A 57,671-nucleotide genomic window follows, 5' to 3' on the forward strand; every position below is an offset into this window, starting at 1 on the left:
GTAAACAATTTCAAGCTATAAACTGTAAATTATCAATACCATTACAGACATCCTTAAAACTTTAAGGTTTAGCGATCGCCTAATTTATGAAAAATACAGCTCATACAGTTACTTTTATATTACATTGCAAATATCTATGTAACATGTAAAGATGCCAGCGCTCATTGCTATATTTCAAAAAGATGATGTAGAAACAACTATTTTGATGTCTCACCTCTTAATTGGAATTGCTCCTTATATGGAAATTAGAATGATGGAATTTACCGAGGAGATTAAAGTAGCAAAGGATATTGTTACTAATCATTGCGATTTTGACCATCCTTCTATTCGTTATGTAGCTAACCTATTGAAAGGTAAGGATGATTGGGAATCAGCTATCAATATTTGGGATTATGTGAGAACAATGCCTTACCGATTTGGCTTTTGGTTTGTCAAAGCTTCCCAAACGTTTGAATTTGGTTTTGGAATGTGTACGACTAAAGCTAATTTACAGGTAGCATTATTACGGGCACTAGGAATTGAAGCTAAGTACGGTGAAGCTAATGTGGCAGCGAAATACTTGATACCATTTCTACCACCTGCTTATCGGTTTAAGGTTACTAAAAATATTCGGCACTATTTTTGTTTGGTAAATTTAGATGGGAAGTGGTTTCGGAGTGATGCCTCTTTTACTAAAGAGAGTCTACAGTTATTTGCCTATGCTCACCCAGAATATTCCTTTCTTGTTAATAAGAAGTTCACTCGTGGCGAACATTTTGCGGTTGAACGTGAAGGAGAAACCTTAGAATACACCGTCCTTGATGATTTATCTCAGGTGATGTCCAAGCGACCTTTCTACAAAATGGGTAATGTAGAGGCAATGAATATTCTTCTAGATAAAGCCCAAGGAACGTTTAGACCTATACCTATTTGGGTTACATCAACTTCCGAGTTACTTCGTTATCGCCCTCAAGCAGCTTTGATTAAGGCGTTAGCTGGTTCGGTGACAGAGGCTGATACGGTTCGTCGATACTTATTAGAAAGCATAGCACTACAAGCAGGGAATAGGGAACAAAATTGGGTATATTCAGAAAAATCACCTGATGGTGGATTGTGAAATGGTCTTAAGATAGGCGATTGGTATAGACTGATTATGAACCGCAAGACAGGGAAATTTTTTTTCCCACTTTTCCCTGTTCCCTGCTAATCAAAGAAATAGTATCCCAGAAAACTAGGCAAAAATAGCTTTCATCTTAGGTAGTAATACTTGAAAAGCTTGACCGCGATGAGATAGCGATCGCTTCATTTCAGCAGACATTTCCGCAAAAGTCTTTTCTTGTGAAGGAACATAAAAAATGGGGTCGTAACCAAACCCATCATTTCCACGGAGACTATATAGAATTTCTCCACGGCAAATTCCCTCTGTTTCTAATGCAATTGTGCCGTCAGGTCTGGCAATGACAAGAGCGCAGACAAACTGTGCCTGACGATTAGAATTATCTCCCAATTCTGTTAATACTCGCTCTATTTGTTCCGCAACAGTAGGAGCATAACGAGCAGAATAAATACCTGGTCTGCCATCCAAAGCATCTACTGCCAATCCGGAATCATCAGCGATCGCCCATTTTCCAGTAGCTTTGGCCACAACACTAGCTTTGAGGCGAGCATTAGCTAGAAAAGTTTCCTCAGTTTCCTCAACTTCTAAATCTTTTGGTTTTAGTTGTAATTGTAAATTCAAATCTGCTAGATATTCCTGCATTTCTTGAAATTTCCCCGGATTACCAGTAGCGACAACTAGCAATTTAGGAGTAGTTTTTATGGGAGTAATATTTGTCATTATTTTATATAAATATTTATTTTGTCTTAAATAGAATACCACGTTTATCAACTTTAAACAGGCTGAAGTATCCACACTAAGAACAAAGGAAGTTACCATTAGTCAAGAGAAATATAAGCTGAGTTAAGCATCGCTGAAGATAGGTTTAGTAAAATAGGGGAGAGGAGATTAGATAGAATAGAGTAGTAATTTAATCATCTATGCAATATCTAGAACATACCAACAAATATGTAAGCACTCAGCACTCAGCACTCAGCACTCAGCTATCAGCTATTTATTTTAGTTTTAGATAAAGGCTTTATTAATTAAGTCAAAATTACATCTTACTACAAAAGCCGACTTTAAAGGCTATATTCATTGAGAGCAAGTCTTTAAGGTTGGTATATTATTGCTGAAAGCTGACGGCTAATAGCTGAATGCTTACGCAAATATACTTACTTACTGTGTTAATATTATCTTCCAAGGGTATACAAATACTTGAAATCTAGTTTTAAATCTTCAATTCATTAAACCAAGTATTATATGTTCCGAAAATTCTTCTCTCCTAAGAGAAAATACAAAGTTAGTCTAACAATTTTTTGGTTAATTGTTTGCCTAATTATTATGCTTAGTTTTCATTCATAAAAAATCCTTTCAGAAGACATAAATGTAAGTCCGACAGATAGATACAATATGATTTCTAATCTGACTATATCGGAAAAAGTTATGAACATGGAACAAAGGCTGAAAAAATAACTTGAGGATTATTTTGATCGAGAAATTTCAGAAGTTTCAAAAACGGGTAATGACATTGCTCAAAAATTGTTATAAATTAGCCAAAAAAGTAATATAAGACCTGCGGTATTTTGGGCAATTCCTGAATCAAAATATTTACATTTGGTTTTGAATTTATCCTGGAAAAAAAACTTTAGTTCAAGATATTGACTCCCTCAAACGTGAAAGCCTCATTCGTAAAGTCAAATTATTGAATAATGAAATTACTAATCCTCAGATACTTTTCACAAATTCTTACTTAAGTATGGCCTAACAACTTTATAAATCGATAATTAAACCCTTTGAAGCCAATCTTCAAGAAGAAAGAATAGACACAATATTGTTTTGTTTCGGAAAAGGTTTGCGTACTCTACCAATAGCAGCATTACATGATGGAAAACAATTTTTAGTAGAGAAATATAGCCTAGCAATTATTCCTGCATTTAATTTAATCGATTCCAATTATACTCCCATTCAAAAAGCCAGAATTTTGGCAATGGGTGCTTCATAATTTCCTGCTCAAAATCCCTTACCTGCTGTGCCAATTGAACTATCAACAATTGTTAATAGAAACCTCATAAAAAATATCTCAGCTAAAAATATTTCTAGAGGTTAGCCTGGAAAATTATTTCTTAATCAAGACTTCACGTTAAAAAACTTAAAAAATAAACTTTATTCTCAATATTTTAATATTATTCACTTAGCAAATCATGCAGAATTTAAACCCGGAAAACCCGAAAATTCTTATATTCAATTGTGGGATACTCAACTCCATTTAGACGAAATTCAAGAGATTAATTGGAACAATCCTCCTGCAGAATTATTAGTTTTAAGTGCTTGTAAAACAGCCGTTGGAGATCGAGATGTGGAGTTAGGTTTTGCTGGATTAGCTTTACAAGCAGGAGTTCAATCTGTACTAGCAAGTTTGTGGTATGTTAACGATATTGGTACGTTGGTTTTAATGAGTGAATTTTATGAAAAGTTAAAAACAGCAGCAACTAAAGCCGAAACAATCAGAAAAACTAAAATTAAAATGATTCAAGGAGATGTGTATTTAACAAATAAAAAATTGAAATTTTCTAGAGGATAAATTTCTTTACCTCAGAGTTTACAAATATTGGGAGAAACAGATTTTTCTCATCCTTTCTATTGGTCAGGTTTTACTCTTATTAGTAGTCCTTGGTAAATATTTTTATGGTCTTTGAAAATGTAAATTTATTTTTTTATATTTTATAGGAGTTGCTGTGACTACAACTTAAGATTCTGTAAAATTTGATCCTTAATTTGGCTTTTTTTTACAGCACTGAAACATCAGGAATACCGACAAGTAAATATTCTGCATAGTTAATTTCATACATTCTTATTTACTGGTAGTTAACCATTAGCAAATTTAGAACTATATCTCTGGTGGCTGGAAAAAGACTAACATCCAGAGTAGGTCTGAAGATAGTGGCCAAATTTTAGCAGAACAAATAGCAGCTACATCAAGACTCAACCAATAGTCAAAAATTTATGAACCTAGTTATACCAATTTAAAAATAGAATGCTACAAAAAAAAGGCTGAAAATTATGCCTAAAAAGAACCTCTCCAATCCTTTAAGCTACCTATTTAGATTTTTTATGATTTGTTTATTACTTCTTACTTCTTCTTTGCCGATACTATTTGTAAGAAACACTGATCAAATTGGTATTAGGTCTCTGACTGTGGCCTTTATGCTTCGACAGCTGTTTTGGGACTTGACAAAAAATTGTTATAGATTGAACCAAATTAACTTTTAACTTACTAGAGTAAAGACATTATAAAGTCTTAGCTCTAAATAGTTGGTAAATGTAAAACTATACTTATCAAGAAATAGTATTAATTCTAGTAGCTTTGGAATTTGTCATGGCGGGTTTGAAATATAAATAATTTGGTGTAAAAATTTTCACCCCAGTTATGAAACCTGCTTCAACTTTTTGAAGAATTCCAATGTTAACTGAAACAATATAAGTGGTAACCTGACATTAGTGATAAATTATGGATAGTTTAAAAGGACGAAATTTATTAAGTTTAGCAGACTTGAGTTCTGATGAATTAAAAGAAATTTTACAACTGGCAAGCAAACTTAAATCAGGTAAAATAAATCTCAAATGTAATAAAGTCTTGGGGTTATTATTTTCTAAAGCTTCGACACGAACTAGGGTTAGTTTTACCGTGGCAATGTATCAATTGGGAGGTCAAGTTATTGATTTGAATCCTAATGTTACTCAAGTTAGTCGTGGGGAACCTTTGGCTGATACTGCTAGAGTTTTAGACCGATATTTGGATATTTTAGCTATTCGTACTTTTGAGCAAAAAGATTTAGAAACTTTTGCAAGTTATACAAAAATTCCTGTAATTAACGCTCTCACAGATAGGGAACATCCTTGTCAGGTAATGGCTGATTTATTGACCATTCAAGAATGTTTTGGCAAACTAGATGGATTAACTTTAAGTTATTTTGGTGATGGTAATAATATGGCAAATTCTTTACTGTTAGGTTGTGCAATGGTAGGGATGAATGTCAGGATAGCAACTCCACCAAATTATTTACCAAATGTGGAAATTGTGGAGCAAGCAAAAGCTATTACTAATGGTAAGAGTGAAGTTATAGTTACTGAAGATCCCCAAGTGGCAGTTAAGGGTGCTCAGGTACTTTATACTGATGTTTGGGCAAGTATGGGACAAGAAGAGGAAGCTAATAGTCGAATACCTATTTTTCAGCCTTATCAGGTTAATGAAAAGTTGGTAGAAAGTGCAGCAGATGATGCGATCGTGTTGCATTGTTTACCAGCTCATCGGGATGAAGAAATTACTGATGGAGTGATAGAAGGAGAGCGATCGCGAGTTTGGGATCAAGCAGAAAACAGGATGCACGCTCAAAAAGCTTTATTAGTAAGTCTTTTAGGTAGTGATTAGAGTTTACCAACTGGCAAAGTAGTAGGGACTTTTCATGGAAAGTCCCCACCAGTTTTACAGATGTAAAGATATAGCAGAAGGAAGAAGGAAGAAGAAAGAAGAAAGAAGAAAGAAGAAAGAAGGAAGAAAGCAGCTATGCTGTTTGCCCAGCATGACCTAGGAAAGGCAGAAGGAAAAATCTGGCGTTGTCTGAGTTTTAAGCTGTAGATAAAAATAATATTATTCATCCTTATTTTTCTATTCTGTTTGTCACTTATAGAGTTTTTGAACATGCTAAAAAGAAGCATTATTTATTACTAATAATGTTAATTTTTAGAGGTTATTACTTAATTTTTATATGCCGACTATCATCATTATATTATTAAAAAAACCTTCAAATACATAACTTTTAAATTGATTATTTTTTTTGATAAATTCTAAAATATTTAACCTTATACTCATATTACTTTATACTTTTTATCCTTTTTTTTGCTGTGGTTAAAGTAAATATAGCACTAAACTAAATCCGCTTTCATCCACATAATATAAATCTATTATTCCCTTAATTGCGTTTTTTTTACTCATATAGCAGTAGAAGCAAAGGGCGCGGACATATAAAAAGCTTAAAACTCAGACAAAGCAAGATTTTTCCTTCTTTATTCTGCTATATAATTTAGGTTCAGCTTGGCTTTTTAGCATTTTTTTATATGATACTAACCCCTTCCTTTTTTTCTAATCTTTTTATTTAGGATTGCTATAAATAATATAAACAGTAAATTAATCTATAAAATCCATGATATTCTTAAGTTTGAAACTATGTGCTCAAAAAACAGTCACACACACACAGACTCCCAATTAAACACAAATTTATGCAACTAATTGATTGGCTGATTGTTTTAATATACCTCATCTTAACAATGTGGATGGGACTATATCTTTCTCGCAAAGGTTCAAAAAGTTTAGCAGACTTCTTTGTTTCTGGGCGATCGCTTCCTTGGTGGTTAGCTGGCACGAGTATGGCAGCTACAACTTTCTCTATAGATACTCCTCTATATATTACTGGAGTTGTAGCTAACCGAGGAATTGCTGGTAATTGGGAATGGTGGATTTTTGGTATTTCCCATGTAATAATGATTTATATTTTTGCCAGAATGTGGCGACGTTCTGAAGTTATTACTGATGCAGAATTAACTGAACTTCGTTACGGTGGAAATATGGCTGCTATTCTCCGGGGAGTTAAAGCTTTTATCTTTGCTATTCCTATGAATTGTATTGCCATTGGTTATGCTATGTTAGCCATGGTTAAAGTTGTCGAAGCATTAGAAATTTGGCAAAATTTAGGCATTGATGGTAGTGAAAATAATCTCAAATTACTAAGTGTTATAGGTGTCAGTATATTTGTATTAATTTATGCAGGTTTATCCGGTTTATGGGGAGTAGTTGCCACAGACTTTTTCCAATTTTTCTTAGCACTATTTGGAGCAATTATTGTCGCTTTTTTTGCTGTTAATAGTGTCGGTGGCATCCAAGAATTAATAACAAAAGTTCCTGAAGTAATGCCAGACAAAGATATTTTATCCCTTTCACCTTTAACTATTGGTAAAAATGGCGATACTTTGATTAATTTTAGTAAAACAGCAGGCATAACTGCCAGTACATTTTTTGCTTATATTGCCCTTCAATGGTGGTCTTGGCGACGAAGTGATGGAGGTGGAGAATTTGTACAAAGATTTGCAGCAGCGAAAAATGAAACAGAAGCAGAAAAAGCAGCCTGGTTATTTAATATCATGCACTATGTTATTAGAACTTGGCCTTGGATTTTAGTAGCTCTAGCATCCATTGTAATTTACCCTAATTTAGAAGACCGAGAATTGGGTTATCCCAAATTAATGATTGACTTTCTTTCCCCAGGAATTTTAGGTATAGTTGTTGCCTCTTTAGTCGCCGCATTTATGAGTACAGTTTCTACCTCTATTAACTGGGGAGCTTCCTTTATTACTAACGATCTATATAGAAGATTTATTAAACCTGATGCAACTCAACCACAATTAGTTTTAGTGGGGCGACTTTCCTCTCTATTAGTAACAGTTTTAGGAGCAATTGCCGCATTTTTAGCAACAGATGTAGCAACAGTATTTAGATTAGTAATAGCCATCGGAACAGGTTCAGGATTAGTATTAATATTACGTTGGTTTTGGTGTCGGGTGAATGCAGCAGCAGAATTAACCGCTATTGTCGCTAGTTTTTTCGTAGGGATGACAACAAGTTTAGTTCCTGCTTTCAAAATTGAAGACTTTGGTTTGCGAATTATGTTTATTACTGGCACCGTAACATTACTCTGGGTAACAGCAATGTTTTTAACCCCACGAGAGTCTGATACAACTTTAGACGAATTTTATCGACGAACACTTCCCGGTGGCCCTGGTTGGAAACAGCAAAGGATGAAAACAGGTTTATCTCCAGCACAGGATTTAGGTAAAGATTTACAAAAGGTACTCGCATCTATACTATTATTATTTGGGGCACTTTTGGCAACTGGTGGCTTTCTGTTGCTCAAGCCAAACATTGGCTGGATCTTCCTAATTATTGGAGTTCTCGGTTGGGTTTGGTTGCAACAGCTCAATAAGTCGAAAATTTTGCCAATGCCAAGACCAGGATTAGATGATGAGGATTTTTTTTAAGGAGTCAGGAGTCAGGAGTCAGGAGTCAGGAGTTAGGAGCCAGGAGTCGGGAGAGAAGAGGAGGAGAAAGTTTTTGTCGCGGAGCGACAGATCAAGCGCAGTTACCGAAAAATCGTGGTATAGGCGCCTCCCCTTTTAAGGGGATAAAAAGCGGTCGAGAGATGGTGAGGTTTCCTCGCCATATCTAATCGACCAAGAGAAAATAGAATTCCGTATTTCAAGCCTCTTGCTTTCCTACGGAATGCTGCGAAACAGCTAGAGATACTGATAACTGATAACTGATAACTGAAATGACTGCCTACTGCCTACTCCCTCTTACAAAAATTATCAATTCTTTTCCCCTACTGCCTACTGCCTACTCCCTATTTAATAAAAAAACCATGCAAATTTTTCGTCAATATATTGCTCCATTCATAGTCGTAGTTATATTTTTAATTGCTATGGTAGCAGTCAGCGCTCGTATCTTTTTACCAGGGGATCTAGCAGCACCAGCTCCCACAGAGGAATTAAGTTATCCTCAAGAAGAAGCAATGCTATCCACACCCAATGTTCATTTCTGGTAATGTTCAGTGGTTAGCAAGTTAATTCCAAATTACCAACTTCGTAAGGGTTCCGGTATAGACAGAGCAATGCTGGTTAAATTTATGCATTGGACTTATCAAGAACTTTTCCCAGAGCAAAATTTTAGCCATCTTGCTAAAACAGTCGATCGCTATTTATCAACTCAAACTCCTATTTGGTGGGTTGAGGTCATAGATAAACCAGCAACTTCACCAATAGGTTGTCTGTGGTTGGGGAATGCCATAGACCAGGTAGAGGGCGATCGGGTAACTCATATATTTCTGCTGTATGTCTCCCCATCCCATAGACGACTTGGTATCGGTACAGCTTTAGTTACCCATGCAGAAAATTGGGCAAAAGCTAGGGGCGATCGGCAAATTGGTTTGCAAGTGTTTGTCTCTAACCAACCCGCTCTTAATCTTTACCAGAAGTTAGGTTTTCGGTCTGAGTCTATCTTGATGGTAAAATCTTTAAACGAAGGAAGGGGTAAGAATATAGGAAGAGAAAATTGAAAGTTTCTAGGGACGTTGTATGCAACGTCTCTACTCCCACAAACCAGCAATATTATGTAGATAATGTTGTTGTGCCAAATAAACGATTTGTAAAAAGAAATTTTTCTCCAATAAGGAAAATTTTTTTCCGGGGTAACAGAAGCACCTTCTAATCAAATTCTGGAACAGATGATGTATGATTCTCTTCGCTCATAAGAAGTACTCTGTTGGTAAAACCAATTCCAATCTGGACAACATAGAGCTTCCCACCTGGCTCCACCTTGAGGACTTAAGTAGTAACCCATATTTAATTTTCCGTCCAACGCAGCCTTAATTTGGGACAGGGTTAAGACCACATCTGGAGTCCTGACTCCCTCTTTAGTAGTTAGTAGGACTAATATATCCCCATTCTGAAACAAGCGATCGCTTGCTGCTGCTACCTCTGTATGACAAAGTCGCCAATCTGATGCAACATTTTTGAGGAATTCACCATCTTTTAAAACTGAGAAAAGAAGCAAATATTCTACCTTGTGGATAGTCATAAATTTTAGAAAAAGTGATGATTCTAGTAGTGCAAAACAATTCTAAAAAAATCTACAAAAAGGAAATTGGAAACTTGTGCCTAGAAAGAGCTTCTCTACATGATAAACTTAAAATCAGAATAAAATTTATTTCAAATCATTTATAAAATAAGTCCACTTACCGAAAAAATTGGGTTTAAAGCCCCGTCCTAGAAGGACGGCTTTTCTTAGAACTAGACTTGATAGTTTTCGTCAGGCGTGTTAGCGTAAGATTATATCGAAGGAGGTCGAGATTCGATGATCATTATTGAGTTCAAAGCATACGGCAAAGTTAACCAATATGCAGCTATTGATGAAGCTATTCGGACGGTTAAATTTATCCGAAACAGCTGTATTCGCCTGTGGATGGATAAGAAGGGAACAGGAAAGTACGACCTTAGTAAATACTGCAAGATACTGGCCAAAGAATTCCCTTTTGCTAATGAATTGAACTCAACAGCTCGACAGGCTGCGGCTGAGAGAGCATGGTCATCAATTTCTCGTTTCTTTGAAAATTGCAAAAAGAAAGTACCTGGAAAGAAAGGGTTCCCCCGATTCCAGAAGCATTGTAGATCGGTCGAATATAAGCAGTCAGGATGGAAAATATCCCCTGACAAAAAGTCGATCACTTTCAGCGACAAGAAGGGAATTGGGAAGCTAAAACTCAAAGGTACGTGGGACTTGTGGCGCTTCGACAAGAAGCAGGTTAAGCGAGTTCGCATAGTCAAAAGGGCTGACGGCTACTATGTTCAGTTTTGCGTCTCTGTCGATGTCACGGAGCAATTAAATCCTGCTGACGCGACTGTGGGACTGGATGTAGGACTAAAAGAGTTCTATACTGATTCCAGAGGAAACACCGAACCTAATCCCCGTTTTTATAGAACCCATTTGAGATCTATATAATTATGGTAGTCAAGTCTTTTCGCGCATTAATTTTGAGGAAAATTCAGTTGAAGGAGTGTTGAATTTTTTGTATTATCTCTCCCCAAATCTTCCCTCTTAACCTTTTCTCTCTTACCTTCTGTCTCCTGTCTCCTGTCTCCAGTATAGCTGTCTCCTAGTCAAAAAAACTTGATATTTATATGAAGATACGGTTAGGGGTTCTATAGGACTGGGGAGAAACGTTTAAAGTTTGATCAGCGCAGAGTTTCTCGGAAAAAGAAAGGCTCATCCAATCGTAAGAAGGCAGTTAATAGACTAGGTAGACAACACCTTAAAATAAGTAGACAACGTGAAGAGCACGCCAAGAGACTGGCGCGCTGCGTAATCCAGTCTAATGACTTGGTCGCCTACGAAGATTTGAGAGTTAAGAATTTGGTTAAAAACCACTGTCTAGCTAAGTCTATTAATGACGCAGGTTGGTATCAATTTAGAAAATGGTTAGAGCATTTTGGCACTAAATTTGGCAGAGTCACAGTTGCTGTAAATCCTGCATATACTAGCCAAAACTGCTCTGAGTGCGGCGAGGTAGTGAAGAAGTCGCTATCAACTAGGACTCACGTCTGTAAATGTGGTTGCAAGTTAGACCGCGACCACAACGCCGCAATCAACATTCTAAACATAGCCTTGGGTACGGTGGGGCACGCCGGAACCTGGATCATTGATCCGAACGCTTTGGGAGATCTGTCCTCTACTTTTCCTGACTCCGGTCTGGTTGAGCAAGACGGGTCGTCGATCAAAGAATCCCCGTCCTTCTAGGACGGGGAGTGTCAACCTATAGATTTACCTACTATATTCAGAATGACTGAGGAACATGATATAAACCAAACAACAACTGATTCGGAACAGTTTCATCAACCGACTGAAGATCAAAAAAAAGACTCTTGGAAAAATCGTATCGCTGAAGTTTGGAATGATACCAGCAACCGTGTAATGAAACTGTTACCCGTAGACCGGGCAGCACAAACATTAGTGCAATGGTTTAGCATTGATGAAGCCAAAGTAGCCGAAATATTAACAAAAGTACGCGCAGAACTTCCCACCACTGAAGCACTATTAATTGGTAAACCCCAAGCAGGTAAAAGTTCCATTGTACGAGCTTTAACAGGAGTTTCTCCAGAAATAGTCGGTCAAGGATTTCGCCCTCATACCCAACATACCGAACGTTATGCTTATCCTTCCGACGATTTGCCCTTATTGATTTTCACTGATACTGTGGGGTTGGGAGATGTAAAACAGGAAACACCAGTTATTATTGACGAACTCCTCGGAGAGTTACAGCAAGAAAGTAACCGCGCTAGAATCTTGATTTTGACCGTAAAAATAAATGATTTTGCTACTGATACATTACGACAGATAGCAGAACAGTTGCGACAAGAATATCCAAATATTCCTTGTCTTTTAGCAGTAACTTGTCTCCATGAAGTTTATCCTAACCCTACTGATGACCATCCCAAATACCCTCCAGAATATGAAGAAATAAACCGTGCTTTTGTTTCTATTCAGGAAGATTTTGGGAAGTTGAGCGATCGCTCTGTACTTATCGATTTTACCCTAGAAGAGGATGACTATAATCCTGTATTTTATGGTTTAGAAGCCTTTCGAGATAGTTTAGCAGAATTACTTCCAGAAGCAGAAGCACAAACAATTTATCAATTATTAGACGAACAAGCAAGCAAACAACTGGGTAATATTTATCGAGATGTGGGGCGACGTTATATTTTATCATTTACTATTATGGCAGCCACCGTAGCAGCAGTACCTCTACCTTTTGCCACAATGCCAGTATTAACAGCGTTGCAAGTGTCCATGGTAGGTTTATTAGGAAATTTGTATGGGCAAACAATATCCCCATCTCAAGCAGGAGGAGTTGTTAGTGTGATTGGTGGAGGTTTTGTCGCTCAAGCAGTGGGGCGAGAGTTAGTGAAATTTATACCAGGATTTGGTAGCGCGATCGCTGCTTCTTGGGCAGCTGCATATACTTGGGCGTTAGGTGAAAGTGCTTGTGTTTATTTCGGAGATTTGATGGGTGGGAAAAAGCCAGATCCAAAGAAAATTCAAGGTGTTATGCAGGAGGCGTTTGAGTCAGCGAAAGATAGATTTAAAGGGATGAAAAGTTGAGTAGAAATTGCACTTAGGAGCCATGTAAAAATAAGTTGTACAAATTTTATCTGGGATAAATTGTGAAATATAGCTTCTATCAAAAAAACTGTTCAGGTTATTTTTGCACGAGTCCTTAGTATCACGCCCGCTCGGGTAGTGCGTTCATAAAGTTCTTAGGTGGTAGGTGTAATATCATGTCCGGTTGAATACTTACACTTTGGAGAAGGTAAGGCAGCTATGCTGGAGGCTGGAGGCAGAAGGAAAGAAAAGGTTAGAAGGGAAAAGGTTTTTGATCACGCTATTATCCGGACATGATATATAGCGCTGTGCGCAGGGAACAGGCAACAGGGAACAGGGAACAGGCAACAGGGAACAGGGAACAGGGGGAATAAATTGCCGATCATATAAGACTTCTAGCTCTTTTGCCCCTACTACAATTTGTAAATATACCAGCGCTCATTGCTATAAATTCAAGAGGGAACACTGGAAACGGAGCAAAAATTTGGGATATTCCTGTAGTGTATCAAGAAAGTGTGGGAATGGTAAAATTATCATTGTCCCTCAATACTTTCTATTCTAATAGACATCTCCAGAAAAGAGGCAGTAGGCAGCTTTGCTGTAGGCAGTAGGGAACCCACCCCTAACCCCTCCCCCTCCCAGGAGGGGAAATAATTGATATATCTAGTGTGATAATTGATTTGATTTTTTATTATAGGAGATGTCTAATATAGCGCTGTGCGCAGGCAACAGGCAACAGGCAACAGGCAACAGGGGGAATAAATTGCCGATAATATAAGAATCTATCCCATTAATAGTCAAATTATGATGAAGCTATCCCACTATTTTTAACAAGTTTATTTGTTTAAGTAAAATGTGTTTTAAAAGCTTGATTTTTCGTTTTTAACTATCAACATGCAAAAGTCTTATTAGTGGGATAGGTTCTTTGTAATTCTCTCTCCTCCTGACTCCTGACTCCCCTTCCTGGGAGGGGCGCGCGGGTGGGTTGACTCCTAAGTAATTAGGATTAATATCATACACGTGCTTCAGCAACGCCGAGAAAAGTAGCCTAGTTTGATGAAGATTTGATGAAGATGTAGCCTAGTTTGATGAAGATTTGATGAAGATTTGATTAAAATTATAACTTCCTATTGCTTTTGTTTTTTTTTAAGATTATCGTTGTGATTAAAGATAACCAAATAAAAGGAAACAACCATGAAAAGTCTTAACTATAGCCAACTCAACCCAGAGCAAAAACAACAAATCAGCAATTTAATTGCACAGATGGAAGGGCAACAACAAAATAGCAACTGTGCTGTTCGCTTCGTTGCTCGCGGCGCTACTGGTGGTGAGTTTGGTGGCGGCCCTATTCTTAACTAATAGAGTAGACTAAAATCAAGGATTTGATCTAGCCTTCTCCCAAATAGATCGACATTGAAATGCCTCAATAATAAAAGGAAACAACCATGAAAAGTCTTAACTATAGCCAACTCAACCCAGAACAAAAAGAACAAATCAGCAATTTAATTGCACAGATGGAAGGGCAACAACAAAATAGCAACTGTGCTGTTCGCTTCGTTGCTCGCGGCGCTACTGGTGGTGAGTTTGGCGGCGGCCCTATTTTTGACTAATAGAGTAGACCAAAATCAAGGATTTGATCTAGCCTTCTCCCAAATAGATCGACATTGAAATGCTGTTGGTTTAACCATGAATACCTATGGATAAGTAACCAACTAAAATAGTAGGGACGTTGTATAAAACGTCCCATATTAAAATTTGATCTCTCCATGAATATCAGTAAATTTTCGGATATAGTAAGCTAGTTTTATGAAGATTTGATGAAGATTCTCATTTCCTATTGCTTTTGTTTTTTTGTGAGATTATAGTCGTCATTAAAAATACCCAAATCAAAGGAAATAATGATCAACAGCATTAACTATAGCCAACTCAACCCAGAACAAAAACAACAAGTCAGCAATTTAATAGCTCAGATGGAAGGACAACAAGAAAATAGCAACCCTGCTGTTCGTTTTGTTACTTACTCCCCTCAGCATGGTGGTGAGTTTGGCAGCAAGTAGATGTAGACATATGAAGATTTGATGAAGATTCTCATTTCCTATTGCTTTTGTTTTTTTGTGAGATTATAGTCGTCATTAAAAATACCCAAATCAAAGGAAATAATGATCAACAGCATTAACTATAGCCAACTCAACCCAGAGCAAAAAGAACAAGTCAGCAATTTAATTGCACAGATGGAAGGGCAACAACAAAATAGCAACTCTGCTGTTAGCTTCGTTACTTACTCCCCTAGTTTTGGTGGTGAGTTTGGCAGCAAGTAGATGTAGGCAGGGGAAAATAGTTGATTTTACCTAGCCTTTTCCCAATTATAGATCGAGATTGAAATGTCTCAATTAATTTGAGAAGTGCGGTTAGTTCAATCATGAATACCTATGGATAAGTAACCAACTCAAATAGTAGGGACGTTGTATACAACGTCCCATATTAAAATTTTATCTCTAAATTCCTACCATGAATATCAGTAAATTTTCGGATATAGTAAGCTAGTTTTATGAAGATTTGGTGAAGATTCTCATTTCCTATTGCTTTTGTTTTTTTCTGAGATTATAGTTGTTATTTCAAAGATACCTCAATAAAAAATAAAAGGAAACAACCATGAAAACCATTAACTATAGCCAACTCAACCAAGAGCAAAAAGAACAAGTCAGCAATTTAATAGCTCAGATGGAAGGACAACAAGAAAATAGCAACCCTGCTGTTCGTTTTGTTACTTATTCCCCTAGTCGTGGTGGTGAGTTGGCCAGCTAGCACATATAGGCAGGGAAAAATTCTTGATTTTCCTTAGCCTTTTCCCAAATAGAGCAAGATTGAAATGCCTCAGTGAATTTGAGAAATTTGGTTACTTCAAAAATACCCATAGACTAAGTAACCCTGTCAAACAGTAGGGACGTTGTATACAACGTCCCTATACTATTAAAATCTAAAAGTAAAGTGATTTATCAGATGGAACTGTAATGTCAATAAACACAGAGCTAGAACTGAAAACAAGTAAAGAGCAAGAAGAATTTGGTCAATCAAGTTTTTTTTGGACTGACTCCAAACTTTTTGACGATCGCCAACAGCAAAATATTAATACCCTGATTGCCATACAACAAGTCCTGATGCGTCACCCTAAATTTGCGGATTCTCAGGAAGACACTTCAGAGATTAAAGAATTTTTAGAAGTTTATCATAAAATCGCTACAGAAGCATCAGAAAAATTTCCCTTAATCTGGTCTGATCCTTTTGCTTATCATTGGTGTCAATTAACGTTCGATCTAGTCACAGCAACCATAACCAAAAAACCTTTACCCCTCGTTACTCAGGAATATTGTCAGGGAATTCAACAAAAAACACCCCTGCAAGCACTAATAGTTCACCTAAATCAGTTTAAGTTATTTGCACTTGCTTACGGTTTTCTGTCTCAGCAAAGTTATCAATTTAAAACCCCTTTAATTTGTCATTTACCAGTAGCAATTCCAGGTACATCTCTTTACCTAGAAGGGAATGGAAAAATAGAAATTTACGGTATTAATTCAGAAAAATTAGAAGTTGTAGTCACAAACAACAAACAAACTCTAGAATTAATTCCCAATGCAACATTAGCTGACGAAAATTTGAAAGTAGGTAAATGCCCAACTGTTGAACTTCCCAGTCGGGAATTACGATTTCAACCTTATTGTTTTAATTCTCCAGCTTTTCCAGATGGTCAAGCAGTTGTTGAAGCAGGAATGAAGTATCAGGGGCAATATGTCACTCTAGTCAAAGATGGACTAGCACTGATTGAGCAATATCATCCTCAGAGTTTTGAGCAATTGCATTATTTTATGCAGGTATTAGCTCTCAAACCGATAGGTGTAGGAAATTTCACCAACCTCAGTAGCTCAGATTTTTCTGGCGCTCTAATTTGTAGCGTGATTGAAAATCCTTATAGATTAGCTGATAACTTTATTCACGAGTTTCACCATAATCGCTTATTCTTGATTGAACAAAATAATCCTCTTTTGTTGGATTCGGTTGAAGATGCTCAAGCTAACAATTTATATTATTCGCCTTGGCGTTTAGATTTGCGTCCCCTACGAGGGATTTTCCATGCCATATATGTTTATACACCCGTTGCTCAGTTCTGGTTAAATGTTTATCGAGCAAACCCTACTGGTGAACTTTTAGACTTTACCAAAAGTCAACTTATTAAGATTCCTTTACAACTGCAAATCGGACTTGAGCAGTTGCGCAAATATGCCAAATTCACTCCGGTAGGTCAGGATCTTTTTAATGAATTAGAAAGACAACTTGCTCAGATTAACCAAGAAATTGCTCAACTTCAAATCCCCTCAGATGTTCCAGACTTAGACTTTCAACGAAATGGGTCTTTTCTTTATAATCTACGACCGGGAACTGCCCAATTTTTGACAGTTAAAGAAGCAACGTTAAATCACATCAAGCGTTTTGATTATTTTCAACAAATTGATACTCAATTACAAGCAAATTTAAGTTTAGATGGGTTCTCTAAGAATGGAATAGAAGAAAAATTAGCAGCGATCGCCTACGGGGAAAGACTAACAGGAACTTTTGAGGTCATACCCTCCCTAGCAGAAACTTTAAAACAAAAAGTCGATCGCTTTTCTGAAAGTCAACTGATTGATTTGAGGGAAGAGCAGGGAGTAACCAGAACCTATGGCGACTTGTGGCAACAGTCTACAACTTTACTCAGTTACTTACAAGCGCAAGGTTTATCTCCTGGAGACTTTATTATTATTCATGTTGAACATTGTGATGATTTTATAGTAGCGGTTTGGAGTTGTTTTTTGGGTGGTTTTGTCGCCGTACCTGCGGCAATTTCTCCCAATAGTTCTAACGCAACTTCTCAAAATGCCAAACTGCAACAGGTTTGGCAAGGGTTAGATAATCCTGTAATTTTGACCACCAAGAATCTGACAGAAACAATTAACGATATTCTCAAAGATTCTACTCCTAACCTACTAACTATCGAAAAATCTCAAGAATTTGCTCCGAGTCAGAATTTCCATTCCAACCAACCTGAAGATTTAGCTCTATTGCTCACCAGTTCGGGTACAACAGGTACTCCAAAACTGATTTCTTTTGATGCGGTTACAGTTATTAGCCAATTTTTGTCAGGAAATGAGAAATCCGATCCGTCTTACTGCTCGTTGACTTGGGTTCCTTTTGATAATGCTTCAGGATTTGGTATTGTTAACCCAAGATTGGGTAAAAATCTTTATCTTCCCGCAGAACGCTTTTTCGGAAACCCTATACTTTGGTTAGATATTGTCGATCAATACAAGGTGAAGGGAACGGTCTTAACGAATTTTGCCATGACACAGATTATGGAGCAAATTCAGGAAATTTCCGAACCTCACTGGGATTTGACTTCAATCGAAACCATTGGTTTAGGTGCAGAAAAAATTGTGCCTCAAACTTGCCGTTCTTTTTTACAGACCTTACAAACATTGGGATTGGGTGCGGATGTCCTTAATGTTGGTTATGGTCTTTCTGAAACGGGAGTTGTTGCTAGTAACCGTGAGTGGATAGCAATGGGTTATAACCAGCGTGGCGAACAATTTGTGCAAATTGGTCAACCTTTACCGGGTTGTGGAATTCGTATTGTTGATGATCAGAATAATTTACTCAGTGAGGGTGAGGTTGGTCGTATTCAGATTTGGGGTGTCAACAGAACTGGTGTATATTACAATAATCCAACATTGAATAGGACGCTTTTTACAGAAGATGGTTGGTTGAATACTGGAGATTTAGGATTTCTCAATCACAATTACCTGACGGTGACAGGACGAGAAAAGGAGATCGTCATTATCAATGGTAAGAATTATTCCTGTCAGGAAATTGAATTAGTAGTCGAAGCAGTTGAAGGGGTTGAACCTTCTTATACTGTTGCCTGTAATATTCGACAACAAGAAAGTGATACTGATGAGTTAGCTATTTTCTTCAATACACTAATTACGGAAGAAAGTCAATTAGCCAATTTAGCTAAACAAATTCGGGGAAAAGTAACTCAAACCTTGGGTATAAATCCCAATTATATAGTTTTAACTGAAAAATCAGCGATTCCGAGAACAGCAACGGGTAAAATTAAACGCTTACAACTTAAACAGAGTTTGGAAACTGGTGAATTTGATGCCATCATCAAATGGATAGATGCACTCATTCAGCAAACGTTAGAACATACATTTGTTGGTCCTCGCAACGAATTAGAACGCCAACTGACTCAGATTTGGGAAAAAGTTTTAGGAATTCAACCTATCGGAATCTATAATAATTTCTTCGATTTAGGAGGACAGTCTATCTTAGCAGTTAAACTATTGGCTGAAATTGAAAAAACTGTTCACAAAGATATACCTTTAGCTGCTCTGTTTCAAGCTCCAACAGTTGAAAAACTAGCGAAAATTTTATCTGAAGAGAAATGGTCATCATCTTGGCAATCATTAGTGCCTATTCAACCACTGGGGGATAAAACACCGTTATTCGCTATTCATCTTCTCGGTGAAGGTTTAAGTTTTTACCGACCTTTGGCAAGTTACTTGGGTCAAAGACAACCAATTTATGGGCTAAATTATGGATTAGCGGCAAAAAAAGGGAAAGAAGAAAAAGTTTCTCTACCTCCTACTAAAGATTTAGCAGCTCACTACATTCAAGAAATGCAAGCTTTTCAACCCCAAGGACCTTATATATTATTAGGTGTATCTAATGGAGGAAATGTAGCTTTTGAAATGGCAAAACAGCTTCACGCACAAGGTCAAACAGTTGCCAAGTTAATTTTGTTTGATACCATACATCCAAATGTTAAGCTTCCCCCAAACTGGAACAAGATTTCTCGTTTCCAGAAATTAATTTTAAATGTGATACGAAATATTGATATTCATTGGGGTAATTTTCTATTATTTGAACCTCAAGATAGACTACCTTACTTATTCGACAAGGTACAAAAATTGTTAACTAAGTTGTTTACCCAATTTCCTAAAAAATTATATCTATCTATTAGGTCATCAACTTCTAATGTTACTAAAAAGCATCACAAAATAAATTCTCCGTCTGTATCTCCTAAATGCTATATACCACATTCATATCCGGGTAAAATAACTCTTTTTAAAGCTAAACATACAACTATAACATCTTCCGATCCTACAAATGGATGGGAAGGTGTAGCTGAAGAAGGACTAGAAATTTATAACATTCATGGCGCTCATAGTAAGATTCTCTCAGAACCCAGTGTGCGCATCTTAGCTGAAAAAATGAGGTCTTGTCTACAAAGCACTCTAGACATTGACTCATAATTTACATCTTTCCATCCAGGGGTTAGTTCTTTCTATGACCCATCTAGCTTTAACTGGAACAATTCCTGTTTTTCCTTGCTTTTCTTTGTCTACTTAGGGTTTGCGCTTCACTAGTCTTTTAGTAGGGGTAGGAGACAACCCACCTCTAACCCCTCCGGTGGAGGGGAATACTGGAGACAGGAGACAACCCACCCCTCACCCCTCCGGTGGAGGGGAAGAATGGGAATGAGCGAGGAGGTAGGAGCAAGAATTGTCAATTTGGGATTTTTCTACCATAGTCAGCCCAAAATACTAGCTTTTTGCAGCTCACAGGCACCGAAAAGCTGGCACTTTTTTGAACCCCAAAAAGGCTAATACCTTTATTTATCAATACGCGCGAGAATTAATCAGCAAGCCCTACTTATATCATGTTCCCCCTCCGGGGGAGCTACGAATTGCGGTTGAATACTTATAAATAAATGTTGTGAGTCCTCAGGAGTCAACCCACCCCTCGCCCCTCCCCCTCCCAGGAGGGGAACGACCGAGTCAGGAGGAAATATTGGAGAAAAAGAGGAAATATTGGAGAAAAGTAAAGACAATTTCAGTATTTATTTGATACCGTCGGTACTGTCAGTCCTTAAATTTTATTTATAACTGACCCGTCCGAACATGATATTATAGCGGTTTTCGCAAAGGTAGACTACAAAGCTTCTACTTTTTGCCTTCTGCCTTTAAGCCAAAATCTCTGTATTCTATATTAATCTTCCTATTGTTGAAGTAAAAATAACATATATTTCAATTACTTAAATACTTTAAAACTTGATTCTTAGGGAGTGAAAAAAAAAGTAGCGATCGCAACCCTCCTACGGATACAAAAAATCATTCATAACTGGCACTAATAATTATTTTAATTACATTAAAATCAAAAAAAATATTATCTAATACTTGATGACATATTTACATTTAGAAAATATCACTAAAAGCTTCGGAAATTTTTGCGCTAACGATAATATTAATATTTCCATTGCGGCCGGATCTGTCCACGCTATTCTTGGAGAAAATGGTGCAGGAAAAACCACATTAATGAATATATTATCAGGACTATATCAACCAGATTATGGTCAAATTTATCTAGAAGATAAACTAATAAAAATTTCCTCGCCTGGTGTAGCAATAAATTATGGTATTGGCATGATTCATCAGCATTTTATGTTAGTACCAACATTAACAGTTACAGAAAATATTATCTTGGGAAATAGTGGAAAATTTCATCTAAATTTAAGTACAAAATCCGCAGAAATTAACGCTATGGCAAAAGCCTATAATTTAGAAATACCAGTGAATAGTAAAGTAGCAGATTTACCAATAGGTATTCAGCAACGGGTAGAAATTCTCAAGGTACTTTATCGTCAAGCAAAAATTTTAATTTTAGATGAACCTACAGCAGTTTTAACTCCAGCAGAAGTATATTCTTTGCTGAATATTTTGCGAAAGTTAGCAGCAAATAATCACACAATTATTTTTATCAGTCATAAACTAGAAGAAGTAATGAATGTTTGTGATACTGTCACAGTTTTACGTCGGGGAAAAGTGGTAGATACCATCAAAACAGCAGCGATTACTACTCATAAATTAGCTGAAATGATGGTGGGTCGAGAAGTAAATTTAGTTTCTAATAAAATTGCTGCCGAAAAAGGCAAAATTGTTCTAGAAGTGAAAAATATAGAAGTCAAAAATGACCGAGGTTTATCTGTAGTAAATAATTTATCTTTTCAATTGCATAGTGGGGAAATTTTAGGAGTAGCAGGAGTCGATGGCAATGGTCAAAGAGAATTAGCCGATGCTATTAACGGTTTGCGTTTTGTGGAGAAAGGAAAGATCGAATTTGTAGATAATTTAAAAGTGGGATATATTCCCGAAGACCGCCAGAAAATGGGGTTAATTATGAACTTTAGTATTGCTCGGAATTTGATTTTGAAATTGTTTAGGTTTTTGCCTTTTTGTCGTTATGGTTTTTTGCAGTCTGGAGTAATAAATAATCATGGGAAAAATGCCATAGAAAAATTTGATATTCGTGCCAGTCATTCACAGTTAAAAGTCAATCAACTGTCTGGAGGAAACCAACAAAAAATTATTCTGGCGCGGGAACTTTCTGGAAAACCAACATTAATTGTAGCAATGCAACCTACCCGTGGTTTAGATATCGGTGCTACAGAATATGTACAACAAGCTTTACTTGCTCAAAAACAACAGGGGGCAGCTATTTTGTATATTTCCACAGAATTAGAAGAAGTCATGGCAATGAGCGATCGTATTGCCATAATATATGAAGGTAAGTTTATTGATATTCTAGATGCTGCCACCGCTACAATCGAAGAGGTAGGTTTATTAATGACATCGGGTAAAAAAACATTGATGCCGTAGGTTGGGTTAAGCGCAAGCGCAACCCAACAAAGACCAATGAACCTATCCCACTAATACCAAGCGCAATAAAAGTTTGCTACATTTTCGCATTACAGAGGACTAGGGGAGTGGGTAGGGACGTTACATACAACGTCCGTAAATATACCTCAAAGCCCTAAAAATGGCTAGATCCCTTGGTAATCAAGGAATTATACCTTAATTAGGGCTTGCGTATGGAAAGTCTTTTTGCTCTTTGTAGGAGACAGCTATACTGGAGACAGGAGACAGGAGAAATGGATCGGGAGCGAGGAGGTAGAAGTAAGAATTGTCCCTAGATTTTTCTGCCCAACTATGCGCCTAAAATACTAACTTTTTGAGCGTTAATGGCTGAAATAGGCGCACTTTTTTCGACCCCAAAAAGGCACTTTTCTTTATATGTCAATGCTTGTAGATTTAATCAGCAAGCCCTAATTAGTATATATTATGAAAAGCAGTGGTTTGGTAAGTATTTATACTCTATAAATATTTCTATATTAACTTTCTCATTCGTCAAATTCTCAGGAAAATATTTATGCTTAATATTTACTTAATTGTTGACTACTACGACTTTCTCCTAAATTCTGACTCTTGACTCCTACATTATCATTTTCTTTGTGGGTTTAATACCCCACCGTCAACGGGGGTGTTCACGCATTACTTGGGGAAGCGTAGACGCGGAGCGGCCCTTCGTTGACTATCCCCATGTAATTTTCCTCCTGTCTCCAGTATAGCTGTCTCCTTCTTCAAGTACTACAAAATGTTGGTTATGGGCAGAGTCTTGGTATTACTATACTCTTGTAGACTGAGCATTGGCTGTAATATTTGTCTATAAATTTGAGACAATATGTATTTAAAAGCTTGTAATTCAGACATCAATAAGCTTACAGCTTATTTGTAGTTAATGTGAGCTGTTTGCGCAGCATGACCTAGGAAAAATCTTGTTTGCGAGCCGTTACAGCTATATATATAATTAAAATAATAATGATTATCATTCTTATAATTATGGTTCTTTAATTCCATGTCCTTACCAAAACAAACCAACATTGCCATCGTAGGTGCGGGACCCCACGCCCTAACTTTGGTAACTCATCTGTTGCAAAAACGGGAAAAGTATCGCCATAAAATAATAGTATTTGACCCCAGTGGCACTTGGATGAGTCAGTGGCGACAGCAGTTTGCAGCTCAAGATATACCCCACTTGCGATCGCCTGCCGTTCACCACCCAGACCCAGACCCCTATTCCCTGCGTCGGTTTGCGGAACATCGCCTAGACGAACTATTCCCTCCCTACGACTTACCTGGAACAAAAGTATTTCAAGAATTTTCCCAAGATGTAGTTAGTCGCTGGCAGTTAGAAGACAAAGTATACAAAGCATCAGTGACAAACATTGCTCCCATAACTCACCGAGGGAACCCTCAGTTTAGAATCGAACTAGACGATGGTAACTCAACCATAGCTCGTCAAGTAATCATAGCCAATGGTGGAGGAAAACCTCAACTTCCACAATGGGCGAAAAAAATTCCCACCCCCTATCCAAACCAACGCCTTTGTCACTCCCAAGAAGTAGACTTGCAAAGTTTGCGACTCAAAGGGGAAAAAGTGCTGATTATAGGTGGGGGATTAACTAGCGGTCACTTAGCATTGGGAGCTTTAAAACGAGGCGCAAACGTAGCCTTGATGGTAAGACGTAAGCTCAAAGAGAAATTATTTGATGCCGACGCTGGTTGGTTAGGTCCAAAATATTTAAAAGGTTTTAGCGCCGAAACTGACTGGCAGAAACGATGGCAGTTAATTCAACAAGCACGAGATGGCGGCTCCGTGACACCAGAAGTGATGACTCAGTTGCGCCGTTACCAACACCAAGACGAGTTATCTATTTTTGAGGAATGTCAGGTAGTGGGTGCTGAGTTTGTCGGCGATCGCTGGCAAGTAAAGTGCGATGATGGAATGATGTGGGAGGGCGATCGTATCTGGTTAGCAACAGGTACAAAACTTGATGTCACACAACAACCTATCTTGAAAGAAGTCTTGCATACTCACCCAGTGAAAATAGTGAACGGGTTGCCAGTATTAGATGAATATTTGCGGTGGTCTGGTTGTAAACTATTTATTATGGGTGGGTTAGCTGCTTTGCAAGTGGGGCCTGTCGCCAGAAACCTATCGGGAGCAAGGATGGCAAGTCGCCGTATCGTCTCAGCATTGAAAAGTTGAGTTATGGAAGAAAAATGTCAGGAGTTGGTAAATTAGTGTATGATATTAGTCTTAATTACTTAGGAGTCAGGAGTCAGGAGTCAGGAGTCAGGAGTCAACCCACCCCTCGCCCCTCCCAGGAGGGGAAGAAAGAAGAAGAAAGAATAGTAGAAGGAGAAAGTTTTTTGGTCGCGTAAAGGTAATGGAGTTCTATAACGCTCCTATCCGTTAGCGCAGTTCCCCTAGAAGGGGAAAATGATATCATACCTCAAATTACCAACGCCAAATGTCAAAACCTATAATTACTGTAGTAGCGGGTCCACCGGGAGTCGGCAAAACAAATTTTATTCGGGAACAAATCCCCAAAGATAGTCCTGCTGTTTATTTCAGTCCCGGTACTGGCAATGTTCCCATTGACCACACTTGCCTTGCTACGGATTTTCCCAATCTCAAAATTATTACTGATTCTCAACAGTCAGAACTCCTAGAATATCTTGCTAATGGTACAGTTGCTTTTATCGAATTAGGATTTTATTTAGAGCTAGATGCAATGTCATCACTGCTTGATAATATTCCTAGCAGTCGTATTGCCATTATCCCACCAGGAATAGAAAATAGCGAATGGCATCAGTGGGCAAACCAAACTGTTGAAGGATTTGCTATTGAGAGTAATATTAATAATTGTCAATTTTGGCGATCGCCCACCCAGGGTCAAGTCATCGATCCGGCAAGTTTAGATGTTTTTTGGTATGACGAATTAACTGCTGGAGCTTATGGTCAAATTGTGCGTGCTAAAGCAATTTTTGATATTGCTGATGGACGTGCTTTTTACTTTGATTTTGTCCTAGGAAAAGAGACTGAATATCAAGAATTAAATTTACCAAGATGGTTAAAAGGTAGACCAGAACGTTTTAGTGGAATTGAAGTTTTTGGTCATAACTTAAATCAAAAAGCTTTGGTAGAAACTTTACAAGATTGTTGTTTACCCGATGAAGCAATTTTAGCTTATCAACAACAAGTAAAAGAAACATTAGGAATTACCGAATAATGAATAATGAATAATTAAATAATTCGCGCCTTGAAGACTCCCCTTTTAAAGGGAAAAAAGCGGTCGATATTCGGAGATCCCCGTAGGGTGGGATTGATGGGTTTCCTATAATGAATAATGAATAATGAATAATTAAATAATTCGCGCCTTGAAGCCTTTCCTTTTAAAGGGAAAAAAGCGGTCGATATTCGGAGCTTCCTGTAGGGTAGGATGGATGGGTTTCCTAACCATATCCAATCGACCAAGAAAAGAAATATGATTTCTTTATATTTAATCAATAACGGTTTTAGCCAGAAGTAATTATCCATTATACCAATTTGAAAAAAGAATGTTACAAATAGTTCCAAACTTTAGATGTCGAATAATTTGCTGAAATTACTGAAGCATCAAAGTTTTGAGCTATAAAATCTTACTTTTGACTGTCTTGAGTGCGTCTTACATTCTGAGGGGACCTCAGAATTACGCACTCGATGCATGACTTTTGACTTTTGAATTCCGTGAAACGATATTATCCATTATCCATTAATGAAAGAGGAATAATTAGTATGAAAATCGCAGTTATGTCTTGCATTCATGGCAACTACGAAGCTTTAAATGCTGTATTAATAGATATAGAAAAACAGAAAGCAGAGAAAATTTTCTGTGTGGGAGATTTGGTTGGTTATGGTCCTCATCCTAACGCGGTTGTCGAGCAAATTCGCAGTTTAGATATTCCCACAGTTTTAGGTTGTTGGGATGAGGATATTGTGGAGGGATTAAATTCTTGTGAATGTAGTTATCCTTCTTTATTAGCAGAGAAACGTGGCAAGTTAGCCCACGAATGGACTGATCGAGAAATTCATCCAGAAACGCGAGAATATTTAGCATCTTTACCTCATAGTTTGAAGGTGGAAAATATGTGTTTTGTTCATGGTAGTCCTCATAGTAACCATGAATATTTATTGCCAGATTTAGATGGATTTTTAGCAGTTGAAAGGGTGTTAAGCAGTGGTGCTGATGTGTTGTTTTGCGGTCATACTCATGTGCCTTATGTTCGGACTCTTGATGCTAGTCAATTATTAGTTAAAGTTAGTAGTTTGGGGAGGGAAAATTTAGAGTCAAACAGTTGTATTGCTCCTATGAAAAAAATTGTTAATGTTGGTTCTGTCGGAGAACCTCGTCATGGTAGACCGAATGCTACTTATGTTATTTATGACAATGAAACAGGAGAAGTAAATATTCGAGAGATTCCTTATAATTATCAACTTACTTGTGAAGCTATAGTTGATAAGGGGTTGCCAGAAATTTTTGCTTGGCGTTTGGCAAGGGGTTTAGAATATGCTGAAAAAGCTGATGACCCTACTCATATTTGTGAAAGATAAGTAATAATTAATAATTAATAATTGAATAATTCTGGTTTAAAGCCTCCCATTTTAAGGGAAAAAAAGCGGTCGTTTGGGCTCTTAGCCGAAAACGTCATATCCAATTGACCAACAGAAGAAATAATATTTCCTTATATTCAATCAATAACTGTTTTAACCAGAGGTAATTATTAATTATCCATTATTAATTATCAATTTAATCTCACTTTATCTATAGCATTTCCCATAAAGATAAGGTACATTTACTATCCCCCTAAATCCCCCTTAAAAAGGGGGAGCCTTCAAAGTCCCCCTTTTTAAGGGGGGCAGGGGGGGATCTAAAAGTTTGCCTCATAACTGTGGAAATTGTTGTAACCTAAAAAAAAGCAAAAAATTATATGAATTATTGGGCAATTTTAACTGGAATCCAAGGAAATATCACAGCTTATGAAGCGGTACTTACTGATATAAAAAAACAGAAATATCCTGTAGAAGCTTTATATATTTTAGGAGATTTAGTCGGGCTAAATAGAGATTGCAAAAAATTAGTAGAGCGAGTACGTTATCCCAAAACAAACGAACTTATACCCCAAGTCTGTATGGGATGGTGGGAAGAACAATGTTTGATTTTACATGGATTAACTACCACAGCTGAACCGACAGAATTAATAGCAGAATATGGTATGGATACTGTGAAAATATTATGGGATAATGTGGATAGAGAAACAGTAGAATGGTTGAGAAATTTACCTTTTGGTTTTTCTGAACTTGACTGTTTATTAATTCACGGCAGCACTCTGGGGGTAAGTGAGAAATTGACTCCCGATACTCCACCGATACAAATGTTAGATAGATTAATGCGTTTTGGCGTTAATAATTTATTTTGTGGTCGGTCTGGTTTAGCTTTTAAATATCAGTTGGAAAATGGTTCGGTGAGTAGTGGAGTGACAAAGTTGGGAGCTGAAGTAGGTACTATTGAGACAACATCATCTACTCAAACTTTGACAACACTCCGTCAGGTTATAGGAGTCGGTAATGTGGGAAGTGTGCCGGGAAATGCGACTTATACTCTTTATAATCCTGGTACTAATCAAGTGAAATTTAGAACAGTTAGCGAGGCATATTCATAATCTTGCTCTTACTTCCAGAACTTTAACGAAGTCAGAAGTCAGAAGTCAGAAGTCAGAAGTTATTTTTGTAAAGGGGGTTAGAGCAACTCTCCAAAAACATTTCGCCTTAAAAGGCGTTGCTCTAAACTCAATTATTTTGGTGATTTCAGTTATCAGTTATCAGTACCTCTGCCTAAAGTAAAGTGAATTGAAATATTGAACTTTATTTTTTTTCATCCCCTTGAAAGTGGAGGCTTGAAACCTTATTTTTTGGTCAAATAGTAGCTAAAGTTCAGCAACAAAGCCATGAACAATTAATAATTAATAATTACCCCTTATAATGCTATACTTAGCTCAAACTTCAATTATTAAGTAATTAATACAGGTAGAATAACATTTTTGATAATTATTAGCTTAATCTTGTCTTAATTATTCTTATGTTTACTACTCCCCTACTCCCCTACTCCCCTACTCAAGAAACTGTAGCAAACATTTATCAAATTGATATCATCTAACCCCACTTATTTATCAGCCTTACTTTCCGGAGGACAAACTGCAAAACTGTCTCTTGTTTAGAAACAATATCAGCTCTGCCCTCCATACCAGCTTGGATGCTACATTCAGTTTCAGGGGAGCGATCGCCACCAACAACTTTAGAAACAGCTTTCCCAGATACAGTAAGAGCAGACCTTTCTGGCTCAATAGTCACCTCGTAGAAACTATCCACAGCCCCATTTGAGACAATCACATCTGGTGAAACTCCCACTACTTTACCTCTGAGAGTGCCGTAATCTGTATAAGGACAAGCTGTTATTCGCATATCCACGTTTTGACCAACTTCTACCAGACTAATATCCCCCGGTTTCACCCTAGCTTTCACAACGACAGCAACATCAATGGGAGCAATTTCAGCGATAGATTCTCCTGTAGCTACAACTTGACCAAGATTTCGTAAACCTAACTGGAGGATGACACCAGACTCCGATGCCGAAATCACAAAATCCTCCTGTTTTCTCTCAACTTCTTCAACCTCTTTTTGGTTGTACTTGATTTGATTCTCTATTTCTACTTGCTGCTGCATCAAAGCTTCTTGCTCTCTATTTAATCTGGCTAACCTAGCTTTACTGGTAGCGCTTTCTTGGGTAACTCTCTCCCTGGCTGCTGCTACTTCAGCATCACTAGGATTAAGAGCTGTTTGAGCAAGTTGCAGTCGAGCGCGGGCAACTTCTACTGCCTGTTGTTGTCTTTCTATTGTTTCTGCTTGTGCTTCTAGTAGCGATGTTTGGGAGTTGAGAGCTTGTTGTTGTTGCTCTACTTCTAATTGAGTTTTATTTAATGCTTGTTGCAGTCGAGCGCGGGCAACTTCTACTGCTCGTTGTTGTCGCTTGATTGTTTTTGTCTGTGCCAAAATCACTCCTTTTTGAGCTTCGATCGCTTGTTGTTGCTGCTCCACTGTTAATGTTACCTCATCTAATCTATCTTGAGAAATTGCTCCAGATGCGATTAAGGGTTGATAGCGATTCAATTTGTTAACTGCTAGGTTAAAAGCAGCTTCAATAGATTTTAAGGTAGCTGTAGCTGATGTTAAGTCTGCCTGTGCTTTTTGCAATTCTTCTTGGGCTAATTTTAAGTTTGCTGTTTCTTCGACGGTGGTAGAGATATTACATATTGCCTCTTGACTACATGATGCTAAATCTTTTTTATAGGCATCTCGATTAAACTTGGCTGCTTTTACAGAAGCTTGGATAGATTTTAACTCTGACTCTATTGAATTATACTCGGCACGCGCTTTTTCTAAATCTTCCTCGGCTAATCTCAGATTTGCTTGGGCAACTTCAACTTCTGCTACACTGTTTAATTGCTGGTCTTGATAGTCTCGTTTGGCTTGTCTGAGTTCCGCTTCTGTCAAAGCAAGAGTTCCTTTAGAGCGATCGCTTTCTGCTAATATTTCGTTATCTAAACTTCTAATCTGGGCTTTTAGTTGTACAAGTTGCAACTGTAGTTGTTGAATTGTTCCTTGCAACTGGAGTTTTTCCGTCTCAAGACCATTATCGCTGAGGGTAGCGATCGCTTCTCCTTTCGTAACAGTTTGATTTTTACTTACTGCTATATCAGCTACCGTTCCCCCTGTAGCAGCTTGAACTATGCGTAATTCTCCTGTAGGCCGAACTATTGCGGGTGCTTTCACCGTAACGTTGTATTTGGTGACGGTTGCTATTATCAAGGCAGCAGTACATCCACCCACGATAAATAGCCCACCGCAAGTTGTCCAAATATTGAGATCGGGTAGAAATTCCTGGCTGTTGACAGTTGGCAAAGTCGCTTTTCTGATGTCGTTAAACATAATTTAGTCCTTTATTTCAAGTTGTTCATTTATAGTGGCCTACTTACCCAAAAACCTCTTAAAAAAAACTTTATAGAAATTTTATGAGAATAATTATCATTCTCACCTTTTTATGATACTATTCTTATGGACTTATTTAATAAAGGAGTAAATTAATGTCCAAAATTGATATCATTCGGGCTTGGAAAGATGAAGAGTATCGCAATAGCCTGAGCGACTCTGAAAAAGCACAACTACCGGAAAACCCCGCAGGGGTGATCGAACTTGATGATGACGATATGTCATCAATGGTTGGAGGAGAAGGAGAATCTCAACATTTCACTCACACCAGATTTTGTGACCATTGCAAGGGTGGTGACGCCGGTGAAAGTATAGAGCTAGAGGAATCCAGGGTATTCTAGGTTTTCTAATTTTACGTTACAGCGGTTTTCATGTCAGTAGACCAGAGTAGGGGCGTTAACGATAGTTATGCGAAGCAAATGACATTGGCTAACGCCAAGCTCTGCTTTATATGTCGCGCAGCGAAACGCCCTTACAGAGTTTTGGTTATGATGATGTGGTTTATCAACCTGAAAAGTGCTGTAATATCAAGTAACATTAATTAACGGCAATGTAGGGACGTTGTATGCAACCTCCCCACCAGGTTCGGTCATTTCAGTTATCAGTTATCAGTACCTCTAGCGCTCACCCAAAAGCTTGAAATACAGAATATTCTTTTTTTTATCCTCTTAAAAGAGGAGGCGTAATATCATGTCCGGTTGAATAGTTATAATTAAAGCTCGTAGTAGGGCTAAAGCCCGAAGATAGATATTTTAAGGGCTAGAGCAATTCTACAAACAAAAACTTTTTTTATCGCTAATTAGGGTTTGCTGAAAAAGTCTTATGGGTGAGGGTAGGAGTCAGGAGACAGGAGACAGGAGACAGGAGGAATGGGGAATTTAGAGGAGCCAGGAGAAAGAATTATCCCAAGATTGTTCTGCGATAGTCAACCCAAAATCCTAACTTTTTGAGTTCCCTAGAACGAAAACCTTGTACTTTTTCAAGACCAAAAAAGGCTAAAATATTTATCTGTCAACGCTTTTAGATTTAATCAGCAAGCCCTAATTATCTGAACATGGTATAACTACCCAAATTTTTGGGTAAAAAGCTAGCGGAGAGTAAGTTTTTCACCGACTTTGTCACCCCCTTCAACTTCTGCCTTCTTCAAGCCCTAATAAAGAAATTATCCCCACTCAGTTCAGGTTGGTTTTCAAGAATCGCAAATTGACCGCCACTGCCAAAACCAGCATCACTACCATTGGCGTTATAGAACAAATTACCGTTGTTAGAGTTATAAACGATCGCTGCCTCAGAACTTTCCGCAGCAGTATCAGTCGTCACGGTAGCAAACACATCATCAATACTGGCATCACTCTCAATGGCATTAAAAGTTCTCCTGTCAAGAAGAATCAAATCTCGCACTAGGTCGAAATCAGTTATGGTATCTACACCAATATCCTCTGTGGCAAATTCCTGATTTGTAGCAAAGATGAAGCGGTCTATACTGGCTCCACCTGTGAGAGTGTCGTTTCCTTCACCACCATTTAAGCGATCGCGACCGATACCACCAATCAGGATGTCGTTCCCATCACCACCAAATAAATGGTCGTTACCAGGGCGGCCTTGAAGATTGTCGTCTCCTCCCTTACCAAAAATCCGGTCATTGCCACGACGTCCAACTAGAGCATCTGCAACTGCACTCCCCACCAGGGTGTCATTTCTCCGACCGCCATTGACCGCTCCATAGATAGTGGATGTAAAGCCAAACAGGTTTTCTTCGCTGTCAGTGGCAATCAATTCTAAAGTACCATTGAAAGCACCACCTGTTTCTGCATCTAGTTGCACTGCTAATTCGACTGTGTTTTCTGGTGCGAGATTGAAGTTATTTGGCAGTGGATCAATTACGCTAAAACCATCGGGCAAATTTAAGTCCGTCAGAATCAGAGGGCGATCGCCAGTATTAGCTATAGTCAAAGTTTTGCTTGTGGGAGTACCCACTCTCGTACTGTCAAAGTCTAATATGACATCAACATCAATAATATTCGTATCACCATCTAAAATTTCTATTTCAGCTCCTGTTTCTACTGCACGGAACCCAATACTATTACCTTCTTGGTCGCTGTAATCGCCAATAATCACCCCCCCATCATTTATATCCGCCGCGAAGGTACCCGTCGCCCCAGGAAAATTAATCTCTTCAAACTCGCCATTTTCCCAGATGAAGCCATTAACGAATTGTTCGGTTTCGTCCGAAGTTAACCAACCAACAATACTGTCATTGTTATTGATACCACGGGCGGTAGTAAAACTAGCTCCAGGAAATTCGAGTTCTTCGATAATATTGCCGTTTTCCCATACAAATGCAGAGTTTCTGTCATCGGGAATCCGAAATTGTCCGACTACTTTTCCTGCATCATTAATATCCCAAGCGAGAGTTCGGTCTGAACCTTCAATATCTAAGTCTGTGACATTCAAATCCTCTCCTTCTAGCAGAAAGGAACTTCCCCCAGCAAAGTCGGGAAGTAAGTAAAATCCTGAAATTTGCCCGTTACTATTGATTCCAGTAAGTTCAACGCTGCGTTCGGGAAATTGGGGAAAAGGATTGACGATAGTAAAATCAGTGCCATCGTATATGTAGCCTTGGCTCACCCCGTCTGGTTCAAAGTCTGAAGTTGTAAAAAACGAGCCTACTGCTTGACCGTTATCACCCAGACCCCACGTCAAAGTAGAGCCAGTCTCAAAAGCAGTAAAAAAATCTATGTCCCCGTTTGGCTCTAACAAAAAGCCTAGGTTATCCGAGTGTCCTGCGATTTGCCCTGCATTGTTAATCGCATTTACAATTGGGAAAGAGGCATTTGGCACTTCAAAACTTTGATAGGCAAGGGCCATTAAAATTCACTCCTTTAGTTGTGTTTTTTCACTTTTTTTACATAGCACGGCAACATACGAGAGTGTCAGCTAAAAGTTCTTCTGGAACTTAGTTTAGGGACTTTCTCAGTAGCCGATATTTGCCATATTTTTGAGAATGATTATCATTCTATATTAGGATTGAAAAAATTAACACTACCTCAGAAAAATTTCATTATTTGGTGGCTATGAATCAAAAATGCTTGAGTGAAACTGCTTGGTATCAGGCTCTCACCTTGACCGAACGAATTGGCATTATGGAAGGCCAAAAATTGAATCCAGAAAATTTTGATGCAGAACTAGCAGAGCGTAGAATTAAAAAATGGCGTTCCCAGACTCCTTTTATTTCCGACAGCTATTACCAACAACGGCTAGCAACAGATGGCATTACTCCCCAGGAGTTTCGCTACCTATTGGGGGAGGGAGATGAGGGCATAAAGGATCGTTTTATGTCTCTTAAGGAATCGGCCACTTATGCTCATTGGTGGAGGAAACTGGAGAAAGGCTTTTCTCGGAGTCAATCGCCTAAAATCAAAGTCATTCCTCCTAGTGAGTTACCATCTGGTCAAGAGTCGAATGGTTTTTTGTATGCGATCGAACCATTGGTCAGTCAAGGAATTTCCAGTCTAGAAGCAAGTATCGAAACCTTACTCAACAAATACCAGGAAAATAAGCCACTCCCCTTTGACCCCAATACAGCTAAAGCCATCCTATTTAAGCATCTCCCAGAAAAATTACTCCAGATTTTGAGCCAGACAATGGTGCTAGAATTAAACGTAGCTCGTCTCCAAGGTCTGCTATCCGGAGATACCCCCAGAGAAAGATTCTTAAGCTTTTTAGACAGGATTTACCAAAAAGATGTTATGGTCGCTATCTTGGCAGAGTATCCTGTTTTAGCCAGACAATTAATTGTTACTATCGATCGCTGGGTATCCTTTAGCCTAGAATTTCTCCAACATCTGTGTGCTGACTGGGAAGCAATTTGTACCGAATTTAGCAGCGAAAAGTCTCCAGGCGTGCTAAAAGAAGTAAAAGTAAATGCTGGAGACACTCATCGGGGAGGTCGTTCGGTAATTATAGTCAAATTTAGCTCTGGGTTTCAGGTAGTTTATAAACCTAAATCCCTAACAGTAGACGTGCATTTTCAACAACTGCTAGTCTGGCTGAACGAGAGGGGAGACCATCCCTCATTTCAGACTCTAAAAATTATCGATCGCGGAACTTATGGATGGGTAGAATTTGTGAATTTTCAGAGCTGTCACTCCCAACAACAAGTGTGGCGTTTTTATCAAAGAATAGGGGGATATCTGGCTTTGTTCTATGCTCTGGAAGCGACAGATTTTCACTCGGAGAATATTATTGCTGCCGGAGAGCAACCCATTCCCATCGACCTCGAATCCCTTTTTCATCCCCGTTATAAAGTGACAAATGCAGAACCGTCAGTCATTCTCGCCAGAGAAGAGATGACTTACTCGGTGTTGCGAGTGGGATTATTACCCCAACGTATTTGGGCAAAGGCTGATTCGGCAGGAGTCGATATTAGTGGTATCGGTGCGACTCCAGGTCAGATGATGCCAAACAACATCCAGTCTTGGGAGGGAGTAGCAACAGATGAAATGCAAGTGGTTCGGGAGCAAACGGCTCTTGAGACTTCTCAGAATAGACCGTACTTGAATGATGCTGAAGTCAATGTTTTAGAGTATTCAGAAGCAATAATTGCTGGATTTACTTCTATTTATGAATGTTTAGTAAAATATCGAGATGAGCTGCTATCGGATGCAGGAATTTTAACCCGTTTCGCTGAAGATGAAGTGCGGACACTCTTGCGTCCGAGTCGGATTTATGCTTTATTACTAGGAGAAAGTTTCCATCCCGATGTGTTGCGTAATGCTCTGGAACGCGATCGTTTATTCGACCGCCTCTGGATAGACGTTCAGCATCGCCCAGAGCTGGCTAAAGTCATTCCTGCCGAACAGAGAGATTTGTGGCAGGGTGACATCCCCATGTTTACTACTCGTGCTAACTCTAGAGATTTAGTTGCTAGCGATAACCATTTGTACCAAGATTTTTTTGAGGAATCTGGTATAGAATTAGTGGAAAAACGCCTACAGAAGTTAGACAAAAAAGATTTAGAGCGACAAATATGGTTCATTCGTGGTTCTCTTTCTACCTTAGCACTGGCAACTGAATTTGGGGGGTGGAAAAGGTATTCTACTTTTACACCACAGATAATCCCAACTCGGCAGGAACAACACTCACGCTGTCTAGAAATTGCTCAATCAATTGGCGATCGCTTAGAATTATTAGCCCTAGGGAGTGAGTCTGATGCTACTTGGATAGGACTGACGCTGGTGAGAGGAAAGGATTGGATTTTGCAACCTTTAAATTGGAGTCTCTATGATGGTTTATCTGGGGTGATTTTATTTCTAGCTTATCTGGGAGCGATGACAGCAGAAAAACGCTATACTAACCTTGCCCGTTCGGGTTTAAGAACATTACAAAATCAACTACAGCAAAATGAATCCTTAATTAAATTAATTGGAGGGTTTAGTGGGTGGGGAGGAATCATTTATACTTTGACTCATCTGGGGGTATTGTGGCAGCAACCGGAGTTATTAGAAGAGGCAGTGAGTTTAGTTGGTTTGATGAAAGCTAAGATTTCCCAAGACAAGGTACTAGATGTTCTTGATGGTTCTGCCGGATGTATTGCTAGTTTACTCGCTCTCTATACTTGCGTTCCCTCTGATACAGTTATCAATGCTGCTATTGAATGTGGCGATCGTCTACTGACAGAGCTTCAATCCCAGGAAAATAGCTGTTGGTTGTTTGCAGACGAAATAACTCGAAAGGGTTTCTCTCATGGAACTCCTGGAATAGCTTGGGCATTATTGAAATTAGGTAATATTACTAACGAAGATCGGTTTCGGCAAGTTGCTAACTCTTTAGCATTAAACGCTCAGAAAGAAGAAAACAAGCATGTCACCTGGTGTAATGGTGTTCCTGGAGTGGGATTAGCAAATTTGCGTTTTCTCCAAGATGGACAGGGTGAGCAAATGTTAGCAGAAGTGCAAGCTGCGATTAAAATTGTCCTCAACAGAGGATTTGGTCTGAATCATTGTCTCTGTCACGGTGACTTGGGGAATCTTGAATTTCTGCGGCAAGCTCGCGACATCCTGAATGTTAATCAGTGGGATGCTGAAATAGATCGGATTACTGCTATGATTCTTGAGAGTATCGATAAATATGGCTGGCTCTGTGGAGTACCATTAGGAGTGGAAACCCCTGGTCTGATGTGTGGAATAGCAGGTATTGGCTACGGATTATTGCGACTCGCCGAACCGCAGCGCATTCCTTCAGTATTAGTGCTAGAACCTCCCATTATCAGTTAACAGTTATCAGTTATCAGTTTATTATCTGTTGATTGTTATACCAATTAGTTATCATATCATGTCCTCATGGTATTGTTTGTGTAAAAGGTGAGAAAATATTTACCGTGAGCTTAGGGTTTTTATGCTATCAAACCTTCTTCTTCCTTCTTTATTTCTTCTTCCTTCTTCCTTCTTGCTTCTTCCTTCTTATAGATAAAATATGAAATACCCAGTAGTTTTACAGCATAACGTCGAAGACTGCGGAGCTGCTTGTCTAGCAACCATTGCCAAATATTACGGGCGAATTTTCACCCTCGCTCGCACTCGCGAAGCTACTGGAACCGGACAACTGGGAACTACATTACTTAATCTCAAACAAGGAGCAAAAGTACTTGGTTTTAACGCTAGGGGAGTGCAAGTCACCTTGGAATTAGTCGATAAAAATAGTATCCCTTTACCAGGAGTTATTTATTGGAAGGGCAATCACTGGGTTGTTTTGTATGGAAGACGAGGTAAAAAATACGTTGTTGCAGACCCATCTGTGGGAATTCGATTTTTAACAAAAGATGAGCTGATTTCAAGCTGGACGAATTGGGCAATGCTCTTAGTAGAACCGCGCCCAGATTTTTATCAAAACCCAGACGATAGGGATAAAGTTACAGGTTTGTGGCATTTACTAGGGCGTATCTGGAGCTATCGCGCTACTATTGCTCAAGCTTTACTGTTAAACCTATTTATCGGTATGCTTTCTTTAGCTTCTCCATTTTTAATACAAATCTTGACAGATGACGTACTGATTCGCGGGGATAGGGATATGCTGACGGGAGTAGCGATCGCTGTCTTGGTAATGAATACCATTGGCGTTAGTCTCAGATTTATTCAATCAATGCTCATTGCTCACTTTGCCCAACGCTTGGAGTTAGATATCATCTTGGAGTTTTGCCGAGTCATGCTCCAACTTCCGCTATCATATTACGAAGTGCGTCGTAGCGGGGAAATTGCTAGTCGATTGAGAGATATCCAAGAAATAAATCAACTCATTTCTCTAGTTGGAATTACTTTACCGAGCCAATTTTTTGTGGGAGTTATTTCCCTAGGATTCATGGTATTCTACAGTTGGAAACTGACTGTAGTTCCAGTTGCGATCGCTGCCATAATGGCGATAACAGTCCTAGGATTATTACCCACCATGCGTCAAAAACTTCGGAATTTCTTAGTCTTAGCAGCAGAAAATCAAGGAGTTTTAGTAGAAACATTCAAAGGAGCATTGGTGCTGAAAAGCACAAATTCTTCCCCCTACTTCTGGGAGGAATTCCAAGGTCGCTATGGCAAACAAGCTCGTGTTAGCTACCGCGCTACTCAGACAACGATTGTTAGCAATACGTTCACATATTTCTTTTCTCGGAATGGGGTGATACTCTTACTGTGGTTTGGCAGCACTCTCGTCATCCTTCAAAAATTAACTATCGGGCAACTCTTAGCATTCAACGGCCTGAGCGCAAATTTCTTGACTTTAATTATTACTTTATTGAGCTTTATCAGTCCTTTCACTCGCGCTCAACTAGCAACCAAGCGACTTGTGGAAGTTATGGAATCTACACCAGAAAGTCATGACGAGCATCAATTGCCCGTTGCTCAAATTGCGGATAATACAAATATTGTTTGTACAAATCTCAATTTTCACCACCCAGGTAGAGTTGATTTACTCAAAAATTTTTCTCTGACGCTTCCTGGTGGAAAAGTTATTGCCCTGATAGGTGAATCTGGTTGTGGTAAAAGCACTCTCGCTAAACTGATTGCCGGATTGTATCAGGTGGATGACGGTAATATTCGCATAGGTGTTTATAATCTAGAGGATATTGACCTCAGTTGTTGGCGACAACAAGTAGTATTAGTTCCCCAAAATGCTCATTTTTGGAGTCGAACTATTGTTGCTAATTTCCGTCTTGCTTATCCAGAGGCAACATTTGAAGAGATTGTTAAAGCTTGTCAGGTTGCTAAAGCAGACGAGTTTATTACCAGGTTACCTAATAAGTATCAAACCATATTGGGAGAGTTTGGTGCTAATGTTTCTGGTGGTCAGCAGCAAAGATTGGCTATTGCTAGAGGAATTGTTAGTGACCCACCGATTTTGATTTTGGATGAATCTACTGCTAATTTAGATCCGGTCAGTGAAGCGCAGGTATTAGACAGATTGTTGTCTCATCGGCGGAATAAAACTACGATTTTAATTAGTCATCGCCCGAAAGTGATTAGTCGGGCGGATTGGATTGTGTTTTTGGAAAACGGTAAATTGAAGTTGGAAGGTACTCCTGAAGATTTGCGCTCTAAGTCTGGAGAGCATTTAGATTTTCTGATTCCATAGTTATCAGGACTTACGCACGGACACTATCTGTAGGGGCAATTTCCTCCGGAATGCTGCGCAAACATGAATTGCCCCTACAAAAAATACAATTACCGATCTTTTGCGTAAGTCGTGATATTATCAAAATAATGGGGAGGCTTGAGACCTTATTTTTTTGTCAATCATGGTTTAGCAAAATAATTGGGTTTACAGCCGTTTTCATTTGAATAGACTACTGTAGGAACTTTGCATGCAACATCCCTACAGGGTTATCATTTTTTTAGTGTGGTTCATTGACCTGAAAACTGCTATAAAGATAGACCTGGATCGGCGAAATGTTTTTGGAGCCTTGCTCAAATACCCGTTACAAAAACAACTGTCAGATGTGTGTCTTACATTCTGTTAGCGAAGCGTTTCCGCCGAAAATGGAGACCTCAGAATTACACACTCGCTTCTGACTTCTGACTTCTGACTTCTGACTTCGTTAACACTGCCTCACCAATATTTTTTGTTAGAAAGCTAGCTTTTTTTTTATAGAATGATTATTATTATTATAAAGTATCTATTGGAGATTGTTTGCTTGTGAACAAAACTAATGATCGTTTTGAAGTTGTAATTGTGGGGGCTGGTGCTGCTGGAATTGGCTGTGGAGTAGTCTTAAAAGATTTAGGGATTGAAAACTTTGTCATTTTAGAACGACATCAAGTAGGGGCTTCTTTTAGTCGTTGGCCAGAAGAAATGGGATTCATTACGCCGTCGTTTCCCAGTCATGGTTTTGGATTGCTAGACCTCAACTCAATAGTTTTAAATACTTCTCCTGCCCTCAGTTTTAGAAAGGAACATCTTTCAGGCAAAGAATATGCCCTATATTTGGAGACTGTAGCAGACCATTTTCAACTACCTATAAAAACTGAGACAAATGTGAAAACTCTTACAGCTTTACCTCAAAACCAAGGCTTTGTCTTGGAAACTTCTAAAGGCGAGTTGCGGTCGCAGTTTGTTGTTTGGGCAGCAGGAGAGTATCAATATCCCAATCTTAATCCTTTTCCAGGGGCAGAATTGTGTATTCATAATTCCAAAATACGTTCTTGGAGAGACCTTGAGGGGGACGAATTTGTAGTTATCGGCGGCTATGAAAGCGGTGTGGATGCAGCGTCAGTTTTGGCAGCACTAGGGAAAAAAGTAAAGTTAATTGATCGCCAGAGTAGCTGGTTAAACTTAGACTCAGATCCTAGTGTTTCTCTATCTCCTTATAGTATAAAACGTTTAGATGTAGCTTATTCTATGGGTAGAATAGAACTTATTGGAGACAAGCAGATTGAAGCAGTCAAAGCAGAAAAAAAAGGATATGTGGTTGAGAGCGAGTACGAAGAGTGGTTTAGTTCTACACAGCCAATTCTCTGTACGGGGTTTAATACCAGTTTAAAACAAATCGCACCTCTATTTGACTGGTCAAATGGCTATGCAGCCCTGACTGAAGAAGATGAGTCCACCCTAACTCCAGGATTATTTGTCGTTGGCCCTTCAGTGCGTCACGGCAATATAATTTTTTGTTTCATTTATAAATTTCGGCAGCGATTTGCTGTGGTAGCAAATGCGCTCGCTCAACGTCTGGGAATCGATCCTAGTCCGTTGGAAGTCTATCGCCGACAAGGTTTGTTCTTAGATGACCTTTCTTGCTGTAATGACGATTGTGTTTGTTGAACGGCTTTGTTGCATGGGCTTGTTGTTGAACCTGCTGAGGCAAATCAGCAAACATTTTGCGGAATTGAGGGGTAGTGGGTGATTTCACAGCTTATCTGGATCGAGTTCTTGGGTTTCACCATGCTACAAATGTGTATGATTTTGTGTCTTATACGGATTTTATTAAGATTTCATCCGCATAACACGGTGTTTATGGATATTATACAGAAAATTTCCTGATCATCCCCCTATTACGGTTTTATAAGGATTTGTTTGTGCCTATGATCGACACAACTGCATTGGAAGCCTATCGCCAAGCAGGTTTGTTCTTAGATGACCTTTCTTGCTGCGATAACGATTGTGTTTGTTGAACATTGACGCTCCCACCTTTCCGCTACGCGCTAATCCTAAACAGATAAGAATGGTGCGTTCCCTAATGCAACTCTTACTACTCAACCGATAAATTTTGGGAACGCACCCTACAAGATCGGCGATCGCACTCAATAACTCAGTCCAATATTGGCTGACCCGAATAGAGGATCTTCCTCAAAGAAAACATCTGAATCTGAAAACGAGGTGATAACGATCAAGGCTTCCTGGTCTGCCAGAACGTCAGGGCGACTGGAGTTGAATTCAAATCGGCAGAGTCCCGTACCTGAACACCCACGAACTTCGATGTAGCCTCGGTCATACATAGCTTGCTCAAGAGTAGTGTAATGATCCATAGGAGTATTCTTTGGCAGCCAACCTGCATCGAGTATGCGCGATCGCACCTCTGCGTAGGGCATTCCCTCTACTAGCCCCTCAGGTACCGTTGGTGTCATGTCGGCCCTAAATTCTCCTGGACGATTTGCCTGGCAAGCAGTGTTGAGCAGGTTGGTCATCGCTTCATCCGGCGACGCAATTTCATAGGCTACCAGGTCGCCGTCTATTATGACTTCTGTCACCGTCCTGCTGGCACATTGGGCCACGGCTTGACCGTCTGCTGTCTGGTTGGCATCTGCCGCATCGACTTGTAGGAAGTTGACGATAACACACCCACTGTCACCGTCGGCACAAGCGATGGATTCGCTGGTGATATAGTAAACAGATGCCCCCGCCGCCGTTTCACCCATCAAGGGATAGCCAATATAACCAGGCTCCCCTTGAGGCTCGGTCATCTGACTGAGAGTGGTGGGATCGTTCTGGTTCGTCGTTGTTGAGTCAGCCGCTGTTGAGTAAGTCATTGCCAACTTGGTTGTTGATATTGCGCTAGACTCATCAACTTCAGGGTTTTTTTGTCCCGCATTACAACCAGTGGCAATCATCATCAGCACCAAAGCTGAAAATTTAGCACCTGTGGCCACAGTAAGGCGTAAGTAACTAGTGTCCATGAATTTGGGCATATTCCTCATTGTTTAGATTTTCGCGCCTGTAACTACTGTAACCACACAGGGGCAATTACCCATTCCGGATGATTCGTGCAAAAAACTTGAATCTATGTGCGAAAGAAGGAGGATCAATTGCGCTGATAATCTCAGCAGGAGTGGCATCAGTCATCGATCGGCTCACTATTAGTAGTTGGCGATCGCAGTCCACACTGCTGGTGCTCATCGTCGGCCTTTGACTAGTCTCAACTTCGTATGGCCACGGCTGTCCAATGGGGTAACGCAGATACCAAAAGCCCATCTCGATCTGACGAAGTGGCGTGAATGCCCAGTAGCTGATTCCAGCGACTAGATATGCGGGGTTGAAGCCCAGGCCAAAGTCGCCACCCCTAATCCGATGACTGTCGGTGTTGCCAGCAGCAACCGTAGAATAGTGGATGAGGAGGTGCTGGCTGCGGACGTAGCCGTAGCTCAGAATGTAGAGAGCGCTAATAATGATGAAGGCGAAGGTGCGCGATCGCCATTGGTGAGTGTCCATAAATTTGGGCATATTCCTCATTGTTTAGATTTTCGCGCCTGTAACTACTGTAACCACAAAGGGGCAATTACCCATTCCGGATGATTTGTGCAAAAAACATGAATCCATCATGGTTGACAAACTTATTTTTACATAAATTGGTGTTAATTGGCATTCCATAATTTGCTGAGGTCAATCTATCTAACCTATTTAACATACCTGAATTGTATTCAAGTTTGACAACCCTTCCGTCAGGTCTTTTAATTGAAATAGTCTCTGTTAAAAAATTTGAACCTTCCAAAAAAAGGACGTAAGGAAAATGAGATTCAGATAACATAAAATTAGCGATTTCCGATATGTTTTTATGAGACCTTTCTATTGCATTACCAGCAGCCATAAAGTCTTGATTATTATCTTTTCCAACTAATTTTCCTTTTTGGATATTTTCAATGTCTTTCCCTTGATGTTTAGCTTCCGAAACTAACACTATTCTCCAGTTGTTGTTATCATCTTTTACTTCAATTATCCCTCCATCAGGTTTAATACTTGAGTTTGATACAAAAAGGGTTTGCCCTAGTTATTTATCAATTTTCTGTAATGCTTTGTTTATTTCTTCTTTTTTTATGCTCGCTTTGTATTGAAAAGATAATTGAGAGAATTCTTTTTCAAGTCGTTAAATTACAAGTTTTGATATTTTTCCAACAGACATATCGTGTGATTTTGCTTCATCGCCAAATATACCAACTACACCTTGAGATTTTTTATGTTGACTCGTTAATCTTTTTGATTGATTCTTTTTAGACATTGATTGTCTTTCTCTTACTTAAATTTTCTACTTTTTGCTATAAGTAATTTATATATAAACATCAATTATACAATTTACAGATTTTTTCCATCTAATCACTCCCAATAAGGATTTTCTTAAGATTTCATCCGCATAACACCCTGCTTATGGATGTTATACGGAAATTTTCTGTATAATTACCTTATCAGCGTTTTATATTGTGTTTGTTGAAAAATAAGATGAATATTTTTACGCCCTCAAAATTAGAGCGCGATTATATTGTGGTTATTGGTAAAGAGAGTACGGGTAAGTCCCAACTAATTGCCGCTCTTACAGGACAGACTCCCTATAGTGCAAATTTTCGCGGTTCTACAGTGACTTGTGACAGTTATCAATCTGAAGCCTATACCTTTATTGATACTCCTGGAATCCTCTATCGTTCCGACAGCGTAACTACTAAAAAAGCTTTAAGACAGCTACAAGAAAATGACACCGTGCTACTAATAGTCAAGGCAACCGACGTAGATCGAGATTTAGCAGATCTACTACCTTTAGTAGCAGATAAAAGGGGCATTGTGGCGATTACTTTCTGGGATAAGGTATTATCGACGGTTCATACTCAACAAGTGGTTCGGGAATGGACGGAAACTTCTAACCTGAGCATTGTCACTGTAGATGCCCGCCACCTGACAATAGAACAAAAAGACTATATTTTGGCTTCTCTGGAAGAACCTCATCCTTTTCCCCCGCAATGGATTCCTGCAAGGGCTGGCTGGCATATTCAACCCCAACCAACGCTGTTAGAACATCCTCGACTAGGCTGGTTATTGGCGATCGCCCTATTACTTATTCCTGCGATTATTGCTGTCTGGGGTGCTAACTCCTTTGCGACTTTAGCAGATCCTATAGTCCAAAATGCCGTCGCTCCCATTATTAAATCTTTATCCCAACTCCCAATCTGGTTAAGAGAAATACTGATAGGACAGTATGGACTGATAACTATGAGTCCGTTGCTGTTTATTTGGGCGATGCCCACAGTAATTCTCTATGCCCTATTCTTGGGCGCATATAAAGCTAGTGGGTTAATAGAACGAATTACTATTGCTCTCAATCCTTTACTCCGTCCGTTTGGGTTATCGGGAAGGGATTTGGTGCGAGTAATTATGGGTATGGGCTGTAATGTTCCTGCAGTGATTAGCACCCGTGCCTGTTCTAGTTGTTCTAGAGGAACTTGTATTTCGGCGATCGCTTTTGGTTCGGCTTGTTCTTATCAGTTTGGCGCAACTTTAGGGGTATTTAGTGCTGCTAAGTTAGCTTACTTGATAATTCCTTACCTGCTGTATCTAACCGCAACTACCTTGATATATACTCGCATTATTTCTTCCCCTACAGCTAAATCGAATCAGAATTCCCTAGTAATCGAAGGAAGAGCATTTTTAGAATTTCCTCGTTGGTTAGTAATTTGGCGCGAAGCTAAGTCAACTATCGATCAATTTTTGTTCAATGCAATTCCCATCTTTTTAGTTATTACTGTTATTGCTTCTGTGTTGAATTGGTTAGGAGCGATCGCAGCTTTAGCCAATATTATTAATCCTTTGATGGGATGGTTTAATTTACCCCCTGAAGCCTCATTACCTATTATTTTAGCTTCTATTCGCAAAGATGGACTGCTATTATTTGCCGAACCAGAAACCTTGGCTATGTTAACTCCCTTGCAGGTGTTGACTGGGGTGTATCTAGCAGGAGTATTGCTACCTTGTTTAGTTACTCTGTTAACTATTGCGCGAGAACAGTCTCTTCGATTTGCCTTATTGCTGTTAAGTAAACAGGCGATCGCTGCGGTAGTTTTTTCTTTATTACTTGCTTGGGGTGGAGTGTTAATAATTGGGTAAAAGTCTAAGTTCAATATAGCCTTCCGGTAAAGGGGCATTGAGTACCCAGATCGCGTAATTTTCTTTTCCTGCTGCGAGTAAGCGATCGGCTAAACTAGAGCTTTATGTGAAGGCAAGGAAGACAGTAATCATGAAGCAAATCATCTATTCTGGGTTCTTGGCAATTTTAGGAATGATTGCCAGTATTGACAGTGCGATCGCACAAGTTCAATATCCTTCAGATACCTTTAATATAGAATCCGGGTAATTAGTTATCGTATCGCTCTAGGAGTCAGGAGTCAGGAGTCAGGATAAAGAAAAGATTGAAATAGCATGAATTTTTAAATTTGTATTCAGTAGAACATCTGTATTAAGAGAAAGTAATTTTGCAATTACTGTATAACCGGATTCTATATAAGATGTTTAAATAAAAAATAAAAAAATAAAGAATAACTCCAAAGAGTGGCGAAACTTGAAAAGTGGAGCTAGAATACAAATGTCAATGGTATGGCGGTGAATTAGTATTGGAATAAAGGCATGGACGCGACCGCGAATTATTCTTTGGGAAATTGGCGTTCGCGATAGCGATGCGGAGCATTATCGCTCGAGTCAGACCTTTGAAAAATTATGGCAAATCATCCAGTTTTGGCACAGTTTTTGGTACGTTACTGATGGCTATCCCGTGTACCCCAAATATATTGAACCAGAAGACCATCAAGTTAGCAAAACTTATATGACCCGCGTTGAAGGAGAAAATACTCGTCTAAGATATTATTTAGCTAGACTTCATCGAAAAACTCTCTGCTATTCTAAGTCTTTGACAATGTTAAAGTATTCGATTCGTTTACTCGTACATTATGAGATTTAAAACTGTGCCAGTTCCTGCCTAAACATTACGCATTCTCCAACGCCATTTCGACTCTACAAAAACAGACTCAAAGTAAGCGATATGAACACAGAGCAAGAAATATCAAAAAGCAAAATAACTACTTTAGTTGGTCCGATCCTTGGACTTGTGTACTATGCTTGGGATCTTAGTTTTAATTTTGGTGCTTTCGGAGTTATTTTCCTGGGACATATTCTATCAATATGGCTATTTTCCTTGAGTATTCTTTTAATATAGCAATGTGCGCTGGCATATTTACAAATTACAAGAGGTGTCCAATAGCTAAAAGTCTTATACTATCGGTCTTTTATTCCTCCTGTTGCCTGTTGCCTGTTGCCTGTTGCCTGCGCACAGCGCTATAACTATAGTCGTACAAAAGAACATTCTGCCTGGCCAAAAGTCGTGGGGGTATTTCATACTCTCCTTACCAACTATCTGGCTGATCCTTAAAATTATTGATGACCCATCAGAAATTGGACAAATACATGATCTCTGGATTCATATAGTAGCTATTCTGGCGCTTACTATTTCTTTACCCTATGTAGTCTATGTCTTTTTCCGTTTTACCAATCCGCAGATTCTTCTTCTTAAACGTAGATTGATTATTGGTCTCGTCGGAATTTTTCTCTTTGTAGCTCTCATTGGTTACACTTTAGGACAGAACAACCAGCTGATAATGACTTGCCAAAATTTTATAGTCAGTGGCCAAGATACGCCACAAAACTGTATTAATGTGAAAAAGTAACTGAGAAGGTGTTTGTCAAAAAATTTCAAGCAAATCAGCAGGAACAGAGAAAACAAGGATCAAGTCAAAAATCAAGTCCAATCTCACAAAAAAAGTACGAACCGAAAGGCGTATCCCACTGATTTAATATCATGTCCGGTTGAATAATTAGACTTTGCTGGAAGGAAGGCAGCTATGCTGGAGGCAGGAGGCAGAAGGTTTTATCCTATTGTCACCTTAATTTTATACACGCTCCGATGCTACCGGACATGATATAACTGACTCAGAATGGCAAGAAATCTTCGATTTCTTGCCACCCCCTAATTCGATAGGAAGTCCTCGCTTAGTAGACTTGCGGGAAATTGTGAATGCAATTTTCTATTGGGTTGATAATGGGATAAAATGGAGAGCATTACCGTTCTACTAAACTTACCCAAACTTACCCAAGAGGGTTTTGGAGTTAGCTTCCTGCTTTGCTGACGCAATGCTGCGCAAACACAGAAGACCACTGACCGCAGTCTGTAACTTATCTTCGAGAGCAGGTTTGAAATCGCTTGAAACTCAAGCTACTGACGTGCATAGTTTTCTAGGTTTATAGCGGCATTAAAATCTCTGTCTGCAGTGAAACCACAGTGTCCGCATTCGTAAGTTCTCACACTTAAAGGCATTTTCTGTTGATGCCCACAGTGAGAACATAATTGAGAACTCGGATAAAATCTAGGAGCTATCACTAGCTGGCTTCCATACCACTCACACTTGTATATAAGCTGACGCTTAAACTCATAAAACCCACAGTCTGCTATGGCACTTGCTAGTTTATGATCTCTTGGTGCGCTACCAGGTGCGACTGACGTCGTCGCGGGGTCGCACCGCTTTTTGAGCATTCCACTTACATTCAAGTCTTCTATCACTATGGTGCTGTGGTTCAAAGCTCGCCCATGTTGTCAGTTTATGTAGTGCATCTGCTCTAATATCTGCTACTTTCTTGTGCAATATTGCTAGTTTTTTGATAGCTTTGACTCTGTTTTTAGAGCCAAGCTCCTTTTCGTTGACACGGCGTTGATAACGACTTAATCGTTTTTTAGCTTGTTTGTAAGCTTTGACATTAGGGTAGGTTGTTCCATCACTACAAGTTGCTAGAGCGTTTATACCTACATCTACACCAATAATATCTCCTTGTTTAGCAGTAGGAGTTGGTCTCTCATCATATTTAAAACTTATATACCAATTACCCGCACGTTTTGAGATTCTCACATTTTTAACTGGTACACAAGGTAAGATTTCATAAGTTTTTACTACTCCTATTCTGGGTAATTTGATATAGTTTCCTTTCAGAATTTTAATACTTCCTTCTAGATAAAAACTATCTTTTTTTCCTTTTTTCTTAAACTTGGGAAATCCACGTTGAGGAATAGTCAAAAAGTTTTTAAATGCTCTGTCTAAATCTCTTAATGCTTCTTGAGGGGCACACTTTGATACTTCATAATACCAGGGTTTTTCACTTTTTACTTCAGCTACCAAACGCTTATGCAAAGTGATAGCACTCAATCGTTTCTTGGTAGCTTCGTATTCATAAATACAAGTTGCTAGTCCCCAGTTATAAGCATGACGTTAGCGAAGCTTTGCGCCAGCAAACTACACCCGCGTGTTTGGCGAGTATGGTTTTTTGTTGATTATTGACTTTTAATTTAGTCTTGATTGATTGCATTTCAATTGATCGGGCATCTCTTTTAACAGTTTAATAAGTTAGACATAAATCTAGTATATCACAGTAAATGTTTATTTATGTTATATTTTGTTCAATTATTTTAATACTGTTGATAGCCCCATGATTTCCCCTGCTGGTAAACGGTATACGGCTACTATCGTCGCTGGGTTAAAACGCATCTGTGGGAAGAAATTAATGAGAGACTGATAGCAAAAGTGAGGACAAAAGAAGGGCGAAATCATTCCCAAACTTGGGGACTGATTGACAGTCAATCTGTGGAGGGACATCAAAAAGCGGATGCGACCCCGGCGAGGTTTCCTCGCCTAGGGAACGCGCACCAAGCAGAGGTCCTGAACGAGGTGTGGATGGCTTGAAAAAAGTGAAAGGGAGAAAACGTCACATTGTGGTAGATGTATTGGGATTAGTTTTGAGAAACCGTTTGCACCTTTTCTTCCTTCTTCTTTCTTCCCTCCTGACTCCTGACTTCCCCTCCTGGGAGGGGTTAGGGCGAGGGGTGGGTTGACTCCTGACTCCTGAGGACTCCGTAGTTATTTATTTATCACTGTTCAACCGGACATGATATTACTTGCTTGGGGTGGACTGTTAATTAGCGAAAGGGAATTCCTTTTATAGGATAATGATGATCAAAATTGAAAAGTTGAGCCACTATGAATCCCCTATTTACTGACAGAACTTCAGTAGAACAAGTAGAAGAAGGTTTGTTCCTTGCTCCCAAATTCGACTGCAATGGTTTGATTCCAGTCGTTACCACCGATGTCAACACGGGTGAAGTGCTGATGCACGCTTATATGAACGAAGAGGCTTTAGTTAAAACCATTGAAACGGGAGAACCTCACTATTACAGTCGCAGTCGTCAGCAACTATGGCATAAAGGTCAATCCAGTGGACTTGTGCAAAAAGTAGCGCAGTTAACAATTTATGATGACCAAGATTGTCTCTGGATGCACTACCAAGCTTTAGATTTTTTTAAAAAAAATAGTTCAAACAATCATAATTTTTAGGTCTAAAATGAGAATAATTATTATTCTCATTTTTTTGTTTGGGAGAAAACAAGGTGTTCGATTTTCGGCAAAGTATTACGGTATCAGTCTTTGGAGTTGTGACAAGTCTAGTGTTCTTGGCAGACAGTCCAGCCCAAGCTGTAACCTTCCAACTGTCATGGACTGGGCAAATCCTTGGTTATCGGGCTGAGGGTTCATTTAGCTATGATGAGACAAAAGATTATGACAATGGCATTGTTAGAAAGGATGACCTTGAATCCTTTGACATTGCCTTTTTTGACCCAGAGGGCAATCTCATCCAAGAATTTATCGATAATCATTTGACCTATCCCGACTTTAATTTTAATTTCGACACAACAACGGGGACGATCTTACAGGATGGCTTTTTTGACGAACCCAATGGTATTGATATTGGGGAGTATGTGTTAATTGATCCAGCTAATAGGTTGGCTGATGGGTTAAATTTTTGGTCAGCCGCACCCATCGGGTCAGATGGTTTTGCTATTCCTCACGTTCATTTAACCGACTTTGGCAATGATTTTCCCGATTTAGAAATTGGTTTTCGCCGTCATTTAGATGTGGCATTTTTCACCCGAACGACCGCCCAATTGTTAGACGACCCAGCAGCAGGGGATGAATTCGGACAACGGATGATTGCCAGTCAAGTCCCTGAACCGACAAGCCTTTTAGGACTAGGATTGGTTTCACTGATGGGACTAGGAAAATGTAAAGGTTTGACTAGAAGAGGTTAAACAGTGATGAATCACATTTTTAGCAAACGGACAGCCAGTGAGTGTGTCCTCATGGCGTTCGGATTACTTTTATCAGTTGGTCAAGCTCAAGCTGCCACAATTTATGCTTCAGGACAGCGTTTAATCCCTGCTGTCCCCGATGTTCATGATGATCTTCGAGAAAACTTTATCTATGCCATTGACTCTAGTACGGGGATAGCTACGCCAGTATCCCCTGAAACAACCGGTCTTCCTTCAGCCCTTGCCGGAACGCTGGATCAACGGTTGCTTGGTTTTGCGTCCGGAGGACAATTGGTAGAGATCGATCCATTGACGGCTAATTTAACGCCGATTGGTAGTGCAAATGGACTCTTTAGTACCAGTTTTGACATTCTCGATGATCAGCGTGGATTTCTCATCCCCTTTGATAGCAACTTCAACACACAGCAAATTCATGCCCTTGATTTGACTACGGGGATGGCAACTCCCAAGGGAACTGCAACGGCGGTCGGAGATGCGATCGACGAAGCACGAGGTTCAGCACTAGGAACAGCATAACCTTTTATTATTAGCCTTGGTTCGGTCGAAAATCAACTTTACGGTGTGGACTTGATACTGATAGCTTAATTAACTTTAATCCTGACACAGGAGAGGCGACGGTTATCGGTTCGTTAGGAGCAGTGACTTCTGGCGATCGCTCTGTCTACAGTGGATTTGCTGCACTGACTGGAGTGGACACCAATCAAGATGGGTCTTTTGATGCTTTATTCGGCAATGTTAATTTTACTGACTCTGATAACGATCCCGATACACCTTCTGAGCGATTGGGGGGCTTGTAACTGTTGGCTAAAATCTGGTTTTATCTATAAAAATCTGGGATTATCTGTTTTATGCTACTTGGATTTAAAACTGAACTACATCCGAATAATCAGCAAAGAACCTTACTAGCTAAACACGCTGGTGTTGCAAGGCACGCCTGGAATTGGGGATTATGGCTAACTAGAAACATCCTGAATCACAATTCCAATAATCCTGATAGTAAACTTAAATTTCCTACTGCAATCGACCTGCATAAACTTTTAGTAGCAATGGTTAAACCGAAAAACTGCTGGTACTACGAGGTTTCTAAAACAGCGCCTCAATATGCTTTGAGGTATTTATCTGTTGCTTGGAAGCGTTGCTTTAGCAAAGTGTCTGGTCAACCTAGATTTAAGAAAAAAGGTAGAGATGATAGTTTTACTCTAGATGGTTCAATATCGGTAGGTTTTAATCATATAAAATTGCCTCGAATTGGATGGGTCAAAACATTTGAAATCTTGCCCGGTCATGTCATTCCTAAATCTGTGACTATTAGCAAAAAAGCAGGTAGATGGTTTGTTAGTTTCAAGATAGAAACTATACCTCAAATTACTGAAAAATCAATAGATGTAGTTGGTGTAGATTTAGGAGTAAAATCATTTGGTGAAGTTTTTGTTGGTGCTAAGTCTTACCGAAAGTTAGAATCTAAACTATCACGACTGCAATACTTAAACAGGCATAAAACTAAGTTCTCGAACAACTGGAAAAAAGCACAGCTAAAAGTAGCTAGACTACACAGTAGGATAGCCAACATCAGAAAAGATACATTGCATAAACTAACTACTTATTTGGCTAAAAACCACAGCCAGATAGTAATAGAAGACCTTAATGTCTCAGGAATGATGGCTAACCATAAGCTGGCTAAAGCTGTTGCTGATATGGGGTTTTACGAATTTCGTAGACAGTTAAAGTACAAGTGTGAGTTATACGGTTCTCAACTAATAATTGTTGACAGATGGTTTCCTAGTTCTAAGACTTGCAGTAGGTGTGGAACTGTAAAAGAGTCTCTATCTTTATCTGAGAGAGTGTTTAAGTGCGAACACTGCTATTTTAGTTGTGATCGAGACTTGAATGCAGCATTAAATTTAGCTATGGCGGGCAGTTAGTCCGTGTCAGCTTGTGGACTGGATAACGCCGACGTTGCCAGGCAGAAGCAAGAATAGAACTGATTATTTAGAGAAAATCATAGATTTATATAGATAATCGTAGGTTTCTAAGAACGGTTTTATTTGGCATTATCACAGTTAGTCTTTTTGGTATTTGGACAAAAAGAAACGCCAAAGAGTAGCCATTGTTTTGAGCAATATTTTTTTTTCGTAGAGAAATTTACGACTCACCTTTTGATTTCTAGCTAATGGATAGATAAGTGAGTCGTTCTGAATTTTCAGCGACGGAAACTCCAATTAACGTCACATGACTCTCTAAAGGAATAGAAGCAAAATAGCAACAGAGTTCTTCAGTCGTTCCTCCAGGACATAGGGGACAATCGTTGACAATTATAGGTAAACGCTCTCCCCATTCCTGTAATCGCTGTTCCATCTTGACCATATCTAATCCATACATATCAGATGGATTACGTTGAGCGCGAAGATGTAACGTAACTTGAAAATCATGCCAATGGTTCTCTATCCAGATTGGAGGATTATGATGCTTCCGACGTAAGGTAGCACGGATTTGATAATCGAAGATTAGGGACTGCTTAATCATTTGTGACTATGAAGGTAGAATCAAGCGAGAAGAAATAAATAGACTTCTCCAAGCCTGATCTTACCTTATCCATCTCAAATGATGTTTTCAAGAATTAAAATAGGGCTGCTCCAGCTTCGGCTACGGCATGGTCTTGCTCTCCCGATCCCCCACTAACTCCAATTGCCCCCACTACTTGTCCCTCACTGTAAAGGGGTATTCCCCCAGCAAAAATCATGATTTTACCATTGTTAGAGGCATGAATCCCAAAAAATTGTCCTCCTGATTGACTCTGTTCGGCTAAATCTTTAGTGGCCAGATCGAACGCCCGCGAAGTATACGCTTTTTTAATGGAGATATCGATACTTCCGATCCAAGCTCCATCCATTCGTACATGGGCTACCAGATTTCCTCCCCCATCCACTACTGCTATATTCATTGGTTGACCAATTTCCAGTGCTTTTTTTTCGGCGGCACTAATTACTCTTCTGGCATCTTCTAATGTAACCATTAATCCCTCCATTGAACTTTACCTTAGATGTCTGTTAATTTAGCTGATTGGGTTAATATATATTCAGACTTTAAGTACACTAGCAAATTACAGGCTATTAGACAATACCATTTTATTATTTCTAAGTTTCAGTCAATCTCGCTATCAATTGAGCGAAATTTCTGTCTTAGCTAGGTTTAGTTTTTCTTTTACTAATGCGTCGCCAAAATCCTTTGACTACCTTGAATTGATCGATCGCGTGTAAGATAATAAATGCTAAAAAAGTATAAGCTAACCAAAAATGTATATTTCGACCTAAGTCTACTAAGTCACTATTCTGGGGAAATAAATCAGGTAAGGTTACACCAAAAAAGCGGACATTACTGCTTTTAAAGGAGTTAGAAAAAAAGAAACCACTAATAGGAACAGCCCACATAAAGATATAAAGAGAAGTATGCAGGGCTACTTTTTGCATCCATTTAAAACTATACTTGGGCAATCGCTTAGTATATTTCTTCCACCACACTTGTAATAGAGTTAAAATTCGCCAAGTTAATAAAGCCATTGCCAATACTCCTAGAGATTTATGGAAATCATAAAGTAAGTTTCGTCCAAATGCTTCTCTGGCAAACGCGACATAAAAGAACCAACTACAAATATAATAATGTAACAATTAAACATCCACCAATGGATCGACATTAAATTTTGGTAAGCAGAATTTTTTCTCGGTTTGTTTGTTTTTGAAGCTTGAGCCATGATTTTCCCGCAAGTTATTTTACAGTGATACTATTTATTAAATGTTAAAATTTAATATCAATTGTAAATTTTTTATAATAACTTTGTGGTCATTATTACTTGAGAACTTTTTATGACAGCGATAACTTTTGACGAAAATCAATTATGATAGTAAAATTATTGTATTTTAAAATTTTTCCAGCGATCGCTCTCTGCTGGCTAATTAGTAGTAATATCATGTTCGGATAATTAGTGATAAAAAAACTTGCTCCTCCTTCATCTGCCAAAATTTTCTCCTCTTCCCTCCTGTCTCCTGTCTCCTGTCTCCTGACTCCTCCCTCGTTATTTATAACTATTCAACCAGACATGATATAACAGAGCGATCGCCCCATCATTTCTAAGTTTCAGTCAATCTCGGTATCAATTGAGCCAAATTTCTGTCAAAGCTCGGTTTAATTTTTCTTTGAACTCTGAAAATATTCAGATATGGTAATCTTTATTTAGTTGATGTTAGAAAAATAAATGCAAAGTCATGCACACAACAGCAATTGATTTTATACAGCGTTTTACTCGAAAAGATTTAAGCGATCGAAATATACTCGAAGAGTTTTCAGATCAAGTCAGATTCTCTAGTTGGTTAAAAAAACAATATCCTAATACGTCACAAGAAATGTACAATGCCATGCTGTTGGTGGCACAACCATATTTTGAGCATAAAGATACGCCCGTATACGTTGTATCATTGGTCGATACACTGTTTATTACGGGGCGTAGTGACTCTAGCATCAGCTTTATCCGACCTAGTACTTTAGGCACTCAAAAACAAATGATACTTGATGTACCACACGCCGGAACTTTACCACCTTCTTGTGTTGATGGACTATTATCTGATGACGTAATTGCTGATGAATCCCTATGCTCTAGCAATCCTTACACAATTTGGAATCAAGCAGATGTTGGGGTTTTGGAGGTATCTGGAAGTATTTGGCAAAATAATCAAAATTTTGTCTTTGGTTCAGCAGTATTGACAAATTTAATTATCAGCAATGGCAATCGCGCCCCAGCAAAAGAAGGTAGAACTAATCAGGTCTACAATACACACACTTATCGTGGGACTCCTCTATACAAAGATATTTCTCAGCCTACTGAAAAAACAAAACTAGGGTTAAAAAAGAATCATGATTTGAGTATTGCTGTAGCTGGAGCATGTCGTGCTGCTGCGTATATGACAAATCCGAATTATCCTATTATCTGTTTAGAACCACATAGTTATTCAGCATTTTCCCATGAAATACTCGATGCGTTATTTTCACCAAAACTAGATGGTATGAACTTAACTAAGTTTGCACCGCACAATGGTGGTACAGATACCAAAGCACTACTAGATTATCTGCGCAATACCTATGACTTGAAATCGTATCAAGAGTTAGTTAGACCATTGGTGTCTGTCCTAGATGTCTCATGTCCTGACGAGCCTGATAAATACAGTACTGTTAATCGATCTCAAATGGAAGCTTTTGTCGAGCCTTTTATAAGCATGATACGGGAGGCTTCTAACAGACTACCCATTAATATTGATAATTGGGAAAAATCGCGTCCTGATGTTTATGGTGCTACCAATACCATGCTGAAAAGGTTAGAAGAAGTGATAAAAAAAGCCAATTATTATCTTGACATTAATGATAACAACCTAATATCAAAAACCATAAATACGGTGACAATTGAATATAATAGGGGACTTGTAACATCCAACGAAACTTCTAACATCCACACCAGTGAACAAGATTTTTACGAGCGTTGTCAATTGCTCGGTGCGGCATTTGTAGCCGGCATCAAGAATATGCAAAATCTGTTTTAAATTATTATCAAGAATTTAGATACACGGGGTTAAAACCCACGTTCGCAAGGGGCTGTGGGGCAAATCGAATTCGCCCCCTTGTAAGCCCCGCTCCACTGCGAGCGGTTAAAACGGGATGGCTTTCTCTAGCTCACAGTTTTTTATGTAGGGCTTGCTGATTAAATCTAAAAGCATTTACAGATAAAGATTTTAGCCGATAATGGTCTTGAAAAAGTACAAGCTTTTTGCTCCTTAAAGCTGAAAAATTTAGGATGAAAGGGTTGCATAAGGCAGAAAAATCAAGGGATAATTCTTTCTCCTGCCTCCTCTAAATTTCTTACTCCTCCTGTCTCCTGTCTCCTGTCTCCTGACTCCTACCCTCACCCATAAGACTTTTTCAGCAAGCCCTAAGTAACAAAGCGATCGCCTGATCATTTCTTAATTTTCAGTCAATCTGGGAATCAATTGAGCCAAATTACAAGGACGATTACGAGAATCTAGTTGCTCTTTGATAATATTCCATCCTGTTTGGCAAGCACCACTAGAACCAGGTAAACAAAAGATATAAGTACCGTTAGCTACGCCTGCCAAAGTTCGAGACTGAATGGTAGAGGTTTTAATTTCTTGATAGGAAATCATCCGAAATATCTCACCAAACCCTTCAATTTCTTTGTCTAAGAGTGGTTTAATGGCTTCTGGTGTACCATCTCGTCCTGTAACTCCCGTACCACCAGTAGTCAAAATTACTTGGACAGATTCATCTGCAACCCATTTAGATACTACAGCACGAATTTGGTAAATGTTATCGGGAACAATAGTTTTTTCAGCTAATAAATGACCTGTTGTAGTTAAATTATCCACTAATATTTTACCCGATTTATCGTCAGCTTCGGTTCTTGTGTCAGAAACTGTTAGGACGGCGATTTTTAAGGGAAGTATAGATTCGTTTTGGTTCATTTTTGTTATTTTTTAATTAAGCTTTAAGGGAAATAATTTTCTACTTCTAAAACACTTTTACCAAAACAACTATTGACAATTGTTGTCACGCGATCGCTGTTTAAGTTAGGCAGAGAATTGCTTATTGTTAATTCTAAATATCCTGAATCACGATAAACAAAGAATTTAACTTTATTGTTTTCCCATAGCCAAACTTCAGGAATTTTTAAGTATTGATATTTAGTTAAATCGTCCATACTCCCTGATGTTAGATTTATTTCTACTGCCAAATCTGGCTTGTCTTTGTCTATTTCAAAACAGTAAGCTACATCTGGTTCTTTCCCTTCTTTTCCTTCTTCCTTAAGAGTAGTTTGATTGTAAGGAAACAGTGCAAGGTTGTTTTGACGGCAGTAAGCCCAAATAATTGCTCTAATATAATCACCAATCAATTCATGGTTACGTCCTGGGGACACGATAGTAATAACTCCATTGCGAAATGAAACTCGTTTACTGGGTAAATCTAAACTAATATATTCAGCC

The 57,671-nt window shown here is 38.9% G+C and carries 45 protein-coding genes and 5 pseudogenes (1 of these 50 running past the window's edge); 36 read left to right on the plus strand and 14 right to left on the minus strand.

Annotation, left to right across the window (positions count from 1 at the left end; genetic code table 11):
* Positions 1 to 151: 151 nt before the first annotated feature.
* Positions 152 to 1,096, plus strand: a complete 945-nt coding sequence (locus tag F6K27_RS12990; RefSeq protein WP_287273713.1) for a transglutaminase family protein — start codon at positions 152 to 154, stop codon at positions 1,094 to 1,096.
* Positions 1,097 to 1,210: 114 nt separating this feature from the next.
* Here F6K27_RS12990 and rdgB read toward each other — a convergent pair whose 3' ends face one another.
* Positions 1,211 to 1,816, minus strand: a complete 606-nt coding sequence (rdgB, locus tag F6K27_RS12995; RefSeq protein WP_287273712.1) for an RdgB/HAM1 family non-canonical purine NTP pyrophosphatase — start codon at positions 1,814 to 1,816, stop codon at positions 1,211 to 1,213.
* Between the two features lie 1,081 nt (positions 1,817 to 2,897).
* Between rdgB and F6K27_RS13000 the strand changes: the two are divergent.
* The 5 genes and pseudogenes from F6K27_RS13000 to F6K27_RS13020 all read left to right on the plus strand — a co-directional run bounded on the left by F6K27_RS13000 (position 2,898) and on the right by F6K27_RS13020 (position 9,240).
* Positions 2,898 to 3,659, plus strand: a pseudogene (locus F6K27_RS13000) (CHAT domain-containing protein).
* Positions 3,660 to 4,586: 927 nt separating this feature from the next.
* Positions 4,587 to 5,507: an ornithine carbamoyltransferase gene (gene argF, locus F6K27_RS13005; protein ID WP_124143771.1), complete on the plus strand. Its 921-nt coding sequence runs from the start codon at positions 4,587 to 4,589 to the stop codon at positions 5,505 to 5,507.
* Between the two features lie 848 nt (positions 5,508 to 6,355).
* A complete protein-coding gene (locus F6K27_RS13010) occupies positions 6,356 to 8,167 on the plus strand; it encodes a sodium:solute symporter family protein (RefSeq protein ID WP_287273711.1) in 1,812 nt (603 codons plus the stop codon).
* Between the two features lie 290 nt (positions 8,168 to 8,457).
* On the plus strand, positions 8,458 to 8,730 hold the full coding sequence (locus F6K27_RS13015) for a hypothetical protein (RefSeq protein ID WP_375339680.1): 273 nt from the start codon (positions 8,458 to 8,460) through the stop codon (positions 8,728 to 8,730).
* A gap of 66 nt (positions 8,731 to 8,796) precedes the next feature.
* On the plus strand, positions 8,797 to 9,240 hold the full coding sequence (locus F6K27_RS13020) for a GNAT family N-acetyltransferase (RefSeq protein WP_375339681.1): 444 nt from the start codon (positions 8,797 to 8,799) through the stop codon (positions 9,238 to 9,240).
* Between the two features lie 152 nt (positions 9,241 to 9,392).
* Here F6K27_RS13020 and F6K27_RS13025 read toward each other — a convergent pair whose 3' ends face one another.
* The gene (locus tag F6K27_RS13025; protein ID WP_287273709.1) at positions 9,393 to 9,761 is read right to left on the minus strand and encodes a hypothetical protein; all 369 of its coding nucleotides are present in this window, start codon (positions 9,759 to 9,761) and stop codon (positions 9,393 to 9,395) included.
* A gap of 276 nt (positions 9,762 to 10,037) precedes the next feature.
* Here F6K27_RS13025 and F6K27_RS13030 point away from each other — a divergent pair.
* The 16 genes and pseudogenes from F6K27_RS13030 to F6K27_RS13105 form a co-directional block, all read left to right on the plus strand.
* Positions 10,038 to 10,658, plus strand: a pseudogene (locus tag F6K27_RS13030) (RNA-guided endonuclease InsQ/TnpB family protein); the annotation flags it as partial.
* 228 nt (positions 10,659 to 10,886) lie between these two features.
* Positions 10,887 to 11,477: pseudogene (locus F6K27_RS13035) on the plus strand (RNA-guided endonuclease InsQ/TnpB family protein); the annotation flags it as partial.
* Between the two features lie 42 nt (positions 11,478 to 11,519).
* Entirely contained in the window at positions 11,520 to 12,839 is a 1,320-nt protein-coding gene (locus F6K27_RS13040) for a GTPase family protein (protein WP_287273707.1), read from the plus strand.
* Between the two features lie 1,194 nt (positions 12,840 to 14,033).
* Positions 14,034 to 14,198 (plus strand): hypothetical protein, encoded by a 165-nt coding sequence (locus F6K27_RS13045; RefSeq protein WP_161564691.1) that lies wholly within the window; start codon positions 14,034 to 14,036, stop codon positions 14,196 to 14,198.
* A gap of 86 nt (positions 14,199 to 14,284) precedes the next feature.
* Positions 14,285 to 14,449 carry a hypothetical protein gene (locus F6K27_RS13050; protein WP_161564690.1) on the plus strand — a complete coding sequence of 55 codons (165 nt, stop codon included), beginning with the start codon at positions 14,285 to 14,287 and terminating at the stop codon, positions 14,447 to 14,449.
* A gap of 288 nt (positions 14,450 to 14,737) precedes the next feature.
* Positions 14,738 to 14,896 carry a hypothetical protein gene (locus F6K27_RS13055; RefSeq protein ID WP_287273704.1) on the plus strand — a complete coding sequence of 53 codons (159 nt, stop codon included), beginning with the start codon at positions 14,738 to 14,740 and terminating at the stop codon, positions 14,894 to 14,896.
* Positions 14,897 to 14,998: 102 nt separating this feature from the next.
* Positions 14,999 to 15,157, plus strand: a complete 159-nt coding sequence (locus F6K27_RS13060) for a hypothetical protein (protein ID WP_287273702.1) — start codon at positions 14,999 to 15,001, stop codon at positions 15,155 to 15,157.
* A gap of 334 nt (positions 15,158 to 15,491) precedes the next feature.
* The gene (locus F6K27_RS13065; RefSeq protein WP_287273700.1) at positions 15,492 to 15,644 is read left to right on the plus strand and encodes a hypothetical protein; all 153 of its coding nucleotides are present in this window, start codon (positions 15,492 to 15,494) and stop codon (positions 15,642 to 15,644) included.
* Positions 15,645 to 15,850: 206 nt separating this feature from the next.
* Positions 15,851 to 20,185: an AMP-binding protein gene (locus tag F6K27_RS13070; protein WP_287273698.1), complete on the plus strand. Its 4,335-nt coding sequence runs from the start codon at positions 15,851 to 15,853 to the stop codon at positions 20,183 to 20,185.
* A 100-nt stretch (positions 20,186 to 20,285) separates the two neighbouring features.
* Positions 20,286 to 20,414, plus strand: coding sequence for a hypothetical protein (locus tag F6K27_RS13075; protein ID WP_287284304.1), 129 nt, complete (start codon positions 20,286 to 20,288; stop codon positions 20,412 to 20,414).
* A 698-nt stretch (positions 20,415 to 21,112) separates the two neighbouring features.
* Positions 21,113 to 22,588 carry an ABC transporter ATP-binding protein gene (locus F6K27_RS13080; RefSeq protein WP_287273696.1) on the plus strand — a complete coding sequence of 492 codons (1,476 nt, stop codon included), beginning with the start codon at positions 21,113 to 21,115 and terminating at the stop codon, positions 22,586 to 22,588.
* 1,036 nt (positions 22,589 to 23,624) lie between these two features.
* A complete protein-coding gene (locus F6K27_RS13085) occupies positions 23,625 to 24,818 on the plus strand; it encodes an FAD/NAD(P)-binding protein (protein WP_287273694.1) in 1,194 nt (397 codons plus the stop codon).
* A gap of 14 nt (positions 24,819 to 24,832) precedes the next feature.
* A complete protein-coding gene (locus F6K27_RS13090) occupies positions 24,833 to 24,994 on the plus strand; it encodes a hypothetical protein (protein ID WP_287273693.1) in 162 nt (53 codons plus the stop codon).
* 89 nt (positions 24,995 to 25,083) lie between these two features.
* Positions 25,084 to 25,845, plus strand: coding sequence for a GTP-binding protein (locus F6K27_RS13095; protein WP_287273691.1), 762 nt, complete (start codon positions 25,084 to 25,086; stop codon positions 25,843 to 25,845).
* 545 nt (positions 25,846 to 26,390) lie between these two features.
* The gene (locus F6K27_RS13100; RefSeq protein WP_287273690.1) at positions 26,391 to 27,206 is read left to right on the plus strand and encodes a metallophosphoesterase; all 816 of its coding nucleotides are present in this window, start codon (positions 26,391 to 26,393) and stop codon (positions 27,204 to 27,206) included.
* 377 nt (positions 27,207 to 27,583) lie between these two features.
* Positions 27,584 to 28,315 carry a metallophosphoesterase gene (locus F6K27_RS13105; protein ID WP_287273688.1) on the plus strand — a complete coding sequence of 244 codons (732 nt, stop codon included), beginning with the start codon at positions 27,584 to 27,586 and terminating at the stop codon, positions 28,313 to 28,315.
* Between the two features lie 490 nt (positions 28,316 to 28,805).
* Here F6K27_RS13105 and F6K27_RS13110 read toward each other — a convergent pair whose 3' ends face one another.
* Positions 28,806 to 30,638 (minus strand): HlyD family efflux transporter periplasmic adaptor subunit, encoded by a 1,833-nt coding sequence (locus F6K27_RS13110; RefSeq protein WP_287273686.1) that lies wholly within the window; start codon positions 30,636 to 30,638, stop codon positions 28,806 to 28,808.
* Between the two features lie 155 nt (positions 30,639 to 30,793).
* Between F6K27_RS13110 and F6K27_RS13115 the strand changes: the two genes are divergently transcribed.
* A complete protein-coding gene (locus F6K27_RS13115; protein WP_287273684.1) occupies positions 30,794 to 31,039 on the plus strand; it encodes a mersacidin/lichenicidin family type 2 lantibiotic in 246 nt (81 codons plus the stop codon).
* An 802-nt stretch (positions 31,040 to 31,841) separates the two neighbouring features.
* Here F6K27_RS13115 and F6K27_RS13120 read toward each other — a convergent pair.
* A complete protein-coding gene (locus F6K27_RS13120) occupies positions 31,842 to 33,566 on the minus strand; it encodes a hypothetical protein (RefSeq protein ID WP_287273683.1) in 1,725 nt (574 codons plus the stop codon).
* 206 nt (positions 33,567 to 33,772) lie between these two features.
* Between F6K27_RS13120 and F6K27_RS13125 the strand changes: the two genes are divergently transcribed.
* The 3 genes from F6K27_RS13125 to F6K27_RS13135 all read left to right on the plus strand — a co-directional run bounded on the left by F6K27_RS13125 (position 33,773) and on the right by F6K27_RS13135 (position 41,000).
* Positions 33,773 to 36,973, plus strand: a complete 3,201-nt coding sequence (locus F6K27_RS13125; protein ID WP_287273681.1) for a type 2 lanthipeptide synthetase LanM family protein — start codon at positions 33,773 to 33,775, stop codon at positions 36,971 to 36,973.
* Between the two features lie 199 nt (positions 36,974 to 37,172).
* Positions 37,173 to 39,317: a peptidase domain-containing ABC transporter gene (locus F6K27_RS13130; protein ID WP_287273679.1), complete on the plus strand. Its 2,145-nt coding sequence runs from the start codon at positions 37,173 to 37,175 to the stop codon at positions 39,315 to 39,317.
* A 561-nt stretch (positions 39,318 to 39,878) separates the two neighbouring features.
* Entirely contained in the window at positions 39,879 to 41,000 is a 1,122-nt protein-coding gene (locus F6K27_RS13135) for an NAD(P)/FAD-dependent oxidoreductase (RefSeq protein ID WP_287273678.1), read from the plus strand.
* A gap of 479 nt (positions 41,001 to 41,479) precedes the next feature.
* Here F6K27_RS13135 and F6K27_RS13140 read toward each other — a convergent pair whose 3' ends face one another.
* Positions 41,480 to 42,325 (minus strand): hypothetical protein, encoded by an 846-nt coding sequence (locus tag F6K27_RS13140; RefSeq protein ID WP_287273677.1) that lies wholly within the window; start codon positions 42,323 to 42,325, stop codon positions 41,480 to 41,482.
* A 418-nt stretch (positions 42,326 to 42,743) separates the two neighbouring features.
* Between F6K27_RS13140 and F6K27_RS13145 the strand changes: the two genes are divergently transcribed.
* The gene (locus tag F6K27_RS13145; RefSeq protein WP_287273676.1) at positions 42,744 to 42,968 is read left to right on the plus strand and encodes a hypothetical protein; all 225 of its coding nucleotides are present in this window, start codon (positions 42,744 to 42,746) and stop codon (positions 42,966 to 42,968) included.
* On the opposite strand, the pseudogene F6K27_RS13150 reads toward F6K27_RS13145, so the two are convergent.
* Positions 42,952 to 43,668, minus strand: a pseudogene (locus F6K27_RS13150) (EcoRI family type II restriction endonuclease). The gene F6K27_RS13145 and the pseudogene F6K27_RS13150 overlap by 17 nt on opposite strands.
* A gap of 218 nt (positions 43,669 to 43,886) precedes the next feature.
* Between F6K27_RS13150 and F6K27_RS13155 the strand changes: the two are divergent.
* The 3 genes and pseudogenes from F6K27_RS13155 (at position 43,887) to F6K27_RS33645 (ending at position 47,555) form a co-directional block, all read left to right on the plus strand.
* Positions 43,887 to 45,539 carry a nucleoside recognition domain-containing protein gene (locus F6K27_RS13155; protein ID WP_287284306.1) on the plus strand — a complete coding sequence of 551 codons (1,653 nt, stop codon included), beginning with the start codon at positions 43,887 to 43,889 and terminating at the stop codon, positions 45,537 to 45,539.
* Between the two features lie 580 nt (positions 45,540 to 46,119).
* Positions 46,120 to 46,408, plus strand: a pseudogene (locus F6K27_RS13160) (IS1 family transposase); the annotation flags it as partial.
* Positions 46,409 to 47,402: 994 nt separating this feature from the next.
* Positions 47,403 to 47,555 carry a transposase gene (locus F6K27_RS33645; RefSeq protein WP_353735982.1) on the plus strand — a complete coding sequence of 51 codons (153 nt, stop codon included), beginning with the start codon at positions 47,403 to 47,405 and terminating at the stop codon, positions 47,553 to 47,555.
* A 139-nt stretch (positions 47,556 to 47,694) separates the two neighbouring features.
* Here F6K27_RS33645 and F6K27_RS13165 read toward each other — a convergent pair whose 3' ends face one another.
* The gene (locus F6K27_RS13165; RefSeq protein WP_287273716.1) at positions 47,695 to 48,012 is read right to left on the minus strand and encodes an RNA-guided endonuclease TnpB family protein; all 318 of its coding nucleotides are present in this window, start codon (positions 48,010 to 48,012) and stop codon (positions 47,695 to 47,697) included.
* Entirely contained in the window at positions 47,963 to 48,706 is a 744-nt protein-coding gene (locus tag F6K27_RS13170; RefSeq protein WP_287273740.1) for a transposase, read from the minus strand. The genes F6K27_RS13165 and F6K27_RS13170 overlap by 50 nt, the downstream gene beginning before the upstream one ends.
* A gap of 798 nt (positions 48,707 to 49,504) precedes the next feature.
* Between F6K27_RS13170 and F6K27_RS13175 the strand changes: the two genes are divergently transcribed.
* From F6K27_RS13175 to F6K27_RS13195, 5 genes are all read left to right on the plus strand, one after another.
* A complete protein-coding gene (locus tag F6K27_RS13175; protein WP_287273717.1) occupies positions 49,505 to 49,858 on the plus strand; it encodes a phosphoribosyl-AMP cyclohydrolase in 354 nt (117 codons plus the stop codon).
* 53 nt (positions 49,859 to 49,911) lie between these two features.
* Positions 49,912 to 50,610 (plus strand): PEP-CTERM sorting domain-containing protein, encoded by a 699-nt coding sequence (locus F6K27_RS13180; RefSeq protein ID WP_287273719.1) that lies wholly within the window; start codon positions 49,912 to 49,914, stop codon positions 50,608 to 50,610.
* A 3-nt stretch (positions 50,611 to 50,613) separates the two neighbouring features.
* The gene (locus F6K27_RS13185; protein WP_287273721.1) at positions 50,614 to 51,147 is read left to right on the plus strand and encodes a hypothetical protein; all 534 of its coding nucleotides are present in this window, start codon (positions 50,614 to 50,616) and stop codon (positions 51,145 to 51,147) included.
* Between the two features lie 122 nt (positions 51,148 to 51,269).
* Positions 51,270 to 51,428 carry a hypothetical protein gene (locus F6K27_RS13190; protein ID WP_205127562.1) on the plus strand — a complete coding sequence of 53 codons (159 nt, stop codon included), beginning with the start codon at positions 51,270 to 51,272 and terminating at the stop codon, positions 51,426 to 51,428.
* 51 nt (positions 51,429 to 51,479) lie between these two features.
* Positions 51,480 to 52,553, plus strand: coding sequence for an RNA-guided endonuclease TnpB family protein (locus F6K27_RS13195; RefSeq protein WP_287273724.1), 1,074 nt, complete (start codon positions 51,480 to 51,482; stop codon positions 52,551 to 52,553).
* A 241-nt stretch (positions 52,554 to 52,794) separates the two neighbouring features.
* On the opposite strand, the gene F6K27_RS13200 is transcribed toward F6K27_RS13195, so the two are convergent.
* The 4 genes from F6K27_RS13200 to F6K27_RS13215 form a co-directional block, all read right to left on the minus strand.
* Positions 52,795 to 53,154 (minus strand): hypothetical protein, encoded by a 360-nt coding sequence (locus F6K27_RS13200; protein WP_287273726.1) that lies wholly within the window; start codon positions 53,152 to 53,154, stop codon positions 52,795 to 52,797.
* Positions 53,155 to 53,248: 94 nt separating this feature from the next.
* Positions 53,249 to 53,644, minus strand: a complete 396-nt coding sequence (locus tag F6K27_RS13205; protein ID WP_094673747.1) for a heme-binding protein — start codon at positions 53,642 to 53,644, stop codon at positions 53,249 to 53,251.
* Between the two features lie 166 nt (positions 53,645 to 53,810).
* A complete protein-coding gene (locus F6K27_RS13210; RefSeq protein ID WP_287273728.1) occupies positions 53,811 to 54,296 on the minus strand; it encodes a cytochrome b in 486 nt (161 codons plus the stop codon).
* Positions 54,297 to 54,489: 193 nt separating this feature from the next.
* The gene (locus F6K27_RS13215) at positions 54,490 to 54,645 is read right to left on the minus strand and encodes a hypothetical protein (protein ID WP_287273730.1); all 156 of its coding nucleotides are present in this window, start codon (positions 54,643 to 54,645) and stop codon (positions 54,490 to 54,492) included.
* A gap of 245 nt (positions 54,646 to 54,890) precedes the next feature.
* On the opposite strand from F6K27_RS13215, the gene F6K27_RS13220 reads away from it, so the two are divergent.
* The gene (locus F6K27_RS13220; RefSeq protein ID WP_287273731.1) at positions 54,891 to 56,216 is read left to right on the plus strand and encodes a hypothetical protein; all 1,326 of its coding nucleotides are present in this window, start codon (positions 54,891 to 54,893) and stop codon (positions 56,214 to 56,216) included.
* Positions 56,217 to 56,633: 417 nt separating this feature from the next.
* On the opposite strand, the gene moaB is transcribed toward F6K27_RS13220, so the two are convergent.
* Together moaB and F6K27_RS13230 are read right to left on the minus strand one after the other, a co-directional pair.
* Positions 56,634 to 57,152, minus strand: a complete 519-nt coding sequence (gene moaB, locus F6K27_RS13225) for a molybdenum cofactor biosynthesis protein B (protein WP_287273733.1) — start codon at positions 57,150 to 57,152, stop codon at positions 56,634 to 56,636.
* A 23-nt stretch (positions 57,153 to 57,175) separates the two neighbouring features.
* Positions 57,176 to 57,671 carry the 3' portion of a Uma2 family endonuclease gene (locus F6K27_RS13230; RefSeq protein WP_287273735.1) on the minus strand. 59 nt of this gene lie beyond the right edge of the window, so 496 of the gene's 555 nt are visible here — the last part of the coding sequence; its start codon lies beyond the right edge, outside the window; it ends in the stop codon at positions 57,176 to 57,178.

Source organism: Okeania sp. SIO2F5 (genome assembly GCF_010692685.1).
In the GTDB taxonomy this organism is placed as follows: Bacteria; Cyanobacteriota; Cyanobacteriia; order Cyanobacteriales; family Microcoleaceae; genus Okeania; species Okeania hirsuta.

What these genes read in the sequence shown, in the direction of transcription:
- F6K27_RS13145 (WP_287273676.1), top strand. Translation starts at nt 42,744, where the DNA reads ATGACTGTCGGTGTTGCCAGCAGCAACCGTAGAATAGTGGATGAGGAG.
- F6K27_RS13070 (WP_287273698.1), top strand. Translation starts at nt 15,851, where the DNA reads ATGTCAATAAACACAGAGCTAGAACTGAAAACAAGTAAAGAGCAAGAA.
- F6K27_RS13100 (WP_287273690.1), top strand. Translation starts at nt 26,391, where the DNA reads ATGAAAATCGCAGTTATGTCTTGCATTCATGGCAACTACGAAGCTTTA.
- F6K27_RS12990 (WP_287273713.1), top strand. Translation starts at nt 152, where the DNA reads ATGCCAGCGCTCATTGCTATATTTCAAAAAGATGATGTAGAAACAACT.
- F6K27_RS13020 (WP_375339681.1), top strand. Translation starts at nt 8,797, where the DNA reads ATGCTGGTTAAATTTATGCATTGGACTTATCAAGAACTTTTCCCAGAG.
- F6K27_RS13110 (WP_287273686.1), bottom strand. Translation starts at nt 30,638, where the DNA reads ATGTTTAACGACATCAGAAAAGCGACTTTGCCAACTGTCAACAGCCAG.
- argF (WP_124143771.1), top strand. Translation starts at nt 4,587, where the DNA reads ATGGATAGTTTAAAAGGACGAAATTTATTAAGTTTAGCAGACTTGAGT.
- F6K27_RS13120 (WP_287273683.1), bottom strand. Translation starts at nt 33,566, where the DNA reads ATGGCCCTTGCCTATCAAAGTTTTGAAGTGCCAAATGCCTCTTTCCCA.
- F6K27_RS13130 (WP_287273679.1), top strand. Translation starts at nt 37,173, where the DNA reads ATGAAATACCCAGTAGTTTTACAGCATAACGTCGAAGACTGCGGAGCT.
- F6K27_RS13060 (WP_287273702.1), top strand. Translation starts at nt 14,999, where the DNA reads ATGATCAACAGCATTAACTATAGCCAACTCAACCCAGAGCAAAAAGAA.
- F6K27_RS13015 (WP_375339680.1), top strand. Translation starts at nt 8,458, where the DNA reads ATGACTGCCTACTGCCTACTCCCTCTTACAAAAATTATCAATTCTTTT.
- F6K27_RS13115 (WP_287273684.1), top strand. Translation starts at nt 30,794, where the DNA reads ATGTCCAAAATTGATATCATTCGGGCTTGGAAAGATGAAGAGTATCGC.
- rdgB (WP_287273712.1), bottom strand. Translation starts at nt 1,816, where the DNA reads ATGACAAATATTACTCCCATAAAAACTACTCCTAAATTGCTAGTTGTC.
- F6K27_RS13025 (WP_287273709.1), bottom strand. Translation starts at nt 9,761, where the DNA reads ATGACTATCCACAAGGTAGAATATTTGCTTCTTTTCTCAGTTTTAAAA.
- F6K27_RS13050 (WP_161564690.1), top strand. Translation starts at nt 14,285, where the DNA reads ATGAAAAGTCTTAACTATAGCCAACTCAACCCAGAACAAAAAGAACAA.
- F6K27_RS13090 (WP_287273693.1), top strand. Translation starts at nt 24,833, where the DNA reads ATGTCAGGAGTTGGTAAATTAGTGTATGATATTAGTCTTAATTACTTA.
- F6K27_RS13175 (WP_287273717.1), top strand. Translation starts at nt 49,505, where the DNA reads ATGAATCCCCTATTTACTGACAGAACTTCAGTAGAACAAGTAGAAGAA.
- F6K27_RS13105 (WP_287273688.1), top strand. Translation starts at nt 27,584, where the DNA reads ATGAATTATTGGGCAATTTTAACTGGAATCCAAGGAAATATCACAGCT.
- F6K27_RS13045 (WP_161564691.1), top strand. Translation starts at nt 14,034, where the DNA reads ATGAAAAGTCTTAACTATAGCCAACTCAACCCAGAGCAAAAACAACAA.
- F6K27_RS13220 (WP_287273731.1), top strand. Translation starts at nt 54,891, where the DNA reads ATGCACACAACAGCAATTGATTTTATACAGCGTTTTACTCGAAAAGAT.
- F6K27_RS13165 (WP_287273716.1), bottom strand. Translation starts at nt 48,012, where the DNA reads ATGCTCAAAAAGCGGTGCGACCCCGCGACGACGTCAGTCGCACCTGGT.
- F6K27_RS13200 (WP_287273726.1), bottom strand. Translation starts at nt 53,154, where the DNA reads ATGATTAAGCAGTCCCTAATCTTCGATTATCAAATCCGTGCTACCTTA.
- F6K27_RS13205 (WP_094673747.1), bottom strand. Translation starts at nt 53,644, where the DNA reads ATGGTTACATTAGAAGATGCCAGAAGAGTAATTAGTGCCGCCGAAAAA.
- F6K27_RS13085 (WP_287273694.1), top strand. Translation starts at nt 23,625, where the DNA reads ATGTCCTTACCAAAACAAACCAACATTGCCATCGTAGGTGCGGGACCC.
- F6K27_RS13155 (WP_287284306.1), top strand. Translation starts at nt 43,887, where the DNA reads ATGAATATTTTTACGCCCTCAAAATTAGAGCGCGATTATATTGTGGTT.
- F6K27_RS13055 (WP_287273704.1), top strand. Translation starts at nt 14,738, where the DNA reads ATGATCAACAGCATTAACTATAGCCAACTCAACCCAGAACAAAAACAA.
- F6K27_RS13195 (WP_287273724.1), top strand. Translation starts at nt 51,480, where the DNA reads ATGCTACTTGGATTTAAAACTGAACTACATCCGAATAATCAGCAAAGA.
- F6K27_RS13080 (WP_287273696.1), top strand. Translation starts at nt 21,113, where the DNA reads ATGACATATTTACATTTAGAAAATATCACTAAAAGCTTCGGAAATTTT.
- F6K27_RS13095 (WP_287273691.1), top strand. Translation starts at nt 25,084, where the DNA reads ATGTCAAAACCTATAATTACTGTAGTAGCGGGTCCACCGGGAGTCGGC.
- moaB (WP_287273733.1), bottom strand. Translation starts at nt 57,152, where the DNA reads ATGAACCAAAACGAATCTATACTTCCCTTAAAAATCGCCGTCCTAACA.
- F6K27_RS13040 (WP_287273707.1), top strand. Translation starts at nt 11,520, where the DNA reads ATGACTGAGGAACATGATATAAACCAAACAACAACTGATTCGGAACAG.
- F6K27_RS13065 (WP_287273700.1), top strand. Translation starts at nt 15,492, where the DNA reads ATGAAAACCATTAACTATAGCCAACTCAACCAAGAGCAAAAAGAACAA.
- F6K27_RS13125 (WP_287273681.1), top strand. Translation starts at nt 33,773, where the DNA reads ATGAATCAAAAATGCTTGAGTGAAACTGCTTGGTATCAGGCTCTCACC.
- F6K27_RS13010 (WP_287273711.1), top strand. Translation starts at nt 6,356, where the DNA reads ATGCAACTAATTGATTGGCTGATTGTTTTAATATACCTCATCTTAACA.